Consider the following 57671-nt stretch of genomic DNA (forward strand, 5'->3'; position numbering starts at 1 on the left):
AAATAGTTTTATAATTTTACTTTGGTAGCGCTTACCTAAAAGCATACTTGAAGTTTTTACAATTTATATCTTTGACTGTTAGGGGTTACAGAGAAAGAACGACAAAGAGCGGATTACTAGGAGGAGGGATTTAGTATTAAGGAACAGCTATTAATCCAAACAACATATTTTAAAAAGGGGAAGGGGTAAATACATGAAAAAGCTGTGGTTATTTTTAATATTGTTAGTATTTAGTGCCTTAATGGTAGCTTGTAGTGATGATGAGGCAGGGGAAAAAATAGAAACGTCTGGAGAAGCTGGAAAGGATGGTTTTTCAGGTGAAATAACTGTTTGGGCACATCCGTATACTGGAGATCAGGAAGTTGAAGGTAAAATGTGGGATGAAATTATTGCTTCTTATGAAGAGGCTACAGGAGTAAAGGTCAACTTTGAGCAAATTCCTTGGGCAAATCGTGACCAAAAGGTTCTTACTGCTTTAGCTGCTAACAATGGTCCGGATGTATTTTATGCTATCCCTGACCAAATGCCACAATATGCAGAAGCAGGGATGCTAACGGATCTTAGCCCATATTTAAAGGACAACGATATGGAGGACTTTGTTGAAAGTGCTCTAGTTTCCACTACATGGAAGGATAAAGTATACGGTTTACCAATTCTACAAGAAGCTTATACGTTCCTTTACAATGTAGACATCATCAAGGAAATCGGTGAAGATCCATCCAAACTGCCAGCAACATGGGAAGAGTTTGAGAAATGGGCAGAAAAAGCAAAAGCAAAAGGGTATTACGCATCTAGCTTCCAAGGTGGAGGTTCTATGAACGGTACATTATATCCATATCTTTGGCAGGCTGGTGGAGAAGTACTTACAGCAGACAATGAAGTAAAGATTAACAGTGATGCTGGTGTAGAAGCGTTCGAATTTATCAACAAAATGTATAAAAATGAGTGGATTCCAAAGGATTCTATTACAGCTTTAGAGCACGATGCATTATGGGACGGTGGTAAACTGCTGTCTGTTCAAGGATCGGGAGCATCTATTAGTCGTATGTTAAGTAAAGAAACATTTGAATTTGTTATTGCACCACCTTTAAAGAACAAAAAACAAGTTACTTATGGAACTACAGGGATGTTCGTAGTGCCTATTAACTCTGAAAATCCAGATGCAGCAGCTGAATTTGTAAAAGTCATGACGAATGCTGAAAACCAACGTAAATTTAACCAGGTTACTCAGTATATTCCTACACGTGAATCTGCTAAGGATATCTTTGAAGAGCAAAAATATTTAGCTCAGCTAGCGACTTATACTGAGTTTGCTTTACCAGGAGTTATACATCCAGAGGGACGCAACATTATGCCGTTAATTCAAGCAGAGCTCCAAACGATGATGGAAGGCAAGAAAACTCCAAAAGAGGCTGCTGATGCAGCTGCTGAAGCAATTAAAGGAAAAGTAAAGTAAATCTAATAGGGAGTTTGGTCTTTGACAGATCAAGCTCTCTATATGATTAATCTACATATGAAAGGGTGTTTACACTGGTAAATACAATAGGTAAACCTTTAGTGTCCAAGAAAAATGGGATGACGCTAAGGGCTAGATTAAAAAGACAATGGGATCGTAATGCAATCGTCTATATTTTTCTTATTCCGATCTTAATACATTTTGCTATTTTCCAAGTGTATCCATTCCTTTTAAGTTTTTATTTAACATTCATGGATTGGAAGGTAATTGGTGATCCAGAATTTGTAGGGCTTAAGCATTGGAAATACTTTTTAAGCGATAGCATCGCGTGGAAGGCCTTATGGAATACTGTGATGTTTTCAGTTTATTATATTGTCCCAACCATGGCAGTGGGCTTAATACTAGCCTTAATTATTAATTCGGGTGTTAAGATGGCTGGATTTTTTAAAGGCGTTTTCTTTTTACCTGTTGTAACATCTTTTGTAATTATCGCTGGCATATGGGGATGGTTATTCAGAGGGACGGAAGAAGGAATGATTAACTATCTAATAGGGTTCATCGGTATTGAGCCTCAGCTATTCTTATCTGATTCTAGTCAGGCTTTACCTGTCTTAGCAGCATTAAGTGTCTTTAAGGTTGCCGGGAGCACTATGATTTATTATTTCGCTGGTCTCCAATCGATAGATAAGGGACTATATGAGGCGGCTAAAATGGATGGGGCATCGACTAGTAAAATCTTTTGGAAAGTAACTTTTCCTCTATTGAAGCCTATTCATTTTTATGTAGCGATTACTACTACTATCGGGTCATTCCAAATATTTGACTCAGCTTACTTGCTAACAGGTGGAGGACCAAACTATGCAACAACGACTATTGTTTATTACTTATACAATCAAGGCTTTACTAGCTTAAATTTAAGCTACGCTGCAGTACTTTCCTATGTGCTATTCTTCATTATCCTAATGATCTCGCTCTTACAAAGAAGGTTTTTAGGGAAAGAGTCTAATCTCTACTAGAAGGGGATGAAATTGTTTGAAAAAGGTAATTTCCTACATTGCTTTGTTTATATTGGGTTTTTGTTTTCTAATGCCCTTTGTCATTATGATTTTAGGGTCTTTTAAAAATGTAGAATACGCACAATTAGACCCGCTTTTTTGGATTCCAGATGAACCAACTCTAAAAAACTACTTTTATATTATGAGAGATGGCCAATTTCTCCGATGGATTTTTAACTCAGTTGTTATTACTGTGATACCCGTAGCTAGTCAGATGATTTTTTGTGCGATCCTAGGTTATATTTTCGCTAAGAAAAAATTCTTTGGGAGAGAGGTTATATTTTGGGTGTTTATGGGGGTTATTATGATTCCTCAACAATTGTTAATCATCCCGAAATATATTATGTTCTCTGACTTTGGATGGATCAATACCTATTGGGCACTTATTGTTCCAGAGCTCTGGGGAATTATGGGGGTTTTCCTAGTAAGACAGTTTCTACAAGGAATACCAAATGATTTAGAAGAGGCTGCATATATAGATGGGGCAAATGATTTACAGATATTCTTTAAAGTTATTTTACCTCTTTCTATCCCGGTAGTCGCTACAGTTGGAACTTTTGCCTTTATTTCAAACTGGAACGATTTATTCCAGCCGTTAATTTATTTAACTCAGGAAAAAATGTTCCCGGTAACACTTGGCTTGGCTTCGATGTTAGGGAAGGAAGGAAACTTTGGGATAGAAATGGCAGGTTCAGCAGTTTCTTTTATACCAACTTTTCTAATTTTTCTATTCTTCCAACGATATTTTACAGAGGGAATTCAAATGTCAGGTTTGAAATGATGAATTCTAACCAAATAGGTTTTGATGTAAGGAGCGATTGAAGTGAAGTCAGTTATTGCTAAAGATCAAAAGGTTTATATAGAAGAAAAATCTAAAATGGATATTTTACCTTCCTATCTTATGATCAAAACGTTGTATAGCGCTATATCTCCCGGAACCGAGTTGAGTTTAATAACAGCTAGCAATGACCGAGAGATTTCTTTAGGGTATAGTGCTGTTGGTATTGTTGAGGAATGCGGAAACGAAATCACTGACTTTCAAGAAGGTGATATAGTTGCTTGCTACGGAGCACCCTACGTGGGGCATTCTGAGTATTTATGTGTACCAACAACCTTATGTGCCAAGGTTCCAATTGGTATGGACCCAAAAGAAGCGTCTCTAGCTGGAATCGGAGCAATTGCTATTCATGCACTTCGAGTAGCGAAATTAGAATTTGGAGAAACCGTAGTGATTGTAGGTCTTGGATTGCTAGGGCAAATGATTGCAAAGATAGCACATGCTGCTGCCTATGATGTTCTTGCATACGATGTACAAGCTGAAAGAGGAGCTATGTTAAAAGAAGAATCAGGAATTACCTCCTTTTCGAATTTAGAGGACATGAAGGAAGAGATCAATGTACGTACATTCAATCGAGGAGCAGACGCTGTATTGCTTTGTGCGGGAGGCAAACGGTCAGCGCTTACTGGTCAAAGCTTGGAATGGATACGCAACCAAGGAAAGGTAGTTATTGTAGGAGATATTGAGCCGGACTTTCCACGAGAGTTAATGTTTGGGAAGGAAGCTCAAATTCTCATCTCTAGAGCAGGGGGACCAGGGAGATATGATCCTGTCTATGAAAAGCAGGCAGTGGATTATCCTTATGGATATGTAAGGTGGACAGAGGGAAGAAATGTAGCTGAATATTTAAGATTAGTAAATGAAAAGCGTATTAAGATTAATTCATTTATAACTGAAGAAGTGAACATAGATCAGGCGCAGGCTGCATATAAAGATTTGACTGACAAGAAATCTAAAACCCTGACGAAGATTATAAGTTTTCGGTAGGGCATAGAGTTTTATAACTGAGAGGAGCATTTTAATGTTGAAAGTTGGCATGATTGGTGGAGGATCTATTTCACAATTTCATATTACCCCTTATCTCCTACATAATCGGGTAGAGCTAGTAGCATTATGCGATCAGAACGAGCAAAGACTTACGGAATGTGGTAATCAATATGGTGTTACTCATATGTATACCAACTATAAAGACTTATTAGCTAACAAAGATGTAGATGCAGTAAGCATTTGTACATGGAACAATACACATGCTGAAATTGCTATTGCTGCACTGGAAGCAGGGAAGCATGTGTTAGTTGAAAAGCCCTTATGCATGACGGTCGAAGAGGCGTTGGCAGTCGAGGCTGCAGCAGTAAAGTCAGGCAAAGTTTTACTCGTCGGATTTGTTAGAAGACATGGTAATAACTCTAATATCTTAAAACAATTCATCGATCAGGATTACTTGGGGGAAATCTATTATGCAAAAGCATCTTGTTTAAGAAGGCTAGGAAATCCAGGTGGCTGGTTTAGTGATAAATCTAAATCTGGTGGAGGAGCTCTTATGGATTTAGGCGTTCACATGATAGATCTTTGCTGGTATTTGATGGGGAGGCCTAGACCAGTTTCTGTCAGTGGCAACACGTATTCTAAACTCGGTAATCGAAGTAATGTCAAAAACCTTTCCTTTTACAAGGCAGCTGACTACGACTCATCTTTAAATAACGTGGAAGATTTAGCAAATGGATTAATTCGTTTTGAAAACGGAGCATCTTTGGCGGTAGATGTAAGCTTTACGCTTCAGGCAAAAGAGGATCAAGTAAGTGTTAAATTGTTTGGAGACAAAGGAGGAGCTGAAATAGAACCAGAGCTAATTATTGTGACGGAGCAGAACGATACGATCTTAAATATTCTTCCGCAGGTTGACAACAAAAGCTTTGACTTTGCAGGCTCATTTACTAATGAGATAAACCATTTTGTAGAATGCTGCTTAGACGGGAAATCGCCTGTTGCACCTGTTGAAGATGGGGTCGAAGTAATGAAAATGTTGAATGCTATCTATGAATCTGCTCAAACAGGTAAAGAGGTTTATTTGTAAGGACACAGTTTGCTTAGAAAGGAGCTAAATCGATTTGGGTAGACAAATTGGAGACTATTCTTTAAACCATTTAAAGGAATATCAGCCAAAGCTTATTCGTAAGCCGGTAGACTTTCATGTTTTTTGGGAAGAACAAAAGAAGAAAATAAGCAATCTCCAACCAAATGTCACAGTTGTTTGGAAGGATTACGTGATTCCTACTATGGAGGTAGCAGATTTGGTGTTTGAAAGCTGGGATGGGACACCATTAAAGGGATGGGCCATTAAGCCTAAAGGTGTTGAACAATGTCCTGTCATATTAAATATCCATGGATATACAGGCAGCCGTGGACTGCCGTTAGACTACCTAAAATGGATTTCTATGGGGATAGCTGTGTATGCCTTTGATGTTCGAGCGCAAGGAAGCTCACCGGACTACGCTAAATACAATAATGGAAGTAGAAGCCTTGGGTGGATGCTAAATGGTATCCATGATCCAGATAATTACTATTATACGAATGTGCTTAAGGATCTTCAATTTCAACTTGAATGGATTAATTCACCGGATGCTCTTTTTATCCCAACGAAACTAGGAGTTGTAGGAAGCTCTCAAGGAGGGGGCTTAGCCTTGGCAATTGCTGGAATGGATCAAAGAATTGAACTAGTAGTCTCAGATTATCCATTCCTCGCAAATTTTGAAAGAGCCTTAGAGGTGTCTTTGGCAGGTCCGTATATGGAGTTTATCAATTATTTCAAGTATACAGACCCACAATATGACACCTATGAAACATTGATGAATACACTTGGCTATATTGATTGTGTACATTTCTGTGAATCGATTAACTGCCCAACCCTAATGTCTATTGGGTTAGAGGATTCTGTAACACCACCATCAACTGTCTTTGCAGCCTATAACCATTTACGAACAAAAAGTAAGGAAATAGAAGTCTACCCTCAGTATGCACATGAGGTTAACCCTTTTCATGAAGAAAAGAAGTTGGCTTTTGTCAGAAAGCATTGGAGCTGAAGGGATAGATAGGAGGGGTATAAATGAAAGTTAGTATAAGTATGTATAGCTTAGCTTCCACTCTTCGAGGAGAGAATTGGTCAGTTTCAGATTTTATTGATTATGCAAAAAGTATATCTTTGGATGGCGTAGAGCTTTTAGATATTTACTGGCAAAATCCTGTTAACAAGGATGAAGAGATAAAGAAAGTTGTCGAGAAACTGCACAAAACCAATCTAGAAGTTTCAGCTTATGATATTACAAATAACTTTGTTCATCAAAACAAAACAGAACGAAAAGCAGAAGTGGAGAAAGTAGTGGAAGGCATTCGTGTCGCCAAGGCATTGAATGCTAATACAGTTCGTGTTTTTTGTGGAGATATTAGAGAGGGCCTTATCTATGAAGAGTGTTTTGATTGGATCATCGAGGGCTTGAAAGAAAGTGCAAAGGTAGCTGAACAGGAAAAGATAGTTTTGGCTATTGAAAACCATGGTCTTTTAGCGGGAAAAAGTCAGCAGATTCAGGGAATTATTAAAGCAGTCAACAGTCCGTATGTGAAGTCTACCTTTGATACGGGGAACTTTTTGCTAGTTCACGAAGAGCCAACAAATGCATTTGACCGGCTTAAGACTGAAATAGCTCATGTTCACTTTAAGGATTTCAGAGAGAAGGAAGTTCATGAAACCGTAAAAGGCTTTCGTTCAACGGAAGGAAAAGAGCTAATCGGGGTTATCCCAGGTGACGGGAAAGTAGATTTAACTTATATCGTGGAAGGACTTAAAAAACAAGATTACCAGGGTTGGCTTTCCATTGAGTATGAAGGCTTTGAGGATGCGAAGCTTGCTAACGAAGAGGCGGTGCATCGACTGAGAAAGCTGTTGAATTGAGGAGTGATTAATCATGAGTATTATTTTGGGTAATTTTAATGAGGTGGAGTTAGGACAGGCAAGTAGGCTTCAGTCTGTTGAAAAGCTAGTGGAGATTAATGGTGAACAAGGTTCTTTTGTTATGGACGCTACAGAGAAAAACTTAAGAGCTCTAGAGAAAAGTGGATATGACATTTTCATTCCAACAGATTTACTTAGTTATGTGAATGAGGATAGTAACGCCAAGGTATATTTTGAATTGGAGTGTTATCCATTCTACAAAAAAATAAAAGAAGTAATAGAGAATGGCAGCAAGGCAAATGGCGTATTTCGTTTTCGAAGAATGGTAAGAGAGGATAACCTAGATATTATGGCAGGAGACCTCTATGTACTTTCCTTATTGTTTGGTGAACCTAAAGAGAGACGAATAAAAAGGTCTAAGCGAGATTCTGGTACAAGTCATATAATACTCATGATTCGTTTTGAAAGTGGAGCCATGGCCCATGTAGAATTTACGATTGCAAATGTGGAACGAGTTGAAATGGAATGGAGTGGAATGAAGCGTATTGTTGAATTTGATAGTGAGGAGTTGAAGGGTCAGCTTCTTCCGTTACAATACGATGCGGATGATGTATTGTACTCTGCAAAAAAGGTAGATGCTGTGCTTATTGATAAAGTGGAATTCTATAGGGATTTCATAGCTGGAGGTGCACTAATATGAAGATAGGTATGATGAGTTTTGCTCATATGCATGCAAACAGTTATGCGAACGCTCTAACAAAAATGAAAGATGTGCAAATTGTTGGTGTCTTTGATGAGTCGGCAGAGAGAGGGCAACAGGCAGCCGCTTTGTTTGGTGCGTCCTATTTTAACAATCAAGAGGAATTTCTCTCCTTAGACATGGATGCAGTGATCGTTTGTAGCGAAAATAATCGACATAAAGAGATGGTAATCAATGCAGCTAAGGCTAAAAAGCATATTTTATGTGAGAAGCCGATTGCTACTAATATAGAGGATGCAAAGGAAATGATTGAAGTATGTAAAGAGCAGTCGGTCATTTTGCAAATAGCTTACCCCGTAAGATTTAGTACTCCAATTCGCCATTTAAAAGAGTTAATTGATAAAGGAGAGTTAGGAAAGATTATTGCTTTTCGTACCACTAACAGAGGACAAAACCCTGGTGGTTGGTTTATAGAAGAAGAAGCGGCTGGAGGAGGAGCAGTGCTTGATCATACGGTACATATGGTAGATATAATGCGTTGGTATTTAGGACAGGAAGTTTCAGAAGTGTCTGCTATAGTTGACTCCTATTATCATGATATTGCAATAGATGATGCTGGTCTACTTACGTTAGAATTTGCAAACGGTGTAATTGCTTCCCATGACCCTAGCTGGTCAAGATTTGCTCAATATCCCACTTGGGGTGATGCAACGATTGAAGTCATTGGTACTAAGCAAATAGTTAAGGTAGATGCCTTCAAGGAGCATTTCCGTATGTTTGTTAGTGGAGAAAAATCTCTTGAACACGTTTTCTATGGAAACGATATGGATTTTGGGTTAGTGCAAGATTTTGTTCAATGTGTAAAGGAAGGAAGAGAGCCATCGGTTACAGGCTATGATGGTTTAAAGTCGCTTGAAGTTGCCTTGGCTGCATATGAGTCTAGCAAATTAAAGCAACCAATTAAATTATAGATTAAAAAGGCACGTGTCTAGAAGAACATGGGCCTTTTACTGTAGCTAGAAACCAAGATATTAATCTAAAAGGCAGTGATATCATGAATTTGATTACTTACTTTAGCAAACAAGAGCCAATTCTATTTGCAGTAGAAGAGTTAAAAAGGCTGTTAGAAAAAGCGGGTATCGACAGTTTCTTGCAACTCGTTAAATGCTTTAAAGATAGCGAGGATCATCAAATTTTATTAATAACGAGAGAACGATACGAATCTTTACCGATTGATTCCAAACTACCTGTTGTTTTAAGTCTAGACGGCTACAGCATAGTAAAACAAGGCACCAACACATGGATTATTGGTGAGGAACCACGTTCTGTTTTATATGGAATTTATAAGTATTGTGAAATGTATTTAGGCTATAGATGGACTCAGTTGGATCAAGAAGAAATAGTTCTAGCGCCGCTTCAAGAGCAAGAAGAACTTTCTACTTTTAACCCTACTTTTCAAAGAAGAGGAAATATTATTGAAACCATTGATGACTCAACATTTATTAACTCGTTAATAGATTGGGGAGTAAAGAATGGCCATAATGAATATTTTTTTACTTTCTTTTTATGGGAAAAAGTAAAAAGGTATGTAGCTCCGACCTTAAAAAGAAGAGGAGTAAAGGTTACATTAGGTGGCCACTCTCTTCAATTTATATTAAACGAGATAGGTATTCAGAGTGGTAAGCAAGAAAACATTCAATTTTTTACAAGAGACAAGGAGATACAAGAGAAGGTCATTCAAAAAATTGTAGCGATTTGTAAAGAGAATGAGGTAATTTCTAGAATATCCTTGTGGCCAGAGGATGTTGGTATTGGAGAGAAAAACGCCAGTGACTTTATGTCGAGCTACATTTTATTTACTGAAAATTTAAATAAATACTTAAAGAGAAGTGGGCTGCAGGTAGAGGTCGAGCATATAGTTTACAACGCAGGACTTTCGTGGAGCATGCTAGAACGCGAAAAAAACACGAATGTCTCGTCTGAGGCTAATATTCTATTTGCATACTGGGGCAGAAATTATGCAGAAAGTATAGAATCACAAGAGATTAATCAGCAAAGAGCAAGTCATGCATTAAAGGATTGGAACGCCCAAGCCGCACAGAACGGTAGAAACCTAACCGTTTTAGAATATTATAGCGACCATTTCATGCTAAGTGAGCTATTCCCGCCCCTGGCAAGAAGAATTGATGAAGACTTAAGGAGTTATCAGCACCAAAACGTATCGGGAATTTTAAATCTAATCGTCCCACCACATATGAAAGATCACTCTTCCGAATTAGACAAAAGTTACCCATGGAAGTGGGTCCAACACTTTAATAATTATATATATACAAAGCTTGTTTGGGGACAGAGTTTAAGCGAGGCTCTAGAACAATATTTTCAGATCTATACTTCTGATTCGACACAGATTAAAGAAACATTTCTCTTTTTAGAAGAAATAATCTCACCTCACACTAAATGGAACGTACCGTTATTTCCAGCTAGAGTAGTGGATCCAGAAAAGGTTACAGATATGGCAGAGCGACAGGAAGTTGCAGGCTATCTAAAAGAGATAGGTAAGTTTTTTGGACAGTGGGATTTTGAAGAGACAGAAAGTCTGCTGTCTACTAAATTAAAAAATGCTCCACAATATACACCAACCGAATTAGCCAACATATACTTCTATTTTTTAAAAACAGTAGCTGCAAGAACTCTAAAAGAATGGAACAAGAAATAAAAGATGGAGGGAAGAGGATGAATTTTAAAGAACTTTACTATTACAAGCCTACACCCAAAAATATAGACTCTAAAGTTGTAGAGAAGGATTTAATCATATACGGTGCGACTCCAGCTGGCTTAACGGCAGCTGTACAGGCTTGTCGAAACGGATTGACTGTTGCAGTGGTAGAATTTAGCCGAAATATCGGGGGAATGACTGCGAGTGGCTTAGGAGCTACAGACCTTGGTGCTGAAAATGCCATTGGTGGACTTGCTAAGGAGTTTTACGAAGAAGTGGCTAGATACTATAACAAAGAAAAACAATGGAGATTTGAACCAAAAGCTGCTCAATCTATCTTTTCATCCTGGATGAGTGAATATGACATTCCTGTCTTTCTGAATGAGCATCTACATGAGGTTCATAAAGGAGATGTGAAAATAAATGAAATTATTATGGAGAGTGGTAATAGATTTAAAGGGAAAATCTTTATGGATTGTAGCTATGAGGGAGACTTACTTGCTCTAGCGGATGTTTCCTATTTTGTAGGTAGAGAGTCGAATGCCACTTATAAGGAAATCTATAATGGCGTTCAATTTGGTGCACCACATCATAAATTTGAGAAGTGGATTGACCCGTATAAGATAGAGGGTCAGGAGGACAGCGGGCTCTTACCAGGTATAAGTGTGGATAGTAAAGAGTCTCTAGGATACCAGGGACAGGGGGATCATCGGATTCAAGCCTATAACTTTCGAATTTGTTTAACAAACAACCCTAAAAATCGTATTTCTTTTCCAAAACCCCCTAATTATGAACCCCAGCGTTACGAGCTTTTATTGCGCTATATTAAGTCGGGTGTGTGGGATGCTATGAAGCTACATACTCCACTCCCAAACGACAAATCGGATTTAAATAACCACGGTGCAATCTCCACTGATAACATTGGTAAGAATTATGAATGGCCTGATGGTAGCTACGAAAGACGGGAGGAGATTTTTCAGGATCATGTAAATTATGATCTTGGGAGGCTCTATTTTTTATCTAATGATGAACGAGTCCCACAGTCAATCCGTGAGGAAGTGGCATCTTGGGGGCTTCCAAAGGACGAATTTATGGAAACAGGACATTGGCCACATCAGCTTTATATTAGAGAAGCAAGAAGAATGATATCAGATTATGTCATGACAGATCATAACTGTCTAGGACAATCCTTTGTCGAAGATCCGATTGGCTTGGCTTCTTTCCATATGGATTCTCATAACTGTCGACGTGTGGTTATTGATGGAAGATGTGTGAATGAGGGGGATGTGCAGGTTCCGATTTCTCCATTTGAGATATCCTATCGTTCCATACGTCCTAAATCAGAGGAATGTGTAAATCTGCTTGTTCCAGTTTGTCTATCCAGCTCTCATATTGCCTTTGGATCTATTCGAATGGAGCCAGTATTCATGATTCTTGGACAATCTGCAAGTGTTGCAGCAAATTTAGCCATCAAACATAATACTTCTGTTCAAGATATAGATTATCAGGAACTTAAAGAAGAACTGATGAAAGTAAATCAGGTGGTTGAATGGAGTAGCGACATGAAAGATGACCCTATTAAACGTATGCAAGAGACATTCGGACAATAGTTGAAAGGAATGATGTGAAATGAAAATATTGCCTTGGGATGCTAGTAGATTAGAGGAAATGGTCGAGCTCTGGAACAAGGAATTGGGCGAAGAATATCCAATGCGTCAAAAACTTTTTAACCAAAATAGTTTGGTAGACAAGAATATTCTAGAGGATGGTTGTGCCATGGCGGTAGATGACCAAAATAACATAATAGGATTTATTATAGCTAAAAAGTGGCAGGAGAAAGTAGATATAAAAATGGATTCTAAAAGGGGGTGGGTTCAGGTTCTGTTGGTTGATAAAAATTACCGGAATAAAGGCGTAGGATCAACGCTTCTTGATCAGGCGGAAGAAACATTGAAAGACCATGGCATAGAGGAGATTCAGTTGGGCGGAGATCCTTTTCATTATTTCTCCGGAGTGCCTCTACAATATGTTGAGACACAACAGTGGGTCGAAAAAAAGGGGTATTTGAAAAGAATAGACACATATGACTTGATTAATCATCTAAGTAAGAGCTATTCCATGCCCGAAGACGATACAGTGTCCTATTCAATCTTACAACCGGAAGAAAAGGAAGAGTTTCTTACCTTTTTAAACAAGTCTTTTCCTGGCAGATGGGAATACGAGGCGATAAAATATTTTGAATCGAATGGAAGTGGAAGAGAGTTTGTAATCCTCAAAAAGAATGGAAGGATCATTGGCTTTTGTCGAATCAATGATGAAGAATCCCCAACTATTGCACAGAATATTTACTGGAGTCCGTCCTTTAAAACTAAGGTTGGAGGGATTGGACCACTTGGAGTAGATTCGAGCGAACAAAAGCAAGGCTATGGATTAGGAATTGTACAGGCAGGGATGGTAATTTTACAGGAACGAACAGTCGAAACCATTATTATTGATTGGACGATATTAGTAGATTTTTATAAAAAACTAAATTTCGATATTTGGAAAGAATATGGGATTTATTTAAAGGATTTAGCAGGTACAAAGTGAAATAGCATTTACAGAAGAAAGAAGTACTCGATTTTAGACTCATTCAAAGTCGACAAACCTCACTACTCATAGCAAAAACTATTCTTAAGACTAGTACTAAAAACTATATAAATAGGAGGAAGAATAAATGAGAGAATTCTTTAAAATTGTATTGATTACAGTCCTTTGTACAAGCGTGGCGTTAGGAAACTTTACGCCATTATCAGTATCTCATGCGGAGGAAGCTTCAACTGAGATACGAAACCCTGGATTTGAAGAAGTAAATAATGACCCCTCTATTATACCAGGATGGTCTATGGAAAATAACAGTAATACTCCAGCAGCTATTACCAACACTATTTCTCACGAGGGGAGTCATAGCTTACATTTTAAAGACGAATCGGACAAAGCAGGTAGTAGGATATTTAGTGACAGAGTATCAGTCACTCCTGGTAAATCCTATACTGCAAAGGTCATGACGAATGTGGTAAAGCAAACCCATAATATTGTGTATGAGGTGTATTATTACGACAAAGACAATAGAAAGCTGACTAACAATGTCAAAACGGAGTTATTTGGAAACTTGCCAAAAAACAATTGGACAGAACTAAAAGTCTTTACTGAGGTTCCCACAAATGCAGCTTATGCAAGGCTTGCCTTCTACTCCGGTGTAATTAGCTTAACAGAGGCTTACTTTGATGACGTTACTTGGGAGCAAGCAGTAGAAGACATTCCATTAGCAAGAGAATATGCTTCTCCAGTCGATTTAGGTGAAATGGTTAACGTGCAGTTAGGACAAGCAGCAGTCATTCAAGAAAATAGCCTCGGAGAAAATGAAGTATATTATCATTCTAATGGACTTCCAGGAACATTTTCTGTTTTAAATGCTGAAACAGGAGAGCTTAAATTCTCTAAAGTAATAGAAGGAACAGAGGCTTTATGGGCAATAACTATCGGTTCCGATCAAAACGTATATTTTGCAGGGACCGGTGATGGTAAGCTTTATCGATATTTACCAGAAGAGAAGAAAGTAGAGGAATTAGGGGTCAATCCATCTGATAACTGGGTATGGGATTTAGAAGGGACGGCTGATGGGAAGATTTATGGTTCTACTTATCCTCACGCAGCTGTATTCGAATATGACATTGAAAGCGGTGCTTTCCGTGATTTTGGTAATGTAAAAGAAGGTCAGCAATATGCGAGAGGAATTGGAGTAAGTGATGACTCTATTTATGTCGGAGTAGGTGCTAAAAAGCATTTGATCAAGATTGATAGATCTACAGGAGAAAAAGAAGAAATAGTAATTGAAGGTCAAACAGGTACAGACGGTATGATCGAAAATATTTTTATCTTAAAAGATAAGCTGTTTGTTTCCGCTGGCTCAGTAACTATGCTAGTGCTAGATAGAGAGACACATGAAGTGATTAATCAGTTTAGTTATAGCAATATGATTTCAGATCCTTCTCCACACAATAACAATTTAATATACTTTAAGTTTGAAAAGAAATTGTATCAGTACGATTTTAGTAAAAATGAAACAAAAGAGATTGAAGGTATTCCTTTATTACCAGACACAGTACGAGTTAAAGATATGGAATGGATAACATTAAGCAATGGAGAGACAGTTCTTGCTATGATTACGCAGTATGGCGAATATATATTATACGAGCCAATAAAAAATGAAATAACGTTTATTGATATGAATATTGCCTCCCAGTCCGTGGAGATTCAGGCGCTAGAAGCTGGACAAGATGGCAAATTATATATGGGTGGCTACCAACGTGGACTAAGTATATACAACCCATTTACGAATGAAAGAGAAGTGAATATACCTTCCTTTGCCCAACCAGAAGGTATCGGCTTTCTAAACAACAAAGTATATTATGGAACTTATGTTGGGGCTATGATGTATAGCTATGATCCAAGCAAGGATATAGATTTAAATAGTAATCCTAAACTTGAATATGATATAACGGACCATCAAGATAGACCATTTACCATTACATCCGGAGATAATAAGCTATTTGTTGGTACGGTACCAGACTATGGTGTATTAGGTGGAGTGCTAGCTATATTTGATGAAGAGACCGGTAAATGGTCACAATATAGAAATGTGGTAGAAGATCAAAGTATCATTGGATTAGCCTATAAGGACGGGAAGTTATATGGTAGTACGTCCATTTGGGGTGGGCTAGGCTTGGACCCAAAAGCAAAAGAGGCTAAGCTATTTGTTTGGGATGTAGCTACTTCACAAAAAATAGCAGAATTTACACCTACTATTCCTGGAATAGACGAAACTCCGAGAATGATTGGAGAACTATCTATTGGGCCAGATGGTAACCTATGGGGCATAGTAGATGGGACGATATTTGCGATAGATCCAGAAACGCTGGAAGTAGTTAAGAACAAAACCATTCATCCAAGCTTATATAATAGCAGTAAGTGGCTACCTTACCGACTAGAATGGGCGCCAGATGGAATGCTCTATACTACACTTTCTCGAAAGTTGGTTGCTATTGATCCAGAAACTTTGTCACATAAAGTTATCGTAGACCGCTTTATAAATAATATGACGGTAGGGATGAACGGAAGCATTTATTACGCACAAGGCAACAAGCTACAAATGATTGCAGTACCCGAAACAGATGCAACGCTAAAATCTATTCTAATTGGTGGAAAAGCTATTTCTAATTTCTCACCAGGAAAGAGCCAATATAGCTTACCGGAACAAGAAAGATCGAGCTTACAAGCTATAGCAAATCAGGCAGAAGCACAGGTAAATATAATTGATGAAGGAAAAGTTTCTACTCTTACAGTGATTGCTCCAGGTGGTAAGTCAAAGAAAGTATATAGTATTCATTGGGAGCAGCAACCAGAGCATCCGGAATATGCAATGGACGTTAATGTAAAATTCGAAGACGAAAAAGGAAAGGAAATTCTAAAGCTAACTAAAGAAAAAATGATTACTGCTGCTATAGAGGTTAAAAATACTAAAAATAAAAATCAAGATATTTTAGTGCTGATGGAGTTACTTGATGAGAAGGGAAAAGTCGTTGATCGAGATCAGAGCTCAAGAACAATCCCGAAAGGTAAGACGATGAAAATGTCGGCAAAGCTTAAGATGCCTAAAAACATTAAGGGGTATCAATTAAAAGTAACTGCGTGGGAAGGAAAGAAGATTAAAGAGAACATGGTGCCGTTATCACAAGAGTTTATCATTAAGGAATAAAATCTGGAAAACATATTCTATAGGTGGGTGAAAAAAGTGCTAAACATAGCACTTTTTTTACTGATATTTTCTACAGCATAGCATTATAAAAGCCCACAACCCTTTAATGGGATGTGGGCAAATTCATTTTAACGAATACGACTTTCTGTTTCCTTATCAAAGAAGTGAGCTTTAGACATATCAAATGTAAGCTGGATGTTTTGTCCTGTTTCTAAAAGAGAATCTGCATTAATTCGAGCAACGTATTGCTGATCTCCTAGAGTGGAGTACACCATGAACTCAGCACCTGTCAATTCACATACGTCTACATGTGCGTTCACAACAGATTCTGGTGTTTTAGTTAAATCCTCTGGGTCAGCAGAAATATGCTCAGGACGAATTCCAAATATAATATCTTTACCGTTGTAGCCTTGCCCATTTAGAAGCGAAGCCTTTTCTGGAGATAATTTAATCTTATTATCACCGGCAACAAAGTAACCGTCTTTTACTTGCCCTTGGAAGAAGTTCATAGCAGGGGACCCTATAAAGCCTCCAACGAAAACATTTTCCGGATTTTCATACACATCTTTTGGAGTCCCGACCTGTTGAATAAGACCGTCCTTCATAACTACTAAACGTGAAGCCATTGTCATTGCCTCTGTTTGGTCATGGGTAACGTAAACAGTAGTTGTTTTAAGTCGGTGGTGAAGCTTAATGATTTCAGCACGCATTTGTACACGTAATTTAGCATCTAGATTAGACAATGGTTCATCCATCAAGAATAGCTTAGCATCACGAACGATTGCGCGTCCTAATGCCACACGCTGACGCTGACCACCAGACAAAGCTTTTGGTTTTCTATTCAAAAGTGGCTCCAGACCTAAAATTTCAGCTGCATTTTTTACTCGCTTGTCGATATCAGCCTTAGGGAATTTTCTTAGCTTTAATCCGAAAGCCATATTATCATAGACAGACATATGCGGATAAAGTGCATAGTTTTGGAATACCATTGCGATGTCACGGTCTTTAGGAGCCACATTATTCATAAGCTTACCTTCGATACGAAGCTCGCCTTTAGAGATTTCTTCTAGACCCGCGATCATACGAAGTGTTGTGGATTTACCGCAACCCGATGGACCAACTAAAACGATAAATTCTTTGTCTTGTACATGTAAGTTAAAGTCTGAAACTGCAGTAGAAGTATCATCATATATTTTATAAATATTTTCGAGAACCATTTTTTCCATTGTAAATCCCCCCAAATTGTTTTTCCATACTATAAGTTTAACAATAGAGATTAATGGCTTATATAGATGATATGCACAAGGTTTCTAGAAATATATTGTGCATGTTGTTATTCATAGTTTACGAGCAAGCTGGCACAATAAACAATGAGTGCTCCACCAAAATCACGGACGGATATACCTGTGATTTCCTGAAATTTAGATAATCTATAGTGAAGTGTGTTTCGGTGAATATGTAATTTTTTTGAAGTGATAGAGGCGTTGAAACCATTTTCGAAAAAGGCACGGACGGTTTGCAGTAGCTCCATGTCAAATTCAATTGGAATTAACACTTCTTGGTGAATAATTTGTCTCAAGCTTTCCGACATTTCATTAGTCAAGATGGTTGGAAATATGCTTTCTAGTGTATAAATTCGTCCTGGAAAATAATTACCGATTCCTTTGGAAAACCATTCTCTTTCTAAAGCATAACGGGAAGGTGTTTGTTCATCAACAGAATAGAACTTTCCGATAAAGAGTTGGGCTTTTATAAAAAAATCACTTTCTAAAGCTGAGATAAAAGAAGCCAGGTCCTCTGGAGACTGAATATAAGTAGACTTCTGTTCAATCAGTAAAGCATTGTTTGGGGCTACGAATACAAGCTGGACAGCATCCTCGAAAAACAATTGAACGGCCTTGGCTAAGTCTGTATTTTGAAAGCTGTTACTCTTTATCACAAGCTGTATAATACGAATTTTCTTGCCAGCCTCAATAGGTAGTTCACCAGATCCTTGAAGAAAACGAGTCCATCTCTCAGAAAGCGAATAATCAGAAGGCGACGTTAAATCTACTACTGTGTAGAAGGAAGATAGTAGCGAAAAATCTCGAGAAGATACTTCATTCTTTCTTATTTGTATCCACTGATTGCTAGACGGATCATGAAAAGTATGAACGTCCTTTTCTGTGTTATTTGGGTATTCTGAAAATTTATGATAGGAAGGAAAGAGTGAAGATAAATCTTTCATTATATTTGAACTCCTTTCTCATGAATCATCTTTCTGGAACGGGGGTAGATTAGTATGCAAAGTGCACATCTATACATATTTATCAGGTATTAATAGCTCAAAATAGAAATCTCCCAAGTTTCATATGAACTCGAGAGATTTCAAATTTTATGCAGGTTGATTGGATGACGGGAAAAGAAATTGATTAGCTAAGTCCAAACTCTGTTATTAAAGAGGCTAATCCACCTTGGAACCCACTTCCAATAGCATTGAACTTCCACTCATTCCCATGTCTATATATCTCACCAACAACAAGAGCTGTTTCAATAGAAAAGTCTTCTCCTAAATCGTATCGAACGATTTCTTCATGCGTCTCATCGTTTACAATACGGATAAAGGCATTAGAAACCTGACCAAAGTTCTGATTTCTAGAATCTGCATCATGAATAGTAACGGTAAAAACTACTCGATGCACGCCGTTAGGTACTTGTTGAAGGTTAACTAACAATTGCTCGTCATCGCCATCGCCATCACCTGTACGATTATCTCCAGTATGAACTACGGAGCCATCCTCACTTTGAAGATTGTTATAGAAGATGAAGCTTTTGTCACTTAGTGCCTTCCCGTTTTGGTCAACTAAGAAAGCTGAGGCATCTAAGTCAAAGTCGTGACCTCCGCTATAGCGATTAGTATCCCATCCCAATCCGACCATGATTTTTGTTAATCCAGGGTTTGTTTTTGTAAGATCAATCTTTTGTCCTTTTGAAAGGTTTATAACTGACATTCAAATTCCTCCTCTAAATTATTAAATATGAACTGTAATTTTATTTCCTCTGACCGTCTTCATATTTCTTTTGAAGCTCTTCTAATCGAAGACGACCTTGTTCTCTCATTTTACGATTTTCATCTTCAATCGCCTTTGTTTCGTTCATCCCACGCATAATCGTTTCCCACGTTTGCTCAATCGTTTCAATTTTAATACTAGGTTGACCTGACATTCTGGCGATATCTACACTTTGCCTAGAAATGTCATTCGCATTTCTCAACAGCATCTCGTTTGTTCGACGATCCAATTCACTCATCGATTGGGCAACCAAGTTTTGTCGTTTTGCAGAAATAGCATTAATGAGCCCCGTTTTAAATATAGGAATTGTAGTAACAAAGGCCGAATTTATCTTACCTATAAGCTTAGTATTCCCGCGTTGCAGCATTCGGATTTGAGGGGCAGACTGATAAGCAACTTGTTTAGCCATTTCTAAGTCATAAATTCTTTGATCTAGTAGCTCAATGGCATTTTGAAGGGAATTCAAATCCATTAAAACAAGCTGATCGCCTCTCTCTGCTTTTTCCTGTAGGGCAGGGAGCTGCTGGCGTAACTGGTTAAGCTTTAATTCACCTGCAACAATATATTTCTCTAGCTCCATGAAATAAGTGAAGTTTTTATCGTAGAGTTCTTCTAACGTTTGAGTAGAAGCTTTCATCTCTTTTTCATATTTCGTAATTTCAATAAAGACTTTGTCTATTTCTTTCCCCATTGTTTGATATTTATTGAAGAGCTTTTCAATTAGCTTCTCACCCTTTTTGAACACCTTGCTCAATAGAGATGGCTTTTCTACAAAATCTTTTTTATCGAACTTATCCATAATTTTACCGAGCTGTTTTAAAAGCTCACTGGATTCTTCCATACTACTAGATTTGATAGTGTTTAAAATTCTTCCTGTAAAAGCAGAGATTTCGTTTGCTGGCTCGCGACCAAACTCTAACAACTCTACTTGGTTTTTAGGATCAATTTTCGCAACCAATTGTAAAACCTGAGGATCTCTCTTCAATTGTGTTTTGAGTTCATTGCTTTCCTCTAAAAGCTGTTCCTTTTGGTCCATTTCTAATTTTTCTAGTTCCAAACTACTTCAACCCCTATATCATCTAAATTTTTTAAAAATCTTACTTACAACATTCTCTTCTTTAAAGGGCTCATTGAAGGATCTATCATCCATCCAGTGCAGATTAAACATTCCTTCTTGAACCCATTTTTCTATATCCAAATGTCCTTGCGGATTTACCAATATAATATCTAAACCAAGATGATGCATGATGCATAGAGCGTTTGCATCTGCTCTACTCAACTCGGGTCCTTTTTCTTCGTTATAAAGGAAGATAGTTGGAACAAATTGAGGGTAATCAAATGTTTGAAACAGACGGATAACAAAATCAGGTATAAACATTGATTGAGAGAACGCATATAATTGTAATTCCTCATTTGTTTCGTTTCCCTGAGGGATAAGAATTGGGTCACGCACATGCTTAGCAATCGCTTCACCTATCGCTGTTTGTGTACCTGAAGGTAGTTTACCATACGTCCACCAATTAGAAGTTTTCATAATCTCTGGATCTAACATTCCGTCAGAGTTTAAAGCATTTCGATAATGAAACACTGGATTTGTCTTTTGTTCCTTAGTAAATGGAAATTGACGAATCACATGGGTATCCTCTCGAGAGGTTAAGGAATGCACGTTGTTCCAAAAGCGCTTTCGATTGCGGTCTATTCCCATGTATTTAGCAAAAACGACGGGAATAGTTACTTGCTGACTGCTTACTTGAAAGTGAGGTCGGATCATTGCTCGTTCTTTAGCTATTAAGAATGCTTCATCCTCGGTAGTTTTTAGCCTTAAGGAATTTATCGAATATGATTTAAATTGAAAGGGCTTATAAAGACCTGAATCATCATGATGTAAGAGTTCATTTATTTCTTGAGTAGCTCTAAAAGCAACTGTACCAGCAATTTTAGGCATCTCATTTGGAAATTCACTTGGCTTGCCTGCTATTTTGGGGAATTTAAAGGAATGTTCCTCATCTATTCCAAGCATTTGCATTGGCCAGGATTCATCGCAGGGATTAAATATGACGATATGAAATCCATAAGCTCCTAAAAACTTTAGAAACCATCTCTCACTAGGAGTAGCATCACCGTACCAGAGAAAGCCGGGCAGACCAGTTTGAAAGTCTAACTTCTCTAAAACAGGCTCGACATGATTGAATATCCATTTAATCAGATCAATTGTAATCCGTCGGTACTCGTGATGCTGGGTCCCTTCCGTATAGTTAGATTGGAGCTGTTTTAATAAGTCGATTAAAACAATCCTTATACGTCTGTTTAAATCAGCATCCTGGAGTTTTGGAAGTAAAAAATGACCTTCCAAAAAGGCAACCATCCGATTCGGAGACAATCCTTTTTCCTGTCGATGAATTTCAAAAAGCTGATTTATGGCACGTAATTTATCAGCTGCAATATTTTTGTTAAGAGAATTAGTAAGATTAATCAGCTTACCACCGGAATCATTTAGTTGTGTATGCAAAATAGTGAAATATTCATCTTCATCCATAGAAACACCAATATATTGGCATAATAACTGAGGATATGTCAGGCTATCTTGATCGACAGTCACCATGCTTGGATCTTCTAAAGAGTTTTTTAGCCATTTCCCAATTTCAGATGAATCCCACGACTGCATCCTTATTGGATTTAACTTCACCATGGGTTTTGCCTCCTATTAATACATATTATAACAAATGTTATGAACTTTTTTTATTATTTCCTCACCTGCCAATACACCAGATTGATCGGTTACTTGGACGTGAGGCGGGAGGTGGGATTTATTTAAAATAACTTCTCCATGCTGAGGGATGAAACCGTAATCAGCACTCAAAACCATATCTAAATCTAATAATGAATCACCTGCTGCAATTACTGTTTCTGCCTCTATACGATCAGATACAAACTCGAGTGCAAGAGATTTGTTAATACAATTAGGCATTACGTACAACTTTCTTCCTTGTTTAGACAAGGTGAAGCCTTGCTTGTAAAAGAGTTGGGATAGGTCTTCCAAGTCCTCAACTGTAAATCTCTCCTCATCTATAATCATATACACAAACCAGTTCTCTGCCTGTAAGGATTTTAAGACGGAGCCTCTTTGAATATAAGGTTCAATCTGTGAGAGTACGTGAGAGACAGAGGTACAGTCGTTCTCAAGCTGTACCTCTATTTTATCAGACCATTCCGGAATAGGCTTACCATTTTCTAATATTACAGCTCCATTGGAGACAATGGAGTACGTCGGTTTCTCCTGAGGATTATACAATCTAAACAAACGTTCATATTGTTTGCTAGTTCTAGTTGTGACCGGCAAAAATTCAATGGAAGAGGAGAGTTCTTTAAAAATTTCTAGTCCTTCCTTGGTCATGAATGCTGCCGGATTGTTCTCACGCCACTCCACTATGGCTAAATCTTGTTCATTTACTTCGAGACCTCTAGATTTTTTACTATATATTAGTGTTCGATCTAAATCACTCGCAAATAGAATAGTCATATTAATTCCTCCGATTCTATAAGCCCAATAGCACGGTAATAAAGGTCAGGGATTATTTCAATAGGTATATTTTTTTCTTGGCATAAGCTTAAAATATGCTTAACAGCTTCATCATTTTCATCTCTTAAGAGAATTTTATGAGGTTTCCTTCTTAATAACGTTCTAGTCGTTTCCCCAATACTAGGCTTTACTTTGGTGAGGTCAGAGTTTTTGTAATATTTGTGTGCGATTTCTTGAGCTACCTGCATGCCTGACCAGGTTCTTTCGTTCTTAACAGGGAATTTATTGAACTGCTTTAGGATATTTTCCTCTTGAGCAGAAAAATGAGCAGTTATTTGATCGACAAAAGAGTTGGACACATCCTCATCCTCAAGCTCCGCGTAATACTTGGCCCCATGAAAATCTTCTGATGACTGATAGGCGTTATTTAGAATAGTTCTACTGATTAATCCAGATACAGTAGAATTTAAAAAGGCATTAGGTATTAGAATATCTTCTCTTGTGCTATATAACGTTGCACATCCACCAGGGTCGGAAAGGACTGCAAGGTCATCGTTTAAGTGAAGACCTTGTTCATTCAATTGTTGAACGGACTTGGTCAACTCATTTTGAATGGCACCTTTTCCTGTCCAACCATCTACAAATTGTAAGTGATGGTTAGGGTATAAATCACGCACTGTTTTTATAGCATTTTCGTCAATCCCTTTTCCTCTTAAGATGGATACGCTAAAATGTGGCCAGTCTAAGCCTAAAAAAGTATGAGCATATCGTCTCATTAAAATTCCTACTGGGCTACCTGCGCGTGCCAAGGAAATGATGACGACTTGATCGGTTCCTGCATATTTGTGGACGCGTCTAGTGACAATGCCTACTAATTGAGCTATATAGCTAGAAAGCTGGTTCATAGCCTGATTGTATAAACGAAGATACTCTGGAGAGGGTCGATATTCTATAGGTAAGGACTCAGAGTAATGATGCCCTAAAGAAAATGCCTTTTCTCGATTATCTATGTTCGATTCAATTTGAACTTTGGACATATCCTTTAGTAAGAAGGTAATGTCTTCTGGTGAGTAACTAGTTTTAACTAAGTGATCAGTCTTAAGCATCATCTAATCCCCCTCTGTTAGCTGGCGATGTAAGGGATAACCATGTGACCGATCCTTTGCCGTGTAAATAGTTTAGTAAGGGAGACCAGGTTTCTTTATTTTTAACAGACTCTGCAACTACTAAGATTTGCTCAAATTCATGTTCTGCAACGTTATATAAGTATTGTTCCACATCATTTGAATCAGGCAAAATAAATTTACACTTACTTTTAATTGGATAGTGTTCTTCGTTTTTTGCAAAGATTGGGCTTCTAGTCGTTGTTTGGATCTTGGTATGTTTACCTAGTGCGAGAGCAATACGGCTTGGAATATATATGTTTTCTCCTATGCCTATTACAAGCGTTGGTTGATCTCTATCTAATTTCAGCTTTTCAAGTAATTTATGTATCCAGTCGTCCATTGCGGCATGGTTTTCACTCGTCAGGCCAAATCTACCAGTGAGAGTGCTATAAATTGCATGTTCGCTAAAATAGGGCGTGGTGCACTGAGAGGGGATGTCATCCTCTAAAGAAACATGAACTTCTTCTCCACCTTTTAGGTAAGGTATGGCTTCCTCGTTGATGGTAGCTGTATTGTGTAGAGTGAATTGACCAGAAAGAATGGAAATTATTTCGGCATGAATCCCATTTTGTTTCATTAAGTCAGTAAAGTTGTTTATATTTTCTACACTTCTCCAATCCAGAATAGACAATATTTTAAACTGCTTTTTTGGGAACTTTTTATTTAAGGATATAATTAAATTGGAAAGTGTGAGGCCAGAGGTTATTTCATCATCGATAAGTACAATCGTTTCCGCTTCCTTCAACACGTTCTCTGAAGCATATACTCGGTGAGAGGTAGCATGAGAATGCTCTTCTTCAAAAACAAAAGAAGGAGAGAGATTGATGATTTCTTCACGCGTAGTATGAATATACTGAGCCTTATCAAAATGATTAAAAACAGCATGACCTAAGCCGGTGGCAGTTTCTGCGAAGCCTATAAAGACAGTATTAGTCGGTAATTTAACCTTATATTTTAAAGAGTTAAGGCTAAGCGTGCGGTCTGACTGGCCGGAATCAATCATTTGAATAATATCCATTAACTGTGGATGAGCAGGTAAACCTTCATTTTCCATTAACATAGAAGCAAGAACAGTCCCAGTTCCTAGTGAAAGAGAAGGGGCTACTGGTAAGTGCTTCCCGAGCAGGCGACTAATAAAGAGAAATTGTCTTTTTTTATTTATTCTTACTCCCATTTCAAAAAGCTTATCTGGATTAAGGTTGTACGGATTGTTTTGAACATCAATGGTTAGCTTTAAATTTCCATGTAAATTATATGTTCTTGATGTAGCCGATAAAGTCGTGTGTGGTAACATTTTCATTTAGCACCCCATATATTTCTGCTTGCGCCAGTATTTTTACAGCCCAACTATAATGAGGTTTAACCTCATTCATTTTATTTTTTGAAGGGCTACTTAAAATTCCATTATTTCCATATCTGTTTCCAACGATTATACTAGCGTCGTCAAACGTCTCCTTAGAAACAGGATAGACAGCGTTAACGATATCTACTTGGCTTGGATGAATGCACGTTTTACCGTAAAAGCCATTCAAAAGGTCTAGTTGAACTTCTTCCCATAAGATGTCCTTACTTTTATCATCAAAGTATTCAAATACCGGACCTGAAATTATAAAGTTATCCTCATAGCGTCTAAACGTGTTTAGAATTTCTGTTAAACAATCTCCAATTAATTGTAGCTCGTAAACAGTTCTATTATAGGGCCGTCTAAGGCTAAAAAGGCTAGAGAAGTCAGTTGCCCCAACTCTAATAGTTAATATGAGACGTTCGTAATTCAAGAAAATCGTATAGAGCTTTTGGAGCTCCTCTTGTCGAGACTCTTTATAAATAATCTCTTTTGATTCAATAATAGGCAAACCATATAGCGTAACGGATCTTGCTTGATTTAAGGAATCCAAGCATGAAAAGAAATCATTAGCATTAGTAGAATTACATTTAGGGAAGACTATACCCGTGATAAGGTCTAAATCATTACCTAACTGACTAGCAATTCTCTGTAACTGGTCTACGCTTCGAATTCTTATAAATAGGAGGGGCAAATCATACTGTAGGGTAGCATTTGCGCTGATTGCTTCAGCTAAGGTGTGCAGTTGTTCTACTACATTGTTTTCGGCTTCTGTTAGCGCGTTATCTGAAATAGAATCCTCTAAACACATAATTACACTAGTAAGATTTTCAAAAGACTTCTTGATTAATTTTGAAGAAAAATTACTCATTAGGCCAGGAATATATAAAGTGGCACCCATAGCAATCCCCAATTTTAGCTTGTCTGTCGTTTTTGAAAATTCTTTAGGAGGGAGATGAAAAAAATTATTCACTTCATTTTCATTTAAACCCTTAAAATGTCTGATGGTAAACACTCCTTGAAAGAAGAAGGGGCTATAGGTCACCCAAGTTCTATTAAATATACTCTTTGTAAAAAAAAAGCAAGGAGAAAACCCTTGCTTTAGAAAAGATTTAACTAGTTTAAGCCAAAGTCAGAAACTAAAGCTCCTAATCCACCTTGGTAGCCGCTACCAATTGCATTAAATTTCCACTCATTATTGTGGCGATATAATTCACCTACAACAACTGCCGTTTCAATTGAGAAATCTTCTCCTAAATCGTAGCGAATTAGTTCTTCCTGAGTGTCTGCATTGATAATTCGTACGTATGAATTATTTACTTGACCAAAGTTTTGACCTCTAGCCTCTGCATCATGAATAGTAATGCTAAAAGCAATTTTTTCAATAGAACTTGTAACGTTTGCAAGGTTTATATTAACTTGCTCATCATCGCCATCGCCTTCACCTGTACGATTATCTCCTGTATGAACAACTGCTCCATTACTACCTGAAGTATTGTTATAAAAAATAAAATCAGCCTCAGATGCACATTTTCCACTGCTATTTAATAAGAAAACGGAAGAGTCAAGGTCGAAGTCGTTTCTGCCGTCATATTTGTTTGTATCCCAGCCTAGACCTACAATAATGTTTGTTAACCCTGGATTACCTTTAGTTAAGTCTACCTTTTGTCCTTTAGATAAATTAATAGCCATGTTTATATCCCACTCCTTATAAGTATTTGTTTGCTATAGATGAAATATCGGTGTCTGCTGTACCTTCTCCAATAGCCGAGAATTTCCACTCTTCACCATCGCGATATAGTTCCCCAAGGAAAAGTGAAGTTTTCCCAGAATAATTATCAGAAAGATTATAGTGCACTAATTCTTGTCTTGTATCGTTGTCCACTAAACGAATAAATGCATTTTTTATCAAGCCAAAATCTTGTTTTCGTTGTTTTGCTTGGTAAATATTAACGACAAATAAAAGTCTATGAACAGAACTTGCAACTGATTTAAGGTTTACGTTAATTACCTCATCGTCTCCGTCACCATCTCCGGTACGGTTGTCACCCATATGTACCACGCTGCCATTGTTAGAAGTTTTGTTTCCAAAATATATTAATTGTTGTTTGGAAGATAACTTTCCATTTTCGTTTAAAAGTAGAACTGAAGCGTCACAGTCTATAGCAGCGCCACTAGAACCACCGCCAAAAAGACTACCTAAAAAACCACCGCTTTTTTGACTTACTGGATCCCATCCAAGTCCTACCATGACACTTTTTAAAGAAGACCTACCTTTAGTAAGATCAATTTTTTGTCCTTTTACAAGATTAATAGCCATTGATAAACCTCCCAAAATTTCTTTATTTAATTAATTTTACGTAACTACCGCTTAAATAGTTTCATTAAGTAATAAAATTTTTATCGTTATTCATACTAATATATTTTAACGTTTTATATGGGAAATTGGAAATATATAAGCCGATATCAGAACAAAGACTGTGACAATTTAAATTCGGTTTCTGCTTTCTCCTGAAGTTTCTGGCAGGATCTATTAGCTACTATCATTAGCTACGTTGGAAGTAAGGTGCAAGTCAGGTGTTGGTGCATCCGAGATCTATTGCTTTTGATAGAGGATAGCCGCATGCCCTAACGTTTTGGCTGCTGTTAGCATAGCCTTTTCGTCAAAGTCAAACATCGGACTGTGATGTGGATATACATCTCCTTCGGGCATTGCACCTGTGAAGAAAAACGTTCCTGGAATCTGTTCTAGATAGTAACCATAATCTTCACCGATCATTAAAAGGTCTGATTCCTGTACTTCTTTTACATCTGGGATCTGTCTTGCTATTTCAGCAAGGTATTCGGTTTCTTCTTTATGGTTAATAACTGGTGGGTAGCCTCTTTCATAGGTGAGTGTATAAGTACAACCAGCAGTCAGACAAGTTCCGTCTAACACGCGTCGTAACTCATTCTCCATTAAATCTCTTACAGCAGGAGTAAACGTTCTAATGGTTCCGCTCAATTTAACCGAATCAGCGATAATGTTAAACGCATTGTCGGCAACAAATGAACCGACAGAAAGAACCGCCGACTCAACCGGATTGACTCTTCTTGAGACAATTTGCTGCAAATTAACTACTAGCTGAGAAGCAGCCAAAATGGCGTCTTTTGTGTCATGAGGATTAGCGCCATGACCACCGCGCCCTTGAATTTTGATAATAAACCGATCTGCTGCAGCCATAATTGGGCCGGAGCGATAGGCAATTGTGTGAAGGGGAGTTTGAGACCATAAATGCGTACCAAAAATTACATCTACGTCCTGCAAGCAGCCAGCTTCTATCATAGGTCTTGCGCCACCTGGTGCATATTCCTCCGCATGCTGATGTATAAATACGTATTCTCCGCTCAGTTCATCTTTTAACTCATGAATAGTACGGGCAAGAATGAGCAGTGTAGCAGTATGTCCATCATGTCCACAGGCGTGCATTACACCAGGTACTGTAGATTTATACGGAACTTCCTTCTCATCTTGAATGGGTAATGCATCAAAATCTGCACGCAAAGCAACCGTTTTCCCGGGGTGTGCCCCTTTGATTCTTGCCACAACACCGTTTCCGCCCACATTGGCGTCAAAAGGTATACCAAGTTGTAAGTAAAAGTTTTGAATATATTTGGCAGTGTTAGTCTCTTGAAAGGATACCTCGGGATTCATATGTAAATACCTTCTAATTGTTACCATGTCATTAAATCCTTCTTCTAATCTTCGAAATAAATCATTAGTCATCTTAAAAACACCTCTTTTATATATTTTTAATTAACAATTACTTCTAAAAATTATAACAGATAATAGAAAGTCTATTTTAAATTATTTAAATAATCTATTTTTTATTTTGGTGCATATTTTCTTACAGAACTCACATCATACGACTGTAATAATTTATTGAAAAGGAGAAAATAAAATGATAAAAAAGATGAAGATATTAATCGCTATTCTTATAATAGGGTTCTTAACAGCATGTGGAAATGATGATGCTAAGGATGACAAAACAACAGATACGACAACGGATACAACTCAAAATGGGAATATGGATCCTAATGCAACTGTTGATACTGGGAACGATGGGGAAATTGGTGAAGAAGAAGGAAAAGACGTTTCTACAAACGGAGATCAAAAGGTTGACGTAGCAGATGACGTGGCTGCAAAAATTGCAGAATTGGATGAAGTAGATGCTGCTCATGTACTAGTGACAGACAAAAATGCATATGTTGCTGTTAGAGCAAAAGAAGGAACAGAAGATAACGAGGAGTTAAAAACCCGTATATCTGAAAAAGCTAAAGAAGGTAAAGGAAATTTAAGTTTTGAGAACGTGTATGTATCTTTGGATCCTGATTTTGTTGGCCGTATGGAAGAGTACGGAACAAAGATTAAAGCAGGAGAGCCAGTTGAAGGATTCTTTGATGAGTTTACAGATACAGTACAACGTATATTTCCTGATACAGCTAAATAAAAAAGGCGAAGAGGTAATTCTCTTCGCTTTTTTTTCTATTTAAGACCGATATTTGCTTTGACATCGACCTCTGCATATTTCTTCTGGTCTGCTCTTGCTCCTATTAAGGTACCTATATATCCACCCAAGAACCCAGCAGGTACTGAAAAAATTGCAGGGTTAGTTAATGGGAAAAGAGCTGTACCATTAAATAAATGTGTACCATCTGTTCCCCAAAGGTTTGGACTTAAGGAAACTAATACTAGAGCAGTTACTAGTCCGGTGACAATTGCTGTCATAGCACCAGCGGTATTGAATTTTTTCCAATAGATGGTGTAGATGATCACCGGTAAATTAGCGCTAGCAGCAATACAGAATGCTAGTGAAACTAAGAACGCTACATTCATCGTTTGTGCTCCTAAGGCTAAAACAATAGATAGAAGTGAAACTCCAACAGAAGCAAAACGAGCAGCTCTCATTTGCTGTTTTTCTGTTGCTTTTCCTTTCTTAATGATTTGTCCATAAATATCATGGGCAAATGCAGATGCGCCTGATAGAACTAGTCCTGCTACTACTGCTAATATAGTGGCGAAGGCAACAGCAGATACGAAAGACATGAGAATGTCTCCTCCCAGTGCCTGCGCTAGTAATGGCGCTGCCATGTTTCCTGCTGAGTTTGCAGCCATAATGTCGCTAGCTCCTACAAAGTAAGCAGCTCCGAAACCTAGGAAAATAGTAAGAACATAGAAGATACCTACAATCCATGTTGCATACACCACAGAAGAACGGGCAGTTTTAGCATCTTTTACTGTGAAAAATCGCATAAGAATATGAGGTAAGCCTGCTGTACCTAATACCAATGCAATCATCATAGAAATTGTGTCCAAGCCATTCGTATATTTTACTCCAGGATTTAAGAAGTTTTCTCCTTGCTCTGTAACCGTTTTCATCTCAGTGAACATACCAAGGATATTAAAGTTGAATTTCCATAATACTAAAAACGAGATAAGGACTGTCCCAATCATTAACAATACAGCCTTAATGATCTGTACCCAGCTCGTTGCAGCCATTCCACCCCAAAGAACATAGATGGTCATCATAACACCTACGATTAGTACAGCAATCCAGTAATCAATGCCTAGTAATAATTGTATTAGTGCACCTGCACCCACAAGCTGTGCAATCATATAGAACAAAACGATGGTAATAGTGCTAATAGCGGCCGCCCCACGTACTTTCTTTTGATTAAAGCGTGCATTAATCATATCGGCTAGCGTATATTTCCCCAAATTTCTTAGAGGCTCTGCTACGATGTAAAGTACAACTAAATATGCTACTAAGTAACCTATACTATAGAAGAATCCATCAAAACCAAAAAGTGCGATAGCTCCGGCAATCCCGAGAAATGATGCAGCAGAAAGGTAATCTCCTGCGATGGCTATACCATTTTGCCAGCCAGACAAACCTCCACCGGCAGTATAAAATTCACTAGCTGAGTTAGTTCGTTTGGATGCAATGTATGTGACAAATAGAGTTAATGCTACGATTCCTACAAAAAATATTAGACCAACTGTACTCATGCCATTCATACATAATCACCTGCCTTTTCCTTTTCGATTATTTCTTCTGCATCCTTATCAAACCCCTCTGCTTTACGAACATAAATCATACATAAGGTCCAGGTCATGATGAATTGAGCAAGAGCAAAAACCCAAACCCAAGTTATATCTCCAATTGCTGGCTTGTTTAATATAGTTGTATAAGACGTTAAAATCGGTAAAGAAATATAAAATAGCAGAAAGAAAATCGTTATTGGAACGATGAAATTTCTTTTCTTCTTTTTTAAGGCAACAAATTCAGGGCTGTGTGCAATAGCCTCATAGTTGTAAAGTGGTGGTTCCTTTCCGCTTTTTTTCACTTTTTTAGAGGTTTTTTGAGGACTAGCAGGGTTTAATACACTTCCAGCTTTCTTTGGCATTTTCCTTCCTCCTTCAACTTTACTAGCTTTCTGAATATTAAGTTAGAAAACTGTATTTTAATAATAGGGAAAAATAATAAAAATTACAAACAAAAAATTATAATATTGTAATTATTTAGAAAATTATATTAATATAATACAACTATACCTTTTCAAAATATTTTGCTTGTCGACGTGTGTAGCGAGATGAACGATGCACTATAATGCGCGCCAGGGTCTTTAATTTATGGAATATTGTTGTAGGGTGTGGGGATGAATAGGACGGATAAAGTAAGTAAAGTGTATTTTAAAAAAACTTTGTTAAAGTTATTGGTTGATTTTGACTAACAATTCTTTTTTATATTGACTATAAACATTATAAAAGGGACATTCAAATGACTATTAAGATTATAAATAGATTATGAAATTGGGATTGGGTACAGTTTTTCGGCTTTGTTTATGCGATTAAATTTATAAGTACCTATCGATGCATGAAAGCCGTTCCCATTTATTGATTGGAGCGCCAGACGGCGACTCCTACGGGATAAGGGAGACAGATAAGACATCACAACCACGCGCGTAAGCGATGGGTGATGGCTTATCGCTCACCCCGAGGAAAGCGTCCGGCTGGGGCGAAAAATCAATTCTACTCTCTGAATCTAAGATTTCTTTGCATCATAAATCAATCCTACCCTTTAACATAGCCTAAAAAAATTACGACTTCTAAATTTAACCAAATCAAAATAGTAATTGACAATTTAAGAATTCCTTAAAAAATGCTAACATATATAAGTTGGACTAAAAAATCTAAAAGGAGGTCTGTTCATGAGTAATGTTTCAACTCTAGAAAAAACAATGCGCTGCAATTTAATGATGACTAATAATGCTCGCAAAGGAATACAGGAGTGGTCAGCTGATGAACACGACTTTTTTAATATACAAAAATCGTTTCAAGTTTATATTGAGAAACGTCCGGTTAATGCGCAAGGAAATATCTCGCTTTCCTTATACTTTGACAACATAGAGAACTTGCAGCTTACTGAAAAGCTGGATGGCAAGGTAGCAATAATGGACTGTGTACTACAAAACAATGGGTTTCTTGCAACTGGATTTCATGTACGCGGATCTCGAGTGCCGGTACAGACAAATAGAAGGCTACCAGTTAACCTGTCATTTGTTACGTCAAAAAATAACGGTGCTGGGTTACCGATACAGTTACATACAAAGATAAGAGAGTTACCTGTAGCAGAGGAACGCTCTGAATATGTGAAGAAACGGATATCAAGCTGGGAAGGTTATTTAAGAATACAGGAAAGAAATGCGGATATTGCAGATATAACTGCAAGCTTCTCTAAAATTATATTTAACGAAGATTTTAGTAGGATGTCATTAGTAGGCTGTGAAGTTAACGGTAACGAATGGAATAAATTAAGAGGGCTTAGCATTAGCTTCAAGGGTTACCAAAATGACATTGGTGATGTATTAAAAGCAAATAGAAATAAAAACACTATTGAAATAGAGCTAAGACCAAGGATTAGGGAAATGGCAAGGAAAAATAGTTTGAACCCTAAAGCTAAGGAAGTGGTTTTTAGTAATTTTGCAACCCTTAGTCAAATACGTCGACTACGAAAAGGTTTTGAGGATCTTCAGAATGGCTTAGCAGCAAATGCCAACCTTGAAAAAATTCTATTTGAAGATCGTCCTACCATTAGAATTACTAATAAACAAAAGGAACTGGAATTCCATAATAGGCTTAATGAGTTTCAACAGGAGGCAGTTGTTGGTGCCATGTCTGCAGAAGATTTATATGTTATTCAGGGTCCCCCAGGCACTGGTAAAACAACTGTTATTTCCGAAATATGTCAGCAGAATGCTAAAGCTGGACTTCGCACCCTTGTAGCCTCTCAGTCAAACTTAGCGGTAGATAATGCCCTTAGTAGATTACTATCTAACAAAGAAATTCGTATTTTACGGTTTGGTAGAACGGAGAGCATAGAGGAAGAAGGGAAAAGATTTATAGAAGAAAATGTGGGGCAGTATTGGAAGGAACAAACGCTTGCTACACTTTCCAATGTAATAGAGCAACATGCTTCTCAAGAAAATCTACTGAAAAACAGACTAAATAACATTTCCATAGAGACAAAAAGTCTTGAAGAGGAAAAGCAACGCTTAATAGAAGCTATTGAAAAGAAAGTCATTGCACAGACCGAGCATGATGAACGTAGTCAACAAATAAGAGCATTGAAAAAAGCCTTAGTTTCATTAAAAAAGGAACGTGAGGAAATTGAACTCACCATACAAGGTATTGGTCCTGGAGTTCAACAACTAGCTCAGGAATTAACGGCTATGGAGCAGTTCCTGGAAGCTAATCCTTCAATAGAACAAGTAACAGAACAAACGGAGCAGCTAACGAAGGAATTAGAAAGTATCCAAGATCAGATTTTGTATCAAAAATCAGTACGTTCTTTACAAAGAGCTCAACAAGAAATACAACATACGAGAGAACAGCATCAAAAATTTCAAAAAAAATTAGGGGCACTAGAAGCTCTAAAAAAAGAAATCCAAACAATCCGTAAGGTGGAGGAACTGAAGGGACGTCTAAAGCTATGTGGGATTGTTCCATCATTTCTTGTTAACCGTCAGATGGAAGAGTTGGATTTGTTAATTGAAAGCATAAAGTCTTCAAGTGATTGGCAGGAGTTAAATGCTCGATTGAACTCAGCCATAGCATTTATAGAAAAACTGCTAAAAAAACATAAGTATCCTGTAGAGTCAGTCAAAAGCAATATGGGCAGAAGTGGTGTCGTTTTTGATTCTAACTACACGGTTAAAGAAATCCACCAATTTATGAACAGATTAAAGCATATTATGACTTCAGATGAAGAAGAGCTGACTACTGAGAAATTAGCTATTCTGCTAGAAGGACTTTATGTAAGAGAGAAATTTGTTTTAAAGCAACAAGCAAGCATTCAACTGTTTAAAAGCAACTCCATTACCAAGTATCAGGCTATCAAGGCCCAAGTTGCCACTGAATTGGAAAACGAGTTCAAAGCTATTAATAACCAAACAAGAGAGTTATTAATTGTTGGGACAAATCAAAAAAACCAACTTACCAATTTAGAGAAACAAATTAAGGGCATTTCCACTGAATCTGGAGACTTTGAAAGTCTTCCAACACAAGAGGCTCTTGAAACCAGCTTATTAGATAAACAAAAAAAGAGAGCAGTTCTGGATGAAACATTGGAGAAAGTATCTGTTTACAGTGCGAAGTTAGGTCACAAAAAGGCTGAATTGGAGAAGCTTAAAACTCAACTTCAGGAGCAAGAAGGTATTCTACAAAAAAGTGAACAAGAAGCTAAGATGGTAAATGCAGAAGGTCTAGACCAGGAAAAGCGCTTAAAGATTTTAGATGAAATCATACTCCAAAATCCAGAAAATGCACTAAAGAAATTGGAAGAGAGCTGCACGGCCTTAGAACAAGAAAGTGCGCAGATACACATTGAATTAGAGCGCCTACCTATAACTCAAACTCTTCAAACTGAATGGTTTTCTCTTTTACAGGAAGCTAACGATCATGACTTAGATGAGATAAGAAAGCTATATGTGCGTCATGCGAATGTCATAGGGACTACTTGTGTTGCATCTGCTAGAAAAGAATTTATGGAGAATTATCCAACCTTCGATGTTGTCATCATTGACGAGGTATCTAAAGCTACACCACCAGAACTCTTGTTGCCGATGTTAAAAGGAAAGAAGATTATTCTAGTAGGTGATCATCATCAGCTTCCTCCACTAGTTGGAGAGGATACGTTAGATGAAACTCTTCAGGCTATTCTTGAAGAAAGCGATAGCTTCGAAGAAAAAGAAGAGTTGAAAAAGTTGCTCAAAGAGTCTCTTTTCGAACGTCTCTTCAAAAATTTACCTAAGAGCAATAAGACAATGCTAGCGATTCAATATCGTATGCATGAGAGTATTATGGAAACTATTACGCCGTTTTATGAGGAAGAGAACTACAGGTTACAATGTGGCCTAACCGATTCTGATGCGATGAGGGACCATTTATTAGATTCTGAGATTGTCAAAAGAACCGACCATCTTCTATGGGTTGATATGCCTAATGAAAAACGATACTTTGAAGAACGTATGAAGGACGGTAAGAGTAGATTCAATCAAGCTGAGCTCGATTCAATTAGAAAGATTCTCATTGACTTGGACAAAGCTACAGAGAAAGCTAAGCAAGAGGGAAGAATGGAGCAACATGAAAAGAAAAGCATTGGAGTTATTAGCTTCTATGGTGAACAAGTAAAAAGAATTGATCGACTCATTCAACAGGAAATGAACTTAAAGCATTTGCATTTTAGAACTGGAACGGTAGACAAATTTCAAGGGATGGAAATGGACGTCATCCTTTTGAGCATGGTACGTAACAACCAGGACAAGAGTGGAGACATTGGATTTGCTAATGATTATCGTCGACTGAATGTGGCATTATCTCGTGCTAGAGAGCTGCTAGTCATAGTAGGTAGTGTGGAAATGTTTACGAAACGAGCTAAGCAAAAAAGCTCCAGAGAAATGTATGGTCGTTTAAAAACAATAGTAAAACAGAAGGAAGGCTTTCGTGATCCAGAAGTGATTGGACAAGGGAGTCGCATAGGAGTTTAAATATGCAATCATTACAAAAACGCTTAGAAAAAGAAATTTACCAAAATTCTAAGGTGAAAATAATGGAATCACTAAATTGGTGTGTTCCAGTCCATACAATTGAAGTTGAATATAAACGAGTGAAGCGTACAAAAATGGACGTACTGATGAAAATGATGTTAATCTCCTTTCAAAAAGCGAATATTAACACCTCTGCCCAACTTAGTGAATTGTTGATGGTGGAGCAGTTATTCATCGATGATTTAATAGAGGTCATGAGAAAATCAGGGTTAATAGAAAAAAGAGAAGCTAATATTGTACTAACGGCAAAAGGTAAACAACAACTGGAACAGGGAATCTTTGAAGAGGAGCAGGAACCTGGGACCCATAATATACTATTTAGTCCTACCCATAAGAATTTTCTCAGCGGAGATATAAAGCCTGCCTCAGAAGGTGAGGAGCTGCTCCAGGTGTATAGATACGCTAAAGATGAAAAAAAACTGGCTATAGAACAAGCAATTCTGTTAGACGCTTTACATCAATCTAACATTGAAGAACATGAAGGAGAGGAATTAATAATCATCTCCGAAATTATCTCATCTACTGAAATGTACATTGATGATATCCCATGCTTAGAATACATTATCTATAACGAGCAGGAGGACCTTTTTTTCGCAAGAGTATGGAATACTCTGACCGATCAATGGGATGAAGCGCTAGAAACGCAGTTAAATGAAAACGAACGATTGAGTTGGAGAGAGAAGTTTTTATAATCATTAAAAAAACTGAAGATGCCCCCAGAGTTTTACAAACCGTAAAATTCTGGGGGCATTGTTATTGTCTGTAGAGCTCTTTGCAACTGACTTAATTGTCACTAGTCATTGCATTATGTCGTGGATCGGATGATAATCAGCTTATCTAACTTAACCTATTTAGTAGTGGCCTTGTAATATTCCTCTATAGGTACAAACAGACCAACCTTACCATGGCTTTCATGCTCCAGGGTAGCAAAAACAATACCGATTACAAGTCCTTCTTGATTAAACACCGGACTTCCACTATTGCCTCTGTAAACAGGGGCCTCCATCATCATGATAGGTACATCCCAGTCACTTAATTGATAAGGTTCTATTAATGTTCCCTCATTGGCTATCCCTGTAAAGCGCAATGGATTGCCGATAAAGATGATGGGATCACCTTGCTTAGCTTCCATTTGCTCAGCTAAGGTTAAATACGGGAAGTCTTCATTGCTGGAGACTTGCAAAACGGCTAAGTCAATTTCAGGATAGGCTTCTATCACATCAGCTCGAAATCGCCCATCATCAGGGAAGCCGACAGTTATATTATTTTTGTCTTCGATTACATGATAATTGGTTAGAATGGTGCCGTTTTCTGTAATGGAAAATCCAGTGCCTTTACTATCGTCTGTGAGCACAACTACAACCGATTTCTTATACTCTGCTATATTCTCTTGAGCTGATAGGCGAGCTGACGTTTTGACGAATTCAATAGCTGGAATGGAGTAAACCTGCAAGATGATACCAAAAGTATTAACAAATAAGACCAATGCCATCAAGTAAAAGATCCACTTTGGAAATGGGCGCTTTCGTGTAGGAAGGTTTTTTTCCTCTTTAGCTTTGAGCAGTGCCTCAGCTTGTGCTTCCAAAACTAATTGTTGCAACTCTTCATCATCAATATCCTCTTCCCACTTTTCCTTTTTTCGATCATCAGGCATCTTACTCACATCCTTACTGATTGCAACTTGTACATCTATTATACATAAATGTTGTCTATTAATTGGTAAGATAAGAATTAATTTCACTTGAAATATGAGTACAAAAGGTTTAATATATGAATACAAGCTGCATTGTGCGTATGAATATTAAGTTTTAACCTTTATGCTGTAACAGGGAGTTTTATATAGAGCCGGAATGACAAGCTTCATTCTCTTTTAGACAATGAAGACATGCAAAGAAGGTATCTGCGAACACCCACTTTGAGGAGTGGTGGTTTAAAACTTTCATATAAGATACGGCAAAGGCGGCTTCCTAATAAGAATTTTATAGCAAGATATATAGACACCCTCACCAGAAATGGTGAGGGTGTTTTTTTGTGTTAAATAAAGAAAAACAATAGAGGGGAAATATGTAGTCGATAGCAAACGAATATGAGGGAACAATTAAAATTTTTAGAAAGATTTCAGCGAGTAGCCATTTGTAACATGCTGTTTTTTTCTGTCATAAATTTATTATCTCCCTAACACTATCCTGAAATACCTTTGTCATCTTAACATGTTAAGCTAGGGGTCGTTAGTGAAAAGGAGGAAATTCATTTTATGAAAAAACACATTGTAGCACTAACTGCTATTGCGGCACTATCAGTAGGAACAGCAGGACAAGCTTCTGCATCAAGTGTTCACACGGTAGAAAAAGGTGACACTCTTTGGTCAATTTCACAAGAGAATAACGTCAGTATAGAAAATATACAAGTATGGAACGATTTGGATTCAACAATTATATACCCATCACAACAATTACAGGTGGAGGAATCTACAGGAACTTATACAGTTGTTTCGGGAGACACTATCTATGGTGTTGCGCTTATGCATGGGATGAGCGTTACCGAACTAATGACAAGTAACCAACTTATAGATGACTTAATACACCCCGGTGATAAGCTAGTCGTTAGTGGAGATAAGGTGCAGCCAAAAGTGAGTGCATCTCAGAGTTCAGCTAATAGCTCAAGTATTCCAACCCCTAGTGAAACAGCAGCGTCAACGGATGTAAAAGAATTAACCGTAACCGCTACTGCATACACAGCTTCCTGTGAAGGGTGTTCAGGAATAACTTCTACGGGAATTGACTTAAATGCGAACCCCAACCAAAAAGTGGTTGCAGTAGATCCTACTGTCATACCTCTTGGTTCCAAAGTTTGGGTTGAAGGTTATGGAGAAGCCATTGCTGGAGATATCGGAGGCGCAATAAAAGGAAATAAGATAGATGTTTACATGCCTTCTTATGATGATGCGATTAACTGGGGTCGTCAATCAGTGACAGTTAAAATACTTGACTAAAGTTTTAAAGATGAACAAAAATATTATTTTATTGGTTAAAAGAGGAATATTATAGGTAGGTATTTGTTATTCGAAGGATAATAATTACACATAAAGTAATTTCAAACCCTTTTATTCCATATTAATAACTAAATGTAAATAATTACTAGTAAATAAAAATGCTCATAATGGGTATAATATTGGTATGAGAAACAGTTGATAGCTGAAGAAGATCTCCCTTCGTCTTTCTCATCCGATTTTATATAAAAAATCGGGCCCCACTGTTGAAGAAGTGGGGCTTTTTTTATATTAAAAATTAAAAAGATAAGTATAGAACGTGAATAATGAGCAAATATGAAGGGATAACGGATTGTGTCTATGTAGACAATTTTTCCAATCCTTATTATCGACAAAATGGATAGCGCAAACGCTCAAATCTATACCCGTAAATGGAAGTAAAGAAGTCATACCAAGAGATATTTTGCATCAGCCACGGGAATTACAGAAAATAGAAGCTGATTTTGATATGATTACGATGTTATTTGAAGACAGGCAATAATTGTTGAAAATCCTCAATGATAAATAATGTTCTTTAGAAGCAGATGATTCATCTGCTTCTATTTTTTGTGGTCTATTTCGTATGTCGGATTGTCTGTAAAACGAAGGAAAACTTTGAAAGGGACTATTAGCTTAAATGAGTAGGTTTAGAAAAATAAATATGTAATCATTCTTTTTGGGTATTTCGTATTGAATTTTAAATGGTGCTAATTAAACGTTGTGAATTTCAAAAATGTTAAAGAATCCCTTCGTATACTTGGTTTCCTGGTAAAAGTTAAGAAGTATTTATACCTATAAGTGTGTTAAAGTCCCATGAAGTTAAAATTGCATTTAAGAATATTAGGTTAATTTATTCATTTTTCAGAATAAACTTTTTTTTATTGAGGTAAAAAAATAGCTCATCTCTTAGAGAATAAAGAGTTTAATAATGAGGGTCATCCTATTCGGGAAATTAAAAAAGTTATAAATACCTATAAATTATATACATAAAGTAGTCGTATACAATCAAATCGGAATATTTGAACTAGTTAGTGTCAAATTTCGACAAAAATCCTTTGATTTATAGTATATAGTTGTAAATACATCAAGAGCTTTTGTTCAGACACCATGGAATCTGTTTACCTAAACTTACAATTAGGAAAGGGGGAAAGGGTGTTTTTGTGTTTCCTATATGGTAAAGAACCTAGATTAGTAGGAGTAAAAGATCCAGCTAAAATCAGAGGAGGAATGAAAGTTGAGTAGGAGCAGTAGACGAACTAAACGAAACAAGGCCGTCAGTATCGCAGCAACTTTACTTATGACATTTTCACTGATCGCTCCCAATGTAGTTAGTGCAGAAGCGAACAGCAAATTGCACCAGTCATTGCGAGATTCAAGTCCGAACAGTATTTCTGTCAAGGATAAAATGAGCAGTAGATTACTAGAAGACTTTAAAGAAGATGAAAAGGTTACTTTCTTGATAAAGTTTAAAGAAAAGGCTGACTCGGCAAAAGTAGCTTCAGAGGCTAGAAAAAATGCCGAGTCGAAAAATCTTTCAGCTCATAACACGAAGCTGATTCAGAGGTCAGCTGTTGTGTCAGAACTAAAAGCCACTTCCATGGAATCACAAGAAACCGTGATGGAGTTTCTTGAAAAAGAAGTTTCCAAAGGAAATGCTAGCGACCTAGAATCTTATTATATCGTAAATGGAATGTCGGTAACAACGACAAAAGAAATTGCTGAAAAAATTGCTACGTTTCCTGAGGTAGAAAAAATCCTTCCAAATGAGACACGTCAGCTGTTTGTTACTAAAACTAAAGACGCAGTAGCACCTAAAGCTGAGGTTGCAAATGTGGAATGGAATATCGACCGAGTTAAGGCACCACAAGTCTGGGAAATGGGCATTGATGGATCTGGTACTGTAGTCGCAAGTATTGATACGGGTGTTCAATGGGATCATCCAGCCCTTAAAGAAAAATACCGTGGGTACAACAAAGCAACAGGTCAAGTATCACATGACTTTAACTGGTTTGATGCAACCTCTTCAGCAAGTCCAACACCTTTCGATGATCAAGATCATGGAACGCACGTAACTGGAACGATGGTAGGTAGTGAGCCAAACGGTTCTAATCAAATTGGTGTAGCTCCAGGTGCTAAATTTATTGCTGTTAAAGCATTTACAGCTTCCGGTGGTTCTGACGTTGATTTATTAGAAGCTGCACAGTGGATATTAGCTCCTACTGATGCAAGTGGAAATACACGAGTAGATTTAGCTCCAGATGTTGTCAACAACTCATGGGGTGGCGGAGCAGGACTAGATGAGTGGTACCGCGATGTTGTAATCAACTGGCGTGCTGCTGAAATATTCCCAGAATTCTCTGCAGGAAATACTACTTTTTCTAACCCAGGTGGGCCAGGTTCAGTAGCGGCACCATCAAACTATCCTGAGTCTTTCGCAACTGGCGCAACGGATATTAATAATATAGTTGGAAGTTTCTCTCTTCGTGGTCCATCTCCATATGCTGAGATTAAACCTGACATTTCAGCTCCTGGAGTCAACATTCGATCTTCTATCCCTGGTGGCGGATATGAAGGTGGTTGGAATGGAACTTCTATGGCAGGACCAGCTGTATCTGGTGTTGCTGCATTACTTAGACAGGTAAATGCAAATCTTACTGTAGATCAAATGGAAGAGATTTTATTAAATACTGCTATTCCTTTAACAGATACCCAATATACAACAGTGCCAAACCATGGCTATGGATATGGTTTAGTAGATGCTGAAGCTGCAGTGTCTTCTATTCTTACTGGACTTGGTACTTTAAAAGGACAAGTAACTAAAGAGGGCGAGGATAATGAAGCGCCAGTTCTTGAACACTCTGCTCCTTCTGAAACATATGAAGGTATGGCTTTAACTTTAACTGCAAATGTTACAGATGATATTAGTGTTTCCTCTGTAGTATTAAAATATCAAGATGAAAACGGAGCTTGGCAACAAATCGAAGCTGGGCGTTCATCTGGTGACTATAAGTCCGGAGTATATACAGTAGTAGTCCCTGGAGATCTAATCACAGGTACTTCCTTTAAATACACTTGGACAGCAACTGACTTTGGTAACAATGAAGTAACAAGTGAAGAATATACAGTACAAGTAAAACCAGGTATTACAGTAGGGTACACAGAGGATTTTGAAGCACAACCAACTGGATGGTATTCTTTTGGAAACCAAAACAGCTGGGAGTGGGGTGTACCAACATCTGGTCCTGGAAATGCTGCCTCTGGAGAAAAAGTATATGCTACTAATCTAAAAGGTCAGTATGCAAATAATATGAATGCAACACTTGTGGCACCTCCAATTGATTTGCCAGAAGGAAATTCATATCTTCAGTTCAAGCAGTGGCATAATTTTGAACAAGCATCATCTGGTACAGCTTGGGATTATGGACATATCGTTGTTTCTACTGACCAAGTAAACTGGACACAGTTACTAAGGGTTACAGGAATATCTACAGCATGGGGAGATGTAGAGGTAGACCTTTCTGAATATGCGGGTCAACGTATCTATCTTGGATTTAATGCATTTTCTGATGGAAGTGTACAAAGAGACGGTTGGTATATTGATGACGTAGCTTTAACGGATGTTTCTCAAACTGGTACTGTTTCAAAAGGAAAAGGCAATAACAAAGGCAACACAGCTATCACAGGTGGTAAAGGAAATGATAACCAAAAAGATATCGATGTGAAAAAAGCACCGGTAGATCCAAATAAAATTAAGCCTGTTTTACCTGAACTAAAAGCGGCACCTCCAGTAGTGGAAGATACAAATGCTCCTACATTGCTACCACTTGGTGCTCAAGTGAGCGTACTTGAAACAAATCGCTCTGTATATACAAACCCGGCCGATGGTTCATATTCCATGACCCATGCAGCAGGTACATTTACAGTGAAAGCAGAAGCTTATGGTTTCGAATCTGAACAAAAATCAGTAGTGATTGAGGCAGACGAAACAGCAACTGCAAACTTTACTTTAGACGAAATTGAGCAAAGCACTATTAGCGGTACAATTACAGACGCTTCTACGGGAGAAGGAATTGCTGGTGCAACTATTCTTCTAGTAGAGGATGCTAATATCACGCCAGTAGTTACTGATGAAAATGGTAACTATGAGATTACTGCATATGTTGGAGAGTACACGTTAAAAGTTATCGCTCGTGGATACCATGGACAAGAAATTCCGGTTTCTATTGACGGCGAGCCAATTACAAAAGACATCGCTTTAGAGCCATTCTACACTTACCCAGGTGGGGAAATTGGTTATGATGACGGAACTGCAGAAAATGCAAGAGCATTTAACGCAGCTGGAAATGCTTGGTCTGTAAAAATGTCACTTCCTGAAGGTAAAGAAAGTGGAATTGTAACAGATGGAGTATTCAGATTCTGGACAACTGAATGGCCTGTACCAGGTGGAACAGCATTTGCTGTAGAAGTCTGGGATGCAAGTGGTGTTGATGGAGCGCCAGGTAAAATGATCGCTGGTCCTGTTAATGCAACTGCATTACGTAATGGAGAGTGGACAGTTGTAGACTTAACGGAACACAACATCGTTGTAAATGGAGATTTCCATATGGTATATCGCCAAACATTTGCAAACCCTAACACTCCAGGTTTAGCTACAGATGAAAATGGAACAAATGCTGGCAGAAGCTATCAAGGAGTTTCTGGTGCATGGACACCTGCACCTGCTGCAGAGGGTAACTACATGATCCGAGCTCGTGTAAGCTACGAGGTTGTAGGTCCAGTTATCACTTCTCCAGCTGAAGGTTTAGTTACTAATGAAGAAGATATTACAATAGAAGGATCAGCATCACCAACTACAACTATCGAGTTGAAGCAAAATGGTGAAGTAGTAGGATCAACTGAGGTTGGTAATGATGGTAAATTCTCACTTGATGCAGTATTAACAGAAGGTGAAAATGAATTTACAGTTGTTTCTGTCTTGGACGGACGTGAAACTGGGGAATCTGCTCCTGTAACAGTGATCCTAGATACCGAAAATCCTGAACTGGTTATTACTAAGCCAGTCGATGGAGAGAAAACAAATCGTGAAAGCGTAACTGTTGAAGGTACTATAGCAGATGCTAATCTTGAATATGTTCATGTAAATGGACAACCTGCAGCAGTAACTAACGGTAAATTCTCTAAACGTATTCTTTTAGAAGAAGGTTTAAATGAAATTACGGTAGAGGCGAAGGACAGAGCAGGAAACGTCGTAACTAAGACAATTAAGGTTACTGCTGATTCTATTGCTCCAGAAATTTCTAACCTAAAACCGGCAACAGATTTAAATCTTAAAACTGGTCGAAGTGTTAAAATTGAATTTGACAGTGAGTCTGGTTTAAAACCTACATTTGTTATTCATATGCCACTTACAAATGTTGGAGATGTACAAAATGCTACAGAATTACCGATGATGGAAACTGGTAATGGTCATTATGTTGGTTATTGGACAGTGCCAGCAGATACAGTAGCAAATGGAGCAGTAATCGAAGTAATAGCAATTGATGGCTTTGGAAATGAAACGCGTCAAAAAGCAGCAGGTAAATTGTTTATTAATGTTGATGCTCCAACCTCTTCACAACCAGCAGTTGAAAAACCAGCTGAATTAGAAGAGCCTGTTAAAGAAACAGAAGAGAACTAAGAAATATTTAACACAAAAAGTCAGTGAGATAACCTCACTGACTTTTTTGTTTTTTAAAAAGCTTTGTTAAAGTTATTGGTTGATTTTGACTAACAATTCTTTTTTATAGTGACTGTAAACATAAACATTTGAACTTTCAAATGGCTATTAAGAACATAAATAATTTTCTAGTTCTTTATTGATGCTAAAGCTGTTCCCATTTATTGATTGGAGCGCCAGACGGCGACTCCTACGGGATGAGTGAGACAGATAAGCCATCACAACCACGCGCGTAAGCGATGGGTGATGGCTTATCGCTCACCCCGAGGAAAGCGTCCGGCTGGGGCGGAAATCAATTCTACTCTCTGATTTATGATTTCTTTGGATTATAAATCAACCCTACCCTTTAACATAGCCTTTTAAAAAAATATTCATAACATTTGGTAAAATATGATAATATTAAATAAAAGCAAATTATGTAAAAAAAGGGGTTAGGTATGAGAAGAGAATATAATATAAAACATATTTTTTTAGTAATTGCTGCATGCGTGGTTTTATTTTCACCAATTTATATTTTATTAATGCCAAATATTGTAGCAGATACTATCTATTATGATAGAAATTCGTGGCTTACCTATGTACCATCTATAAATTATTGGGTATTGGGTATAAGCATATTTACGTTTGCTTTGTGCTTTGTTCTTCTAGGATTATTGAAAAGCTGGAAGATCTCTATTCCAACTGCATTAATAGCTTTTGCTTTAAGCATGGTGACATTTTATTATGCTTCTTTGTCATATATTTCACTTAATGAGGACCAAATTTCTTTTAGAAAAATGTTTTCAACAGAAAAAGAAATTTATCAGTGGGAAGAGTTAAATAAGGTGTCCTACTATATGGTAGAAGAAAGTTCCGAGGAACTTCCCTATTACAACTTTTACTTCAATAATGGAAAAATGCTTACGATAAAAGAGAACACTCATGTATTAGATGCAGCATCAAGTATCAGGTGGAGGGTAAAGGCAGCCGAGGTTCCTATTGAGCATGTAGAAACTTGGAACGAATAATAGCGCTTGTGTAATTATGATTATTTTTTATCGATGTTTATCCTTTTATCAAATACTTGGAAAAAAATAAATACTTATATAATTTAACTACATACTAAACTAAAAGGAGGATGATCATAAAAATACGGTCATCCTCTTACAAGTTCTTGTATTAGCCTAAAGAGTGCTGAAATTAAGTGGAAGTTTTAGATATGGGTTTTACTCTTGCTTGAAGGCAGCTTTAAAGCATTTTTAGTAATGCTTCTCTTCCAGTCATTCCAGTCTCAATTCCTAATTTCTCTGCCTCTAAAGTAACGGATTCAAGTGGAGCATTTATAAGCTGTTCAATTGTTTTTACTCCTACAGCTCGGCCTGCAATTATGTTCCTATCTTTTAACTTTTCATTGAGCAAGCCAACATCTAATGCTCCACACATAATGTAACCTTTGTCATTGGATACGGTTAGCAAAGTCGTTTTTGGAAGCTCAACTGAAACAGCTATAAATGTGTTTCCATCGATGTCAACTGGGTGTGCTTTAATCAATAAATATTCACTCCTTTAAGCTTTCCCTTCAGATTATGTAAGGAGTAGGAAATAGGTGAATATTAACGAGCTAAAGTTTAAGAATCCTAAAATATTGCATTTCAAATTTTTGTATTGCTATAAAGGGTAACCATAATCATTAGAACAATGCAGTTAAATGTATTGAAAAAGTTTTTAGTCTAAAATTTTATTTCTTGTATATATCAAAAGATTTGGCACAATATAATCTCACAAGGAGGTGAGAGAAATGTCAAACAACAACAACAAACTACTTGTACCAGGTGTTAAACAAGCTCTTGACCAAATGAAATATGAAATCGCTCAAGAATTTGGAGTACAACTTGGAGGAGAATCTACAGCGCGTGCTAACGGATCCGTTGGCGGAGAAATTACTAAGCGTTTAGTAGCTCAAGCTCAAGGACAAATGAGCGGTTATCAAAAATAATTAAATGAGACCGATGGCTTAGTGCCATCGGTTTTTTTGTTTTTGAATCATGTTTTGTAATGCCGAATACTTTCTCCTAAAAAAATAATAAAAAAGGTAACGAAGAAAATTCTTCGTTACCTTTTTTTAACTAACAACTGCAATTATTCCTTCTTCTTCATCTAATACAAGCTCTATACCAGTAGAGATAGGGTCTAGATTTAAAAATTCTCTCATAGTTTGGCGTAAAGATTCAATAATGTCTAGAGTACTTAAATTAAATTGTTGATTATTTACATATGCCTCAGCGGAAAAGCCAGTTTCGTCATCATACATTAACTCCACTTCAACTTTTTCCGGGTTAGCATTTACTTTACGACCAAAGTGAACGCAAATAGCATTAATAATATTTTGTTCCGGTACTACTAGTTTTTCCATGTATGTGTTTCCTCTTTCTTTTTCTTGTCTTTAAAGATGTTGATAATCTTAAGGATAAGAATAACAATTACTGCGATAGCGGCAGCATTAATTAAGAAACCTAATATAGAACCAAGTATACCCATATTTGCGAAAAGACTACCAAAGAGTAATCCAGCGAGACCACCTATGAAAAGACCTTTCATTAATCCACCAGCTGTAAATCCACCTTTGGAGTTTGTGTTAGATGATTTATTTGTAGCTGTTGTAGAATTATCTTTATCTTTTTGAATATTAGAATTCGTATTGGAATTATTCGTATTGTCATTTGAATTATTATTATTATTAGAATTAAAACCTTTTTTTCCTGACTTGTATTTCTTAGCTTCAGCAGTTATATCATCTTGAAAGATAAAATTGCCCACTGAAGAAAAAACAAGCGTGATCGTAAGTAGTGCGACTAGAATTTTCTTCAAAATTTAAAACCCTCCGTAAAATAGTTATTAGATTAGACTTACAGTATTACCTTATACTATTTACGAAAGAATGGAAAGAAAGTTTCATTTATATAAAAGATTATAGTTCAACTTGAAGAGAGCGACGTTGAATCTCACTTTTCAATAAAGCTAAAAAGTCAGGGCAAAGGTTAAGTTCCTTAGCAGTAAAATATGATTCTAATAATAGATCATCCGACATTTTACTCATTTTATTTCCTCCTAATAGTTAAATGTTCTTATATGTGAAAGGGCATTAAGATTAGATAATTGTTATTAACATTACTTTACCAAAAAGTACTATTAAGAACAATCGTTCTTTTTATCCACAGTATGTGGGTATAAGATGTTAATAAGTTGTTTACATGTTTGCCAAAATCATATTTATCTAGTGTGAATTCTGTGTGTAAACTTATCCACAAAGAATGAAAAAGGCGAATTTTGTCGAAACCTTTTTGGAATAAAAATCATTATTAACATCTAAACTGCTGCTTTAACACATATGTTATATGATAATTTTTTTTCCTACTATCTAATAAATTTTTAGTTTTCTTTTTACTTAATTACATGGAAAAACAAAATATTTCCTTTTATCAATACCCGTTAAAATATGTGCTTAAACATAAAATAATTAATTTTTTTAAAATTTAATTAATATTCTTCTTTTTCTTGTTCTTCCTTGTCGTCAAATTGATTGTCATCGTGGTCTACAGCATAATTGGTGTCTCCAAGCAGACCTAAAGAGATGAATGTAGCTGCTCCGATTTTTGCTTTATTTTTTTCAGTAAACATATTTGTTACCTCCGTGCCTTATAGTTTTTCATTAAAGAATTTATCTTAAATAATACATACCTCTGGAAGAAGGAAATAAACATCAAAAGTTAAGTTGAAAGCTATTGTATTAAGTAGGATGAGTAAGCATCGCCTTATTATTAAAATATTTATAGGAATAGGCAACATAGTATATAAGAGAGAAATAATTATGAGAAGAGTGATATTGACTATAGGGTTAGAAAGTAGAAAGAGCGGTTGTATGGAGTTGATCACGAGTTTGGAGAATGATATAGGGCAGTTGAAATGGGATACTTGGAGTGGGGAATATTAAATATATTCTAATTTAGACTTATTAGCGAGAGCTATAGAACCATTATTTGTGGATGTAAACGTTTGTCTGCAAAGATACCTGGGAGGATAATTCTATAACGTCATTGTTGTACATTCTTATACAACCAAGTGATACCTCTTTTCCTATTGAGCTTGGATCGTTTGTCCCGTGTATGCCATAATGAGGCTTAGATAATCCCATCCACAATACCCCATATGGACCTCCTGGATCTACCTCCTTATTAATAATCATATAATTACCTGTCGGGGTAGGGGTTAAGACTTTTCCTACTGCAATAGGGTATGTTTTTAATAGTTTGCTTCCGTCATAAAGCTTCAACTGACGTTTTGTGACTGACACATCAATCCAAAGTGTCAAAAAATCAACTCCCGATATATTATTTCCTATTATATGAGTTGATTCGTAAGATGGATAACTAAAAACGAATGGTTATATACTTTATTAAAAAGTGTATAGAGGAAGCAGGGGCTCCCTTGGTGTTGCCTATACACTTTCTCCAAGTAGAAGCAAACTGTTAAAACAAAGGAAGAGGGCACTTAAGAGATATTGAAGTTCCTCAAATAATTTTGCATTAGCTCAATATCCTTACTAAAAACCCGATCTTCAGTTAGGGATGGAATAAATGCACGGATTTCCTTCCACTTTTTAAGGAGTTTTGGTGCCATCAGCAACTCATTACGATACTCGACTCCTTGAACTGCACAAATAGCCTCGATAGCGATTACTCCACGGGCATTTTGAATGATTTGATAGGCATGTCTAGCCCCAATGGTTCCCATGCTTACATGGTCCTCTTGGTTTCCAGAGGATGGGATAGAGTCGACAGATGCTGGGTGAGCCAATGTTTTATTTTCAGAAACAAGACTAGCAGCAGTGTATTGTAAAATCATTGCTCCTGATTGTAGACCAGGCTCTGGGCTTAAAAATGGCGGGAGACCAACATTTAATTGTGGATTCACGAGTCTTTCTACCCGTCGTTCAGAAACGTTAGCCAGCTCGGCCATTCCCACCTTTAAGAAATCCATCGCAAAGGCTATTGGTTGACCGTGAAAGTTCCCACCAGAAACAACTATATTTCCGTCTTCTACGATTAATGGATTATCTGTGGCGGCATTTATTTCTATCTCAAGTTTTTCTTTTACATAGGAAAGCACTTGCCATGTGGCTCCGTGTATTTGAGGTATGCATCTTATAGAATAGGCATCCTGTACTCGCTGTTCGCCTTGTTTAGTGACTAGTTGACTTCCTTCCAACCAGTACAGCATTCGTTTAGCGACGTCTATTTGCTCCTGGTAACCTCGTGCTTCATGGATAGAAGGGTGAAAGGCGTCTGTAATTCCATGGAGGGCTTCCATAGTCATTGCAGCAATCCACTCGCTTTGATACGCAAGAGTCTCAGCTTCGAGCCAGTTGATCACTCCTTGAGCAGTCATTGCTTGAGTTCCATTTATTAAGGCTAACCCTTCCTTAGCTTCAAGTACAATTGGCTGTAGTCCATGTTCACTCCATACATTTGTAGAAGGAACATGCTTGTTACCTTCCCAAACAAATCCTTCGCCGATTAATACAAGGGCTAAATGTGATAGAGGTGCTAAATCTCCAGATGCACCTAGAGAGCCTTGGGAGGGTATTACGGGATGGATATGATGGTTTATCATATATGCCAGTCTTTCTAATACCTCGAGTCGTATGCCTGAAAAACCTTTCATCAGAGCATTTAAACGTAGAATAACCATAGCTCTTGAAACTAACTCTTCAAAAGGAGTTCCAACCCCACAAGCATGAGATCGTATCAAATGTAATTGAAGTGCATGAACGTCCTTCTCGTTTATACTGACATCGCTAAATTTTCCAAAGCCCGTATTAATTCCATACACGATTTCTCCGCTACTAACAATTTTCTCTACTGCTCTTCTACTTTTCTGAACAGCTTGTATAGCCTCTTTATCTAATGTTATGTTCTCGTTTTTATACAGAATGGCTCTCATTTGTTCCAATGTAAGGCCATACCCTTTTAAGTGAATCATATTTTCCACTCCCACTTTTTTATAGCTTTCAAATCAATTATTTTGATGTATGTTCCCATTTGCCTGTCGGTGCAGACATAGGTGCTTACGCTTTTCTTATTGTCTAACTTCAGCACCCTGCCCCTCTGGGTCAAATGGATAAAAGCTCCGGTGGATGAGGAATCGCCTCCTCGCATTTCCCCATTTGCCTGTCGGGACAGACATAGGCGCCTGCACTTTTCTTGGTGTCTAGCTCCGGCGCCTTGCCCCTCGGGGTCAAATGGATAAAAGCTCCGGTGGCTGAGGAACTGCCTCCTCGCTTTTCCCCATTTGCCTGTCGGGACAGAGATAGGCGCCTGCACTTTTCTTGGTGTCTAGCTCCGGCGCCTTGCCCCTCGGGGTCAAATGGATAAAAGCTCCGGTGGCTGAGGAACTGCCTCCTCGCTTTTCACCATTTGCCTGTCGGGTCAGAGATAGGCGCCTGCGCTTTTCTTATATTCTATCGGAATATTCCATTTTATTAAGCTTTTTTAGAAGAAAAGTAAAAATTTCTCATATGCTAGTAGAGTGTCTTGATAGTGTGCTAAACGAGAGGATTGTAACGAAGTTTCTTCACAAACGTCTATTTATTTAAAGTAAAGGGGGTTTTTGGTAATGACTAGGTTTACTATCGTTTTCTTATATTTATCTCTCATTTTTTTAGCTGGATGCAGTGCTCAAAACGAGGAAAAGGCAGCAGTAACAGAGTCTATGAATGACGCGGAGTATTCAAATGATGTTGGTCAGGGAGGAAATGACTCAAAGGAAGAGAGTATTTCTGAGACAGAGGAAAGTACTTCCAATCCATCTATATCCCAAAGAAAAATTATTCACAAGGCTAATATTAGTGCAAACGTCAAAGAACTAACGGTTGCTCAAGAAAAGATGACAGAAAAGGTAAGTAAATATAACGGTTATATTGTAGAATCTAATATTTATCAAGAAAGTGATTCTCGTAGTTACGGACGTATGGTTGTCAGAGTACCTGAGGAGCATTTTGAGACTTTTTTATCGGAAGCTGAAGGACAGGTAACTAAGGTATTAGAGAGGAATATAACAGGTGAAGATGTAACAGAGCAGTATGTAGACTTAGAATCCCGATTAAAATCGAAAAGAGCAGTAGAAGCTCGATTGCTAGTATTTATGGAAAGCGCTGAAAAAACAGAGGATCTTTTAAAGATTTCAGCTGACTTGTCAAAGGTACAAGAAGAAATAGAAGTAATAGTTGGAAAGATTAAATATTTGGACAATCAAACTTCCTTTTCCACAATTGAGATGAACTTTTATGAGGATCGAGTAATTGTACCAAGCATTGAAAATAAGGACTTAAACACATGGGAGAAGACAAAGAAGCAATTTGTTCAAAGTGTGAATGCGTTATTAGTGATAGGATCTGGAATTATAGTGTTTCTATTGGGCAATTTACCAGTTCTATTAGTAATGGGTATTGTTTCCTTTTTGAGTATTTGGTTTATAAGAAAAAGACGGAAAGATAAATAATGCCTTCATTCAATAGTAAAAATTTTAAGGAGATGAAATAGCGATAGATATAAACAATTGAGAGACAACTACAAAGTTATATGTATCATTAATTCCTTCTCGTCATATTATGTATAAAAGATGCCCCTGAATGGAGGGAAACATGGATATCTTAAGTAAGGTTAAAGGTTATCGAGAAGCGGAAAACGAGTTGAAATGGGAAGGTACGTTCAGGGAATACTTGGAAATATTAAAAGGCAGACCAGAAGTTGCTCAAACTGCACATGCACGTGTATATAGCATGATTAAAAGTGCGGGGCATTCGGATGAAAATGGAAAGAAAAGCTATAAGTTTTTTGAACAGGAAATGTTTGGTCTAGATGAAGCGTTAGAGCGTCTGGTAGAAGAGTATTTCCATCCGGCAGCAAAGCGTTTAGATGTTCGGAAAAGAATTTTATTGTTGATGGGTCCCGTGAGTGGTGGTAAATCTACTATTGTTACTTTGTTGAAGAGAGGTTTTGAGGAATATTCCAGAACTGACAAGGGTGCTGTTTATGCTATTAAAGGATGCCCGATGCATGAGGATCCGCTTCATTTAATCCCAACTCATCTTCGAGAAGACTTTTTTGAGGAATACGGAATTCGAATAGAAGGAAGTCTATCACCTCTGAACTCGATGAGGCTGGAGCAAGAGTATGGTGGAAAAGTAGAAGATGTCTTAGTGGAGAGAATTTTCTTTTCAGAAGACAAAAGGGTTGGGATAGGTACTTTTACTCCATCTGATCCAAAATCTCAAGATATCGCTGATTTAACTGGAAGTATTGACTTTTCAACAATTGCTGAGTTTGGATCTGAATCTGATCCAAGAGCATATAGATTTGATGGGGAGCTCAATAAGGCTAATAGAGGAATGATGGAATTTCAGGAGATGCTTAAGCTAGATGAAAAATTCCTGTGGCATCTACTTTCTCTGACACAGGAGGGTAACTTCAAAGCTGGTCGTTTCGCCTTAATTAGTGCAGATGAATTGATTGTAGCCCATACCAATGAAACGGAATATCGTTCGTTCATCTCTAATAAAAAGAATGAGGCGCTACATTCACGTATTATTGTAATGCCAATTCCTTATAACTTGAAGGTTAGCCAAGAAGAACGAATTTATGAAAAGATGATTAAAGAAAGTGATATGAACCATGTCCATATTGCTCCCCATGCCTTAAGGGCTGCAGCTATATTCTCAATACTCACAAGGTTAGAGGATCCAAAGAAACAAGGAATAGATATAGTAAAGAAAATGAAGTTATATGATGGGGAAAATATCGAAGGCTTTAATGAAATTGATGTAGAAGAGTTAAAGAAAGAGTTTGCAACAGAGGGTATGCATGGAATTGATCCGCGGTATGTGATCAACCGCATTTCCTCCGCCATTATAAGAAAAGAAATCCCTTCTATAAATGCATTAGACGTTTTACGTGCTTTAAAAGAGGGTCTTGATCAGCATGCTTCTATTTCAGAAGAGGATCGAGAAAAGTATTTAAACTATATTGCCATTGCACGAAAAGAATACGATGAAATTGCTAAAAAAGAAGTTCAAAAGGCTTTTGTTTACTCATATGAGGAGTCGGCAATAACGCTAATGAATAATTATTTGGACAATGTTGAAGCATTTTGTAACAAGAACAAAATGAGAGATCCATTAACTGGCGAAGAGATGAACCCAGATGAAAAACTAATGCGCTCCATAGAAGAACAAATAGGCATATCTGAAAATGCAAAAAAAGGATTCCGAGAAGAGATATTAATTCGCCTTTCTGCCTATGCAAGGAAAGGGAAGCGTTTCGAATATAATTCCCATGAACGCCTAAGAGAGGCTATTCAAAAGAAACTGTTTGCTGATTTAAAAGATGTCGTGAAAATTACTACATCTACGAAAACGCCAGATGAAGCTCATTTGAAAAAGATAAACGAAGTAGTTGCTAGATTGATTGATGAACACGGATATAATTCTACTTCAGCCAATGAATTATTACGTTATGTTGGAAGTCTTCTTAATCGATAAAGCCATGAAAAAACAAGACTGATATTCTTCATTGGTCTTGTTTTTTTTATACTAATTTGGTTTGATGTGTAACTATACTCGGGGTCAAATGGCTAAAAGTTGCTCCTGCGCAGGCTCGTCGCAAACAAAAGCGTTTGTGGTGGCTGAGGAAGCGCCTCCTCACTTTTCTCCATTTGCCTGTCGGGGCAGAGACAGGTGCCTGCGCTTTTCTTATTGTCTAGCTCCGGCACCTTGCCCCTCGGGGTCAAATGAGTAAAAGCTCCGGTGGCTGAAGACCTGCCTCCTCACTTTTCTCCATTTGCCTGTCGGGGCAGTGATAGGCGCCTGCGCTTTTCTTATTGTCTAGCTCCGGCACCTTGCCCCTCGGGGTCAAATGAAAAAATACTCCGGTGGCTGAAGACCTGCCTCCTCGCATTTTTTCATTTGCCTGTCGGGGCAGAGACAGGTGCCTGCGCTTTTCTTGGAACTTTGGCAATAACTTTGTTGCACCGGCATATGATAAAAAATAGGTAGGTGTTGAGGTTGAATGAAAAAGAGAAAAATCCCTTCGTTATTTCACAAGAGAATTGGTCACTCCATCGTAAAGGTCATCAAGATCAGCAACGCCACACGGAAAAGGTCAAGGAAGCAATTAGAAACAACTTACCAGACTTAATAAGTGATGAAAGTATTATCATGTCAAATGGACGAGACGTTATAAAAATCCCTATTAGATCCCTGGATGAATACAAAATAAGATATAATTACGACTCTTCTAAGCATGTTGGCCAAGGTAAGGGAGACAGTCAGATCGGTGATGTTGTCGCTAAGGGGCCTGGGGAAGGAAAGGCAACTGGAAGTGGTAAGCAAGCTGGAGACAAGGCAGGGCAAGATTACTATGAGGCAGAGGTTTCCATGGAAGAGATAGAAAATGCTCTTTTCAGTGACATGGAGCTGCCTAGTCTAGAGGATAAAGAAAAATCTGAAATAGTAACCGAGCATATTGAGTTTAATGATATTCGAAAAAAAGGCCTTATGGGTAATATTGATAAGAAAAGGACATTAATTACAGCTATTAAGAGAAATGCTCTTAAGGGAGAAGCGGCAATTGCGCCTATCCATCAGGATGATTTGCGCTTTAAAACTTGGGATGAAGTTGTTAAGCGCGAATCAAAAGCAGTTGTTCTCGCTATGATGGATACTAGTGGTTCAATGGGAGTTTTTGAAAAGTATTGTGCACGTAGCTTCTTCTTTTGGATGGTTAGGTTTTTGCGAATGGAATACGAGGCATTAGATATTGAATTTATTGCTCATCATACAGAAGCAAAGGTAGTTACTGAGGAAGCGTTCTTTACAAAGGGGGAGAGTGGAGGTACCATATGTTCCTCTGCTTATCAGAAGGCATTAGAGTTAATACAGGAAAAGTATCCTCCTTCTCGCTATAATATTTATCCAGTTCATTTTTCAGATGGAGAAAATATGACGAGTGATAATGAAAAATGTGTGAAACTAGTTAATGAATTAATGAAGGTTTCTCAAATATTTGGGTATGGGGAAGTTAATGAGCACAATCGTTATTCCACTTTGATGAACACGTATAAGACAATAGAAAACCCTAAATTTAGACACCACGTAATTAGAAATAATAAAGATGTATATGCTGCATTAAAAAGTATTTTTAAAAAGGGAGTAAAGTGATGGACACAAAACTACAATATGCAATTGCCGAAATAACTGAGATTGCATCTGGTTTTGGATTGGATACATTCCCTATGAGATACGAAATATGTCCTGCAGACATTATTTATACATTCGGTGCATATGGGATGCCAACTCGTTTCGCACACTGGAGCTTTGGGAAGCAATTTCATAAAATGAAGATGCAATACGATTTTGGGCTTAGCCAAATCTATGAGTTAGTGATCAATTCCAACCCTTGTTATGCATTTCTATTAGATACGAATAGCCTTATTCAGAACAAGCTAATTATTGCTCATGTACTTGCGCATTGTGATTTTTTCAAGAATAATGTTCGCTTCTCTAACACACGGAGAGATATGGTAGAAAGCATGACTGCCACTGCCGAGAGAATTGCACACTATGAAATGGTTCATGGAAAAGAAGAGGTAGAACAATTTTTAGACGCAGTATTAGCTATTCAAGAACATATTGATTCTTCGATTGTCCGTCCTAAGCTTCCTAGTTATGACTTAGAGGAAGAAGAAATAGAGGAAAAAAGAAAAAGTGAGTATGATGATTTATGGGATTTAGACGAAAAGAAAAAAAATAAGTTGGTTCAGCCTTATCGAAAAAAATTCCCGCCCAGACCAGAAAAAGATTTGCTGTTATTTATAGAGGAGTATAGTCGGGAGCTTGAAGATTGGCAACGAGATATTTTAACTATGATGCGGGAAGAGATGCTTTATTTTTGGCCGCAGCTCGAAACAAAAATTATGAATGAGGGATGGGCAACTTTTTGGCATCAGCGAATTCTCCGAGAAATGGATTTGACTTCAGATGAAACCATTGAATTTGCCAAATTAAATGCAAATGTTGTGCAACCTTCCAAGACGTCCATAAATCCATATTATTTAGGACTCAAAATTTTTGAGGATATAGAGAAAAGGTATGACTCCCCTA

The 57671-nt window shown here is 37.5% G+C and carries 47 protein-coding genes and 1 other RNA gene (1 of these 48 cut by a window edge); 26 read left to right on the top strand and 22 right to left on the bottom strand.

What is annotated here, in order from left to right; genetic code table 11:
- Nucleotides 1-193 precede the first annotated feature (193 nt).
- The 13 genes from NSQ95_RS01795 (at nucleotide 194) to NSQ95_RS01855 (ending at nucleotide 16508) form a co-directional block, all read left to right on the top strand.
- On the top strand, nucleotides 194-1456 hold the full coding sequence (locus NSQ95_RS01795) for a sugar ABC transporter substrate-binding protein (protein ID WP_342560161.1): 1263 nt from the start codon (nucleotides 194-196) through the stop codon (nucleotides 1454-1456).
- 119 nt (nucleotides 1457-1575) lie between these two features.
- Nucleotides 1576-2472, top strand: a complete 897-nt coding sequence (locus tag NSQ95_RS01800; protein ID WP_340886974.1) for a sugar ABC transporter permease — start codon at nucleotides 1576-1578, stop codon at nucleotides 2470-2472.
- A 16-nt stretch (nucleotides 2473-2488) separates the two neighbouring features.
- Nucleotides 2489-3292 carry a carbohydrate ABC transporter permease gene (locus tag NSQ95_RS01805; protein ID WP_340886739.1) on the top strand — a complete coding sequence of 268 codons (804 nt, stop codon included), beginning with the start codon at nucleotides 2489-2491 and terminating at the stop codon, nucleotides 3290-3292.
- Nucleotides 3293-3334: 42 nt separating this feature from the next.
- A complete protein-coding gene (locus NSQ95_RS01810; protein WP_342560162.1) occupies nucleotides 3335-4336 on the top strand; it encodes a zinc-binding alcohol dehydrogenase in 1002 nt (333 codons plus the stop codon).
- Between the two features lie 34 nt (nucleotides 4337-4370).
- Nucleotides 4371-5423: a Gfo/Idh/MocA family oxidoreductase gene (locus NSQ95_RS01815; RefSeq protein WP_342560163.1), complete on the top strand. Its 1053-nt coding sequence runs from the start codon at nucleotides 4371-4373 to the stop codon at nucleotides 5421-5423.
- A 34-nt stretch (nucleotides 5424-5457) separates the two neighbouring features.
- Entirely contained in the window at nucleotides 5458-6429 is a 972-nt protein-coding gene (locus NSQ95_RS01820; RefSeq protein WP_340886749.1) for an alpha/beta fold hydrolase, read from the top strand.
- A 23-nt stretch (nucleotides 6430-6452) separates the two neighbouring features.
- The gene (locus NSQ95_RS01825; protein WP_342560164.1) at nucleotides 6453-7295 is read left to right on the top strand and encodes a sugar phosphate isomerase/epimerase family protein; all 843 of its coding nucleotides are present in this window, start codon (nucleotides 6453-6455) and stop codon (nucleotides 7293-7295) included.
- A gap of 13 nt (nucleotides 7296-7308) precedes the next feature.
- Nucleotides 7309-7995 (top strand): hypothetical protein, encoded by a 687-nt coding sequence (locus NSQ95_RS01830; protein WP_342560165.1) that lies wholly within the window; start codon nucleotides 7309-7311, stop codon nucleotides 7993-7995.
- A complete protein-coding gene (locus NSQ95_RS01835; protein ID WP_340886755.1) occupies nucleotides 7992-8966 on the top strand; it encodes a Gfo/Idh/MocA family oxidoreductase in 975 nt (324 codons plus the stop codon). Before NSQ95_RS01830 ends, NSQ95_RS01835 begins: the two co-directional genes overlap by 4 nt.
- An 83-nt stretch (nucleotides 8967-9049) precedes the next feature.
- Entirely contained in the window at nucleotides 9050-10711 is a 1662-nt protein-coding gene (locus NSQ95_RS01840) for an alpha-glucuronidase family glycosyl hydrolase (RefSeq protein WP_342560166.1), read from the top strand.
- Between the two features lie 17 nt (nucleotides 10712-10728).
- Nucleotides 10729-12321 carry an FAD-dependent oxidoreductase gene (locus tag NSQ95_RS01845; protein WP_342560167.1) on the top strand — a complete coding sequence of 531 codons (1593 nt, stop codon included), beginning with the start codon at nucleotides 10729-10731 and terminating at the stop codon, nucleotides 12319-12321.
- A gap of 19 nt (nucleotides 12322-12340) precedes the next feature.
- Complete coding sequence (locus NSQ95_RS01850; RefSeq protein ID WP_340886775.1) at nucleotides 12341-13300, top strand: GNAT family N-acetyltransferase; 960 nt, start codon at nucleotides 12341-12343, stop codon at nucleotides 13298-13300.
- A gap of 127 nt (nucleotides 13301-13427) precedes the next feature.
- Nucleotides 13428-16508 carry a hypothetical protein gene (locus NSQ95_RS01855; RefSeq protein ID WP_340886779.1) on the top strand — a complete coding sequence of 1027 codons (3081 nt, stop codon included), beginning with the start codon at nucleotides 13428-13430 and terminating at the stop codon, nucleotides 16506-16508.
- A gap of 128 nt (nucleotides 16509-16636) precedes the next feature.
- On the opposite strand, the gene ugpC is transcribed toward NSQ95_RS01855, so the two are convergent.
- From ugpC to NSQ95_RS01915, 12 genes are all read right to left on the bottom strand, one after another.
- Nucleotides 16637-17734 (bottom strand): sn-glycerol-3-phosphate ABC transporter ATP-binding protein UgpC, encoded by a 1098-nt coding sequence (ugpC, locus tag NSQ95_RS01860; protein ID WP_340886781.1) that lies wholly within the window; start codon nucleotides 17732-17734, stop codon nucleotides 16637-16639.
- A gap of 107 nt (nucleotides 17735-17841) precedes the next feature.
- Complete coding sequence (locus NSQ95_RS01865) at nucleotides 17842-18735, bottom strand: helix-turn-helix domain-containing protein (protein ID WP_340886784.1); 894 nt, start codon at nucleotides 18733-18735, stop codon at nucleotides 17842-17844.
- A 184-nt stretch (nucleotides 18736-18919) separates the two neighbouring features.
- Nucleotides 18920-19498 (bottom strand): TerD family protein, encoded by a 579-nt coding sequence (locus NSQ95_RS01870; RefSeq protein ID WP_340886786.1) that lies wholly within the window; start codon nucleotides 19496-19498, stop codon nucleotides 18920-18922.
- Nucleotides 19499-19538: 40 nt separating this feature from the next.
- Nucleotides 19539-20594 carry a toxic anion resistance protein gene (locus tag NSQ95_RS01875; RefSeq protein ID WP_169360220.1) on the bottom strand — a complete coding sequence of 352 codons (1056 nt, stop codon included), beginning with the start codon at nucleotides 20592-20594 and terminating at the stop codon, nucleotides 19539-19541.
- A gap of 39 nt (nucleotides 20595-20633) precedes the next feature.
- Nucleotides 20634-22247: a YceG family protein gene (locus NSQ95_RS01880; RefSeq protein ID WP_340886788.1), complete on the bottom strand. Its 1614-nt coding sequence runs from the start codon at nucleotides 22245-22247 to the stop codon at nucleotides 20634-20636.
- A 15-nt stretch (nucleotides 22248-22262) separates the two neighbouring features.
- The gene (locus NSQ95_RS01885) at nucleotides 22263-23078 is read right to left on the bottom strand and encodes an HAD hydrolase family protein (RefSeq protein WP_340886789.1); all 816 of its coding nucleotides are present in this window, start codon (nucleotides 23076-23078) and stop codon (nucleotides 22263-22265) included.
- Nucleotides 23075-24187: a cysteine protease StiP family protein gene (locus tag NSQ95_RS01890; protein ID WP_340886791.1), complete on the bottom strand. Its 1113-nt coding sequence runs from the start codon at nucleotides 24185-24187 to the stop codon at nucleotides 23075-23077. Before NSQ95_RS01890 ends, NSQ95_RS01885 begins: the two co-directional genes overlap by 4 nt.
- On the bottom strand, nucleotides 24177-25544 hold the full coding sequence (locus NSQ95_RS01895) for a phosphoribosyltransferase family protein (RefSeq protein WP_340886793.1): 1368 nt from the start codon (nucleotides 25542-25544) through the stop codon (nucleotides 24177-24179). Before NSQ95_RS01895 ends, NSQ95_RS01890 begins: the two co-directional genes overlap by 11 nt.
- Nucleotides 25495-26487 carry an HpcH/HpaI aldolase/citrate lyase family protein gene (locus NSQ95_RS01900; protein ID WP_340886795.1) on the bottom strand — a complete coding sequence of 331 codons (993 nt, stop codon included), beginning with the start codon at nucleotides 26485-26487 and terminating at the stop codon, nucleotides 25495-25497. The genes NSQ95_RS01895 and NSQ95_RS01900 overlap by 50 nt, the downstream gene beginning before the upstream one ends.
- A gap of 215 nt (nucleotides 26488-26702) precedes the next feature.
- Nucleotides 26703-27278 (bottom strand): TerD family protein, encoded by a 576-nt coding sequence (locus NSQ95_RS01905; protein ID WP_169360186.1) that lies wholly within the window; start codon nucleotides 27276-27278, stop codon nucleotides 26703-26705.
- A gap of 16 nt (nucleotides 27279-27294) precedes the next feature.
- Nucleotides 27295-27906: a TerD family protein gene (locus tag NSQ95_RS01910; RefSeq protein ID WP_169360185.1), complete on the bottom strand. Its 612-nt coding sequence runs from the start codon at nucleotides 27904-27906 to the stop codon at nucleotides 27295-27297.
- A gap of 276 nt (nucleotides 27907-28182) precedes the next feature.
- On the bottom strand, nucleotides 28183-29352 hold the full coding sequence (locus NSQ95_RS01915; protein WP_340886799.1) for a M20 family metallopeptidase: 1170 nt from the start codon (nucleotides 29350-29352) through the stop codon (nucleotides 28183-28185).
- A 175-nt stretch (nucleotides 29353-29527) separates the two neighbouring features.
- Here NSQ95_RS01915 and NSQ95_RS01920 point away from each other — a divergent pair, with 175 nt between their 5' ends.
- Nucleotides 29528-30076 carry a YhcN/YlaJ family sporulation lipoprotein gene (locus tag NSQ95_RS01920; protein ID WP_340886801.1) on the top strand — a complete coding sequence of 183 codons (549 nt, stop codon included), beginning with the start codon at nucleotides 29528-29530 and terminating at the stop codon, nucleotides 30074-30076.
- A gap of 35 nt (nucleotides 30077-30111) precedes the next feature.
- Here NSQ95_RS01920 and NSQ95_RS01925 read toward each other — a convergent pair whose 3' ends face one another.
- Together NSQ95_RS01925 and NSQ95_RS01930 are read right to left on the bottom strand one after the other, a co-directional pair.
- On the bottom strand, nucleotides 30112-31635 hold the full coding sequence (locus tag NSQ95_RS01925) for a sodium/solute symporter (protein ID WP_340886978.1): 1524 nt from the start codon (nucleotides 31633-31635) through the stop codon (nucleotides 30112-30114).
- A 5-nt stretch (nucleotides 31636-31640) separates the two neighbouring features.
- A complete protein-coding gene (locus NSQ95_RS01930; protein WP_169360182.1) occupies nucleotides 31641-32033 on the bottom strand; it encodes a DUF485 domain-containing protein in 393 nt (130 codons plus the stop codon).
- Between the two features lie 804 nt (nucleotides 32034-32837).
- On the opposite strand from NSQ95_RS01930, the gene NSQ95_RS01935 reads away from it, so the two are divergent.
- Together NSQ95_RS01935 and NSQ95_RS01940 are read left to right on the top strand one after the other, a co-directional pair.
- Nucleotides 32838-36674: an AAA domain-containing protein gene (locus NSQ95_RS01935; protein ID WP_342560168.1), complete on the top strand. Its 3837-nt coding sequence runs from the start codon at nucleotides 32838-32840 to the stop codon at nucleotides 36672-36674.
- A 2-nt stretch (nucleotides 36675-36676) separates the two neighbouring features.
- Complete coding sequence (locus tag NSQ95_RS01940; protein ID WP_340886807.1) at nucleotides 36677-37426, top strand: hypothetical protein; 750 nt, start codon at nucleotides 36677-36679, stop codon at nucleotides 37424-37426.
- A 155-nt stretch (nucleotides 37427-37581) separates the two neighbouring features.
- On the opposite strand, the gene NSQ95_RS01945 is transcribed toward NSQ95_RS01940, so the two are convergent.
- The gene (locus NSQ95_RS01945; RefSeq protein ID WP_340886809.1) at nucleotides 37582-38388 is read right to left on the bottom strand and encodes a serine protease; all 807 of its coding nucleotides are present in this window, start codon (nucleotides 38386-38388) and stop codon (nucleotides 37582-37584) included.
- Between the two features lie 121 nt (nucleotides 38389-38509).
- Between NSQ95_RS01945 and ssrS the strand changes: the two genes are divergently transcribed.
- From ssrS to NSQ95_RS01970, 5 genes are all read left to right on the top strand, one after another.
- A non-coding RNA gene (gene ssrS / locus NSQ95_RS01950) (6S RNA) lies at nucleotides 38510-38704 on the top strand.
- Between the two features lie 284 nt (nucleotides 38705-38988).
- Nucleotides 38989-39726 carry a LysM peptidoglycan-binding domain-containing protein gene (locus tag NSQ95_RS01955; RefSeq protein ID WP_340886812.1) on the top strand — a complete coding sequence of 246 codons (738 nt, stop codon included), beginning with the start codon at nucleotides 38989-38991 and terminating at the stop codon, nucleotides 39724-39726.
- A gap of 349 nt (nucleotides 39727-40075) precedes the next feature.
- Nucleotides 40076-40264: a hypothetical protein gene (locus tag NSQ95_RS01960; RefSeq protein WP_342560169.1), complete on the top strand. Its 189-nt coding sequence runs from the start codon at nucleotides 40076-40078 to the stop codon at nucleotides 40262-40264.
- A gap of 795 nt (nucleotides 40265-41059) precedes the next feature.
- On the top strand, nucleotides 41060-45439 hold the full coding sequence (locus NSQ95_RS01965; RefSeq protein WP_342560780.1) for a S8 family serine peptidase: 4380 nt from the start codon (nucleotides 41060-41062) through the stop codon (nucleotides 45437-45439).
- A 476-nt stretch (nucleotides 45440-45915) separates the two neighbouring features.
- Nucleotides 45916-46485 carry a hypothetical protein gene (locus NSQ95_RS01970; RefSeq protein ID WP_340886815.1) on the top strand — a complete coding sequence of 190 codons (570 nt, stop codon included), beginning with the start codon at nucleotides 45916-45918 and terminating at the stop codon, nucleotides 46483-46485.
- 220 nt (nucleotides 46486-46705) lie between these two features.
- Here NSQ95_RS01970 and NSQ95_RS01975 read toward each other — a convergent pair whose 3' ends face one another.
- Nucleotides 46706-47008 (bottom strand): DUF1805 domain-containing protein, encoded by a 303-nt coding sequence (locus tag NSQ95_RS01975; protein WP_340886816.1) that lies wholly within the window; start codon nucleotides 47006-47008, stop codon nucleotides 46706-46708.
- Nucleotides 47009-47255: 247 nt separating this feature from the next.
- Between NSQ95_RS01975 and NSQ95_RS01980 the strand changes: the two genes are divergently transcribed.
- Nucleotides 47256-47453, top strand: a complete 198-nt coding sequence (locus NSQ95_RS01980; RefSeq protein WP_340886819.1) for an alpha/beta-type small acid-soluble spore protein — start codon at nucleotides 47256-47258, stop codon at nucleotides 47451-47453.
- 126 nt (nucleotides 47454-47579) lie between these two features.
- Here NSQ95_RS01980 and NSQ95_RS01985 read toward each other — a convergent pair whose 3' ends face one another.
- The 6 genes from NSQ95_RS01985 to hutH form a co-directional block, all read right to left on the bottom strand.
- Entirely contained in the window at nucleotides 47580-47870 is a 291-nt protein-coding gene (locus NSQ95_RS01985; RefSeq protein ID WP_340886821.1) for a DUF2653 family protein, read from the bottom strand.
- Nucleotides 47858-48325: a hypothetical protein gene (locus NSQ95_RS01990; RefSeq protein WP_340886824.1), complete on the bottom strand. Its 468-nt coding sequence runs from the start codon at nucleotides 48323-48325 to the stop codon at nucleotides 47858-47860. The genes NSQ95_RS01985 and NSQ95_RS01990 overlap by 13 nt, the downstream gene beginning before the upstream one ends.
- A 100-nt stretch (nucleotides 48326-48425) precedes the next feature.
- A complete protein-coding gene (locus NSQ95_RS01995) occupies nucleotides 48426-48554 on the bottom strand; it encodes a sporulation histidine kinase inhibitor Sda (RefSeq protein ID WP_169360171.1) in 129 nt (42 codons plus the stop codon).
- A 440-nt stretch (nucleotides 48555-48994) separates the two neighbouring features.
- Nucleotides 48995-49135 carry a hypothetical protein gene (locus NSQ95_RS02000; protein ID WP_340886826.1) on the bottom strand — a complete coding sequence of 47 codons (141 nt, stop codon included), beginning with the start codon at nucleotides 49133-49135 and terminating at the stop codon, nucleotides 48995-48997.
- 355 nt (nucleotides 49136-49490) lie between these two features.
- On the bottom strand, nucleotides 49491-49826 hold the full coding sequence (locus NSQ95_RS02005) for a L,D-transpeptidase (protein ID WP_340886828.1): 336 nt from the start codon (nucleotides 49824-49826) through the stop codon (nucleotides 49491-49493).
- Between the two features lie 179 nt (nucleotides 49827-50005).
- A complete protein-coding gene (gene hutH, locus NSQ95_RS02010) occupies nucleotides 50006-51496 on the bottom strand; it encodes a histidine ammonia-lyase (RefSeq protein ID WP_340886831.1) in 1491 nt (496 codons plus the stop codon).
- Nucleotides 51497-52129: 633 nt separating this feature from the next.
- Here hutH and NSQ95_RS02015 point away from each other — a divergent pair.
- The 4 genes from NSQ95_RS02015 to NSQ95_RS02030 form a co-directional block, all read left to right on the top strand.
- The gene (locus NSQ95_RS02015) at nucleotides 52130-53014 is read left to right on the top strand and encodes a DUF4349 domain-containing protein (protein ID WP_340886834.1); all 885 of its coding nucleotides are present in this window, start codon (nucleotides 52130-52132) and stop codon (nucleotides 53012-53014) included.
- A gap of 142 nt (nucleotides 53015-53156) precedes the next feature.
- Nucleotides 53157-55052, top strand: coding sequence for a PrkA family serine protein kinase (locus tag NSQ95_RS02020; RefSeq protein WP_340886836.1), 1896 nt, complete (start codon nucleotides 53157-53159; stop codon nucleotides 55050-55052).
- A gap of 522 nt (nucleotides 55053-55574) precedes the next feature.
- Entirely contained in the window at nucleotides 55575-56729 is a 1155-nt protein-coding gene (gene yhbH / locus NSQ95_RS02025; protein WP_342560170.1) for a sporulation protein YhbH, read from the top strand.
- A protein-coding gene (locus NSQ95_RS02030) for a SpoVR family protein (protein WP_169359104.1) crosses the window boundary here: on the top strand, nucleotides 56729-57671 show its 5' portion. Its footprint extends 452 nt past the window's final position; 943 of the gene's 1395 nt are visible here — the first part of the coding sequence; it begins with the start codon at nucleotides 56729-56731; its stop codon lies off the right edge, out of view. The genes yhbH and NSQ95_RS02030 overlap by 1 nt, the downstream gene beginning before the upstream one ends.

Source organism: Psychrobacillus sp. FSL W7-1457 (genome assembly GCF_038593405.1).
Lineage (GTDB): Bacteria > Bacillota > Bacilli > Bacillales_A > Planococcaceae > Psychrobacillus.

Coding starts and splice junctions, on each gene's coding strand:
- NSQ95_RS01795 (WP_342560161.1), top strand. CDS start 194: ATGAAAAAGCTGTGGTTATTTTTAATATTGTTAGTATTTAGTGCCTTA.
- NSQ95_RS01800 (WP_340886974.1), top strand. CDS start 1,576: ATGACGCTAAGGGCTAGATTAAAAAGACAATGGGATCGTAATGCAATC.
- NSQ95_RS01815 (WP_342560163.1), top strand. CDS start 4,371: ATGTTGAAAGTTGGCATGATTGGTGGAGGATCTATTTCACAATTTCAT.
- NSQ95_RS01825 (WP_342560164.1), top strand. CDS start 6,453: ATGAAAGTTAGTATAAGTATGTATAGCTTAGCTTCCACTCTTCGAGGA.
- NSQ95_RS01830 (WP_342560165.1), top strand. CDS start 7,309: ATGAGTATTATTTTGGGTAATTTTAATGAGGTGGAGTTAGGACAGGCA.
- NSQ95_RS01835 (WP_340886755.1), top strand. CDS start 7,992: ATGAAGATAGGTATGATGAGTTTTGCTCATATGCATGCAAACAGTTAT.
- NSQ95_RS01840 (WP_342560166.1), top strand. CDS start 9,050: ATGAATTTGATTACTTACTTTAGCAAACAAGAGCCAATTCTATTTGCA.
- NSQ95_RS01845 (WP_342560167.1), top strand. CDS start 10,729: ATGAATTTTAAAGAACTTTACTATTACAAGCCTACACCCAAAAATATA.
- NSQ95_RS01850 (WP_340886775.1), top strand. CDS start 12,341: ATGAAAATATTGCCTTGGGATGCTAGTAGATTAGAGGAAATGGTCGAG.
- NSQ95_RS01855 (WP_340886779.1), top strand. CDS start 13,428: ATGAGAGAATTCTTTAAAATTGTATTGATTACAGTCCTTTGTACAAGC.
- ugpC (WP_340886781.1), bottom strand. CDS start 17,734: ATGGAAAAAATGGTTCTCGAAAATATTTATAAAATATATGATGATACT.
- NSQ95_RS01865 (WP_340886784.1), bottom strand. CDS start 18,735: ATGAAAGATTTATCTTCACTCTTTCCTTCCTATCATAAATTTTCAGAA.
- NSQ95_RS01870 (WP_340886786.1), bottom strand. CDS start 19,498: ATGTCAGTTATAAACCTTTCAAAAGGACAAAAGATTGATCTTACAAAA.
- NSQ95_RS01875 (WP_169360220.1), bottom strand. CDS start 20,594: ATGGACCAAAAGGAACAGCTTTTAGAGGAAAGCAATGAACTCAAAACA.
- NSQ95_RS01880 (WP_340886788.1), bottom strand. CDS start 22,247: ATGGTGAAGTTAAATCCAATAAGGATGCAGTCGTGGGATTCATCTGAA.
- NSQ95_RS01885 (WP_340886789.1), bottom strand. CDS start 23,078: ATGACTATTCTATTTGCGAGTGATTTAGATCGAACACTAATATATAGT.
- NSQ95_RS01890 (WP_340886791.1), bottom strand. CDS start 24,187: ATGATGCTTAAGACTGATCACTTAGTTAAAACTAGTTACTCACCAGAA.
- NSQ95_RS01895 (WP_340886793.1), bottom strand. CDS start 25,544: ATGAAAATGTTACCACACACGACTTTATCGGCTACATCAAGAACATAT.
- NSQ95_RS01900 (WP_340886795.1), bottom strand. CDS start 26,487: ATGGGTGCCACTTTATATATTCCTGGCCTAATGAGTAATTTTTCTTCA.
- NSQ95_RS01905 (WP_169360186.1), bottom strand. CDS start 27,278: ATGGCTATTAATTTATCTAAAGGACAAAAGGTAGACTTAACTAAAGGT.
- NSQ95_RS01910 (WP_169360185.1), bottom strand. CDS start 27,906: ATGGCTATTAATCTTGTAAAAGGACAAAAAATTGATCTTACTAAAGGT.
- NSQ95_RS01915 (WP_340886799.1), bottom strand. CDS start 29,352: ATGACTAATGATTTATTTCGAAGATTAGAAGAAGGATTTAATGACATG.
- NSQ95_RS01920 (WP_340886801.1), top strand. CDS start 29,528: ATGATAAAAAAGATGAAGATATTAATCGCTATTCTTATAATAGGGTTC.
- NSQ95_RS01925 (WP_340886978.1), bottom strand. CDS start 31,635: ATGAGTACAGTTGGTCTAATATTTTTTGTAGGAATCGTAGCATTAACT.
- NSQ95_RS01930 (WP_169360182.1), bottom strand. CDS start 32,033: ATGCCAAAGAAAGCTGGAAGTGTATTAAACCCTGCTAGTCCTCAAAAA.
- NSQ95_RS01935 (WP_342560168.1), top strand. CDS start 32,838: ATGAGTAATGTTTCAACTCTAGAAAAAACAATGCGCTGCAATTTAATG.
- NSQ95_RS01940 (WP_340886807.1), top strand. CDS start 36,677: ATGCAATCATTACAAAAACGCTTAGAAAAAGAAATTTACCAAAATTCT.
- NSQ95_RS01945 (WP_340886809.1), bottom strand. CDS start 38,388: ATGCCTGATGATCGAAAAAAGGAAAAGTGGGAAGAGGATATTGATGAT.
- NSQ95_RS01955 (WP_340886812.1), top strand. CDS start 38,989: ATGAAAAAACACATTGTAGCACTAACTGCTATTGCGGCACTATCAGTA.
- NSQ95_RS01965 (WP_342560780.1), top strand. CDS start 41,060: ATGACATTTTCACTGATCGCTCCCAATGTAGTTAGTGCAGAAGCGAAC.
- NSQ95_RS01970 (WP_340886815.1), top strand. CDS start 45,916: ATGAGAAGAGAATATAATATAAAACATATTTTTTTAGTAATTGCTGCA.
- NSQ95_RS01980 (WP_340886819.1), top strand. CDS start 47,256: ATGTCAAACAACAACAACAAACTACTTGTACCAGGTGTTAAACAAGCT.
- NSQ95_RS01985 (WP_340886821.1), bottom strand. CDS start 47,870: ATGGAAAAACTAGTAGTACCGGAACAAAATATTATTAATGCTATTTGC.
- NSQ95_RS01995 (WP_169360171.1), bottom strand. CDS start 48,554: ATGAGTAAAATGTCGGATGATCTATTATTAGAATCATATTTTACTGCT.
- NSQ95_RS02000 (WP_340886826.1), bottom strand. CDS start 49,135: ATGTTTACTGAAAAAAATAAAGCAAAAATCGGAGCAGCTACATTCATC.
- hutH (WP_340886831.1), bottom strand. CDS start 51,496: ATGATTCACTTAAAAGGGTATGGCCTTACATTGGAACAAATGAGAGCC.
- NSQ95_RS02015 (WP_340886834.1), top strand. CDS start 52,130: ATGACTAGGTTTACTATCGTTTTCTTATATTTATCTCTCATTTTTTTA.
- NSQ95_RS02020 (WP_340886836.1), top strand. CDS start 53,157: ATGGATATCTTAAGTAAGGTTAAAGGTTATCGAGAAGCGGAAAACGAG.